This is a genomic window from Paraburkholderia sp. FW306-2-2C-D06C (assembly GCF_058781505.1).
This window is the reverse complement of record NZ_JBYSWU010000056.1, coordinates 1-56289: the sequence shown is the minus strand read 5'-3', so window position 1 is coordinate 56289 and position 56289 is coordinate 1. Positions and strand designations below refer to the sequence as shown.

Annotated in this window: 53 protein-coding genes and 1 other RNA gene; 41 read left to right on the top strand and 13 right to left on the bottom strand. The window is 63.5% G+C overall.

Going from position 1 to position 56289, the window contains the following annotated elements:
• The first annotated feature begins 602 nt into the window (after window positions 1-602).
• The 11 genes from AC3WLT_RS30770 (at window position 603) to pyrF (ending at window position 12206) form a co-directional block, all read left to right on the top strand.
• Window positions 603-1598 carry an IclR family transcriptional regulator gene (locus tag AC3WLT_RS30770; RefSeq protein ID WP_492595417.1) on the top strand — a complete coding sequence of 332 codons (996 nt, stop codon included), beginning with the start codon at window positions 603-605 and terminating at the stop codon, window positions 1596-1598.
• Window positions 1595-2653 (top strand): 2-dehydro-3-deoxygalactonokinase, encoded by a 1059-nt coding sequence (locus tag AC3WLT_RS30765; protein ID WP_492595416.1) that lies wholly within the window; start codon window positions 1595-1597, stop codon window positions 2651-2653. The genes AC3WLT_RS30770 and AC3WLT_RS30765 overlap by 4 nt, the downstream gene beginning before the upstream one ends.
• A gap of 60 nt (window positions 2654-2713) precedes the next feature.
• Window positions 2714-3394 carry a 2-dehydro-3-deoxy-6-phosphogalactonate aldolase gene (locus tag AC3WLT_RS30760; RefSeq protein WP_492595415.1) on the top strand — a complete coding sequence of 227 codons (681 nt, stop codon included), beginning with the start codon at window positions 2714-2716 and terminating at the stop codon, window positions 3392-3394.
• A complete protein-coding gene (locus tag AC3WLT_RS30755) occupies window positions 3391-4167 on the top strand; it encodes an SDR family oxidoreductase (protein WP_492595414.1) in 777 nt (258 codons plus the stop codon). The genes AC3WLT_RS30760 and AC3WLT_RS30755 overlap by 4 nt, the downstream gene beginning before the upstream one ends.
• 165 nt (window positions 4168-4332) lie before the next feature.
• Window positions 4333-5331: an arabinose ABC transporter substrate-binding protein gene (locus AC3WLT_RS30750; RefSeq protein ID WP_492595413.1), complete on the top strand. Its 999-nt coding sequence runs from the start codon at window positions 4333-4335 to the stop codon at window positions 5329-5331.
• Between the two features lie 210 nt (window positions 5332-5541).
• The gene (araG, locus tag AC3WLT_RS30745) at window positions 5542-7074 is read left to right on the top strand and encodes an L-arabinose ABC transporter ATP-binding protein AraG (protein ID WP_492595412.1); all 1533 of its coding nucleotides are present in this window, start codon (window positions 5542-5544) and stop codon (window positions 7072-7074) included.
• A gap of 53 nt (window positions 7075-7127) precedes the next feature.
• A complete protein-coding gene (gene araH / locus AC3WLT_RS30740; RefSeq protein ID WP_492595411.1) occupies window positions 7128-8144 on the top strand; it encodes an L-arabinose ABC transporter permease AraH in 1017 nt (338 codons plus the stop codon).
• 91 nt (window positions 8145-8235) lie between these two features.
• Window positions 8236-9036 (top strand): SDR family NAD(P)-dependent oxidoreductase, encoded by an 801-nt coding sequence (locus AC3WLT_RS30735; RefSeq protein WP_492595410.1) that lies wholly within the window; start codon window positions 8236-8238, stop codon window positions 9034-9036.
• Complete coding sequence (locus AC3WLT_RS30730) at window positions 9033-9962, top strand: SMP-30/gluconolactonase/LRE family protein (RefSeq protein ID WP_492595409.1); 930 nt, start codon at window positions 9033-9035, stop codon at window positions 9960-9962. The genes AC3WLT_RS30735 and AC3WLT_RS30730 overlap by 4 nt, the downstream gene beginning before the upstream one ends.
• A 241-nt stretch (window positions 9963-10203) precedes the next feature.
• A complete protein-coding gene (locus AC3WLT_RS30725) occupies window positions 10204-11277 on the top strand; it encodes an aldose 1-epimerase (RefSeq protein WP_492595408.1) in 1074 nt (357 codons plus the stop codon).
• A 113-nt stretch (window positions 11278-11390) separates the two neighbouring features.
• On the top strand, window positions 11391-12206 hold the full coding sequence (pyrF, locus tag AC3WLT_RS30720; protein WP_492595407.1) for an orotidine-5'-phosphate decarboxylase: 816 nt from the start codon (window positions 11391-11393) through the stop codon (window positions 12204-12206).
• Between the two features lie 54 nt (window positions 12207-12260).
• Here the strand turns inward: pyrF and AC3WLT_RS30715 are convergent, their stop codons facing one another.
• The 4 genes from AC3WLT_RS30715 to thiL all read right to left on the bottom strand — a co-directional run bounded on the left by AC3WLT_RS30715 (window position 12261) and on the right by thiL (window position 14931).
• Complete coding sequence (locus tag AC3WLT_RS30715; RefSeq protein WP_492595406.1) at window positions 12261-12773, bottom strand: cupin domain-containing protein; 513 nt, start codon at window positions 12771-12773, stop codon at window positions 12261-12263.
• Between the two features lie 20 nt (window positions 12774-12793).
• Window positions 12794-13294, bottom strand: coding sequence for a CinA family protein (locus AC3WLT_RS30710; protein ID WP_492595405.1), 501 nt, complete (start codon window positions 13292-13294; stop codon window positions 12794-12796).
• Between the two features lie 76 nt (window positions 13295-13370).
• Entirely contained in the window at window positions 13371-13943 is a 573-nt protein-coding gene (locus tag AC3WLT_RS30705; RefSeq protein ID WP_492595404.1) for a phosphatidylglycerophosphatase A family protein, read from the bottom strand.
• On the bottom strand, window positions 13933-14931 hold the full coding sequence (gene thiL, locus AC3WLT_RS30700) for a thiamine-phosphate kinase (protein ID WP_492595403.1): 999 nt from the start codon (window positions 14929-14931) through the stop codon (window positions 13933-13935). Before thiL ends, AC3WLT_RS30705 begins: the two co-directional genes overlap by 11 nt.
• A gap of 207 nt (window positions 14932-15138) precedes the next feature.
• On the opposite strand from thiL, the gene AC3WLT_RS30695 reads away from it, so the two are divergent.
• The 3 genes from AC3WLT_RS30695 to AC3WLT_RS30685 all read left to right on the top strand — a co-directional run bounded on the left by AC3WLT_RS30695 (window position 15139) and on the right by AC3WLT_RS30685 (window position 18867).
• Complete coding sequence (locus tag AC3WLT_RS30695; protein ID WP_492595402.1) at window positions 15139-17478, top strand: NADP-dependent malic enzyme; 2340 nt, start codon at window positions 15139-15141, stop codon at window positions 17476-17478.
• Window positions 17479-17873: 395 nt separating this feature from the next.
• Entirely contained in the window at window positions 17874-18287 is a 414-nt protein-coding gene (locus AC3WLT_RS30690) for a ribonuclease (RefSeq protein WP_492595401.1), read from the top strand.
• A 16-nt stretch (window positions 18288-18303) separates the two neighbouring features.
• Window positions 18304-18867 (top strand): barstar family protein, encoded by a 564-nt coding sequence (locus AC3WLT_RS30685; protein ID WP_492595400.1) that lies wholly within the window; start codon window positions 18304-18306, stop codon window positions 18865-18867.
• Between the two features lie 134 nt (window positions 18868-19001).
• On the opposite strand, the gene AC3WLT_RS30680 is transcribed toward AC3WLT_RS30685, so the two are convergent.
• The gene (locus AC3WLT_RS30680; RefSeq protein WP_492595399.1) at window positions 19002-19742 is read right to left on the bottom strand and encodes a 16S rRNA (uracil(1498)-N(3))-methyltransferase; all 741 of its coding nucleotides are present in this window, start codon (window positions 19740-19742) and stop codon (window positions 19002-19004) included.
• Window positions 19743-19761: 19 nt separating this feature from the next.
• The gene (locus tag AC3WLT_RS30675) at window positions 19762-20175 is read right to left on the bottom strand and encodes a VOC family protein (RefSeq protein WP_492595398.1); all 414 of its coding nucleotides are present in this window, start codon (window positions 20173-20175) and stop codon (window positions 19762-19764) included.
• 466 nt (window positions 20176-20641) lie between these two features.
• On the opposite strand from AC3WLT_RS30675, the gene tkt reads away from it, so the two are divergent.
• Entirely contained in the window at window positions 20642-22663 is a 2022-nt protein-coding gene (gene tkt / locus AC3WLT_RS30670; RefSeq protein WP_492595397.1) for a transketolase, read from the top strand.
• A gap of 95 nt (window positions 22664-22758) precedes the next feature.
• Window positions 22759-23769: a type I glyceraldehyde-3-phosphate dehydrogenase gene (gene gap, locus AC3WLT_RS30665; protein ID WP_006051892.1), complete on the top strand. Its 1011-nt coding sequence runs from the start codon at window positions 22759-22761 to the stop codon at window positions 23767-23769.
• A gap of 79 nt (window positions 23770-23848) precedes the next feature.
• On the opposite strand, the gene AC3WLT_RS30660 is transcribed toward gap, so the two are convergent.
• Window positions 23849-24547: a FadR/GntR family transcriptional regulator gene (locus tag AC3WLT_RS30660; protein WP_492595396.1), complete on the bottom strand. Its 699-nt coding sequence runs from the start codon at window positions 24545-24547 to the stop codon at window positions 23849-23851.
• A gap of 226 nt (window positions 24548-24773) precedes the next feature.
• Here AC3WLT_RS30660 and AC3WLT_RS30655 point away from each other — a divergent pair, with 226 nt between their 5' ends.
• The 3 genes from AC3WLT_RS30655 (at window position 24774) to AC3WLT_RS30645 (ending at window position 27766) form a co-directional block, all read left to right on the top strand.
• Window positions 24774-26102: a C4-dicarboxylate transporter DctA gene (locus AC3WLT_RS30655; RefSeq protein WP_492595395.1), complete on the top strand. Its 1329-nt coding sequence runs from the start codon at window positions 24774-24776 to the stop codon at window positions 26100-26102.
• A gap of 126 nt (window positions 26103-26228) precedes the next feature.
• Window positions 26229-27239: an allantoicase gene (alc, locus tag AC3WLT_RS30650; protein ID WP_492595394.1), complete on the top strand. Its 1011-nt coding sequence runs from the start codon at window positions 26229-26231 to the stop codon at window positions 27237-27239.
• A 14-nt stretch (window positions 27240-27253) separates the two neighbouring features.
• Window positions 27254-27766: an ureidoglycolate lyase gene (locus tag AC3WLT_RS30645; RefSeq protein ID WP_492595393.1), complete on the top strand. Its 513-nt coding sequence runs from the start codon at window positions 27254-27256 to the stop codon at window positions 27764-27766.
• 173 nt (window positions 27767-27939) lie between these two features.
• On the opposite strand, the gene fur is transcribed toward AC3WLT_RS30645, so the two are convergent.
• Complete coding sequence (fur, locus tag AC3WLT_RS30640) at window positions 27940-28368, bottom strand: ferric iron uptake transcriptional regulator (protein WP_012434340.1); 429 nt, start codon at window positions 28366-28368, stop codon at window positions 27940-27942.
• 158 nt (window positions 28369-28526) lie between these two features.
• Between fur and AC3WLT_RS30635 the strand changes: the two genes are divergently transcribed.
• From AC3WLT_RS30635 to AC3WLT_RS30595, 9 genes are all read left to right on the top strand, one after another.
• Entirely contained in the window at window positions 28527-29360 is an 834-nt protein-coding gene (locus tag AC3WLT_RS30635; protein WP_492595418.1) for an outer membrane protein assembly factor BamE, read from the top strand.
• Between the two features lie 40 nt (window positions 29361-29400).
• Window positions 29401-30198: a 4-hydroxy-tetrahydrodipicolinate reductase gene (dapB, locus tag AC3WLT_RS30630; protein ID WP_492595392.1), complete on the top strand. Its 798-nt coding sequence runs from the start codon at window positions 29401-29403 to the stop codon at window positions 30196-30198.
• Window positions 30199-30263: 65 nt separating this feature from the next.
• A complete protein-coding gene (locus AC3WLT_RS30625; protein ID WP_492595391.1) occupies window positions 30264-30983 on the top strand; it encodes a MotA/TolQ/ExbB proton channel family protein in 720 nt (239 codons plus the stop codon).
• A gap of 29 nt (window positions 30984-31012) precedes the next feature.
• Complete coding sequence (locus tag AC3WLT_RS30620) at window positions 31013-31447, top strand: ExbD/TolR family protein (protein WP_492595390.1); 435 nt, start codon at window positions 31013-31015, stop codon at window positions 31445-31447.
• 182 nt (window positions 31448-31629) lie between these two features.
• The gene (gene leuS, locus AC3WLT_RS30615; protein WP_492595389.1) at window positions 31630-34224 is read left to right on the top strand and encodes a leucine--tRNA ligase; all 2595 of its coding nucleotides are present in this window, start codon (window positions 31630-31632) and stop codon (window positions 34222-34224) included.
• A gap of 91 nt (window positions 34225-34315) precedes the next feature.
• Window positions 34316-34867 carry an LPS-assembly lipoprotein LptE gene (locus tag AC3WLT_RS30610; protein WP_492595388.1) on the top strand — a complete coding sequence of 184 codons (552 nt, stop codon included), beginning with the start codon at window positions 34316-34318 and terminating at the stop codon, window positions 34865-34867.
• Between the two features lie 55 nt (window positions 34868-34922).
• Window positions 34923-36050, top strand: coding sequence for a DNA polymerase III subunit delta (holA, locus tag AC3WLT_RS30605; protein WP_492595387.1), 1128 nt, complete (start codon window positions 34923-34925; stop codon window positions 36048-36050).
• Window positions 36051-36295: 245 nt separating this feature from the next.
• Complete coding sequence (locus AC3WLT_RS30600) at window positions 36296-37567, top strand: glutamate-5-semialdehyde dehydrogenase (protein WP_492595386.1); 1272 nt, start codon at window positions 36296-36298, stop codon at window positions 37565-37567.
• Between the two features lie 121 nt (window positions 37568-37688).
• Window positions 37689-38105: a CopD family protein gene (locus AC3WLT_RS30595; protein ID WP_492595385.1), complete on the top strand. Its 417-nt coding sequence runs from the start codon at window positions 37689-37691 to the stop codon at window positions 38103-38105.
• Between the two features lie 31 nt (window positions 38106-38136).
• Here AC3WLT_RS30595 and AC3WLT_RS30590 read toward each other — a convergent pair whose 3' ends face one another.
• Window positions 38137-38982, bottom strand: coding sequence for a MurR/RpiR family transcriptional regulator (locus AC3WLT_RS30590; protein ID WP_492595384.1), 846 nt, complete (start codon window positions 38980-38982; stop codon window positions 38137-38139).
• Between the two features lie 291 nt (window positions 38983-39273).
• On the opposite strand from AC3WLT_RS30590, the gene edd reads away from it, so the two are divergent.
• From edd to AC3WLT_RS30570, 4 genes are all read left to right on the top strand, one after another.
• Window positions 39274-41181, top strand: a complete 1908-nt coding sequence (gene edd, locus AC3WLT_RS30585; RefSeq protein ID WP_492595383.1) for a phosphogluconate dehydratase — start codon at window positions 39274-39276, stop codon at window positions 41179-41181.
• 11 nt (window positions 41182-41192) lie between these two features.
• Window positions 41193-41837 (top strand): bifunctional 4-hydroxy-2-oxoglutarate aldolase/2-dehydro-3-deoxy-phosphogluconate aldolase, encoded by a 645-nt coding sequence (gene eda / locus AC3WLT_RS30580; protein ID WP_492595382.1) that lies wholly within the window; start codon window positions 41193-41195, stop codon window positions 41835-41837.
• A 253-nt stretch (window positions 41838-42090) separates the two neighbouring features.
• Complete coding sequence (locus tag AC3WLT_RS30575) at window positions 42091-43539, top strand: GntP family permease (RefSeq protein ID WP_492595381.1); 1449 nt, start codon at window positions 42091-42093, stop codon at window positions 43537-43539.
• Window positions 43540-43549: 10 nt separating this feature from the next.
• Complete coding sequence (locus tag AC3WLT_RS30570; RefSeq protein ID WP_492595380.1) at window positions 43550-44053, top strand: gluconokinase; 504 nt, start codon at window positions 43550-43552, stop codon at window positions 44051-44053.
• A 104-nt stretch (window positions 44054-44157) separates the two neighbouring features.
• Here the strand turns inward: AC3WLT_RS30570 and purB are convergent, their stop codons facing one another.
• Entirely contained in the window at window positions 44158-45546 is a 1389-nt protein-coding gene (purB, locus tag AC3WLT_RS30565) for an adenylosuccinate lyase (protein ID WP_492595379.1), read from the bottom strand.
• 274 nt (window positions 45547-45820) lie between these two features.
• On the opposite strand from purB, the gene AC3WLT_RS30560 reads away from it, so the two are divergent.
• From AC3WLT_RS30560 to AC3WLT_RS30535, 6 genes are all read left to right on the top strand, one after another.
• Complete coding sequence (locus AC3WLT_RS30560) at window positions 45821-46777, top strand: LysR family transcriptional regulator (protein WP_492595378.1); 957 nt, start codon at window positions 45821-45823, stop codon at window positions 46775-46777.
• Window positions 46778-46913: 136 nt separating this feature from the next.
• A complete protein-coding gene (locus AC3WLT_RS30555; protein WP_492595377.1) occupies window positions 46914-48227 on the top strand; it encodes a Glu/Leu/Phe/Val family dehydrogenase in 1314 nt (437 codons plus the stop codon).
• Window positions 48228-48521: 294 nt separating this feature from the next.
• The gene (locus tag AC3WLT_RS30550; RefSeq protein WP_492595376.1) at window positions 48522-49415 is read left to right on the top strand and encodes a glutamate/aspartate ABC transporter substrate-binding protein; all 894 of its coding nucleotides are present in this window, start codon (window positions 48522-48524) and stop codon (window positions 49413-49415) included.
• A gap of 82 nt (window positions 49416-49497) precedes the next feature.
• Window positions 49498-50238 carry an amino acid ABC transporter permease gene (locus AC3WLT_RS30545; protein WP_492595375.1) on the top strand — a complete coding sequence of 247 codons (741 nt, stop codon included), beginning with the start codon at window positions 49498-49500 and terminating at the stop codon, window positions 50236-50238.
• Window positions 50238-50915, top strand: a complete 678-nt coding sequence (gltK, locus tag AC3WLT_RS30540; protein ID WP_492595374.1) for a glutamate/aspartate ABC transporter permease GltK — start codon at window positions 50238-50240, stop codon at window positions 50913-50915. The genes AC3WLT_RS30545 and gltK overlap by 1 nt, the downstream gene beginning before the upstream one ends.
• Window positions 50912-51637 (top strand): amino acid ABC transporter ATP-binding protein, encoded by a 726-nt coding sequence (locus tag AC3WLT_RS30535; protein WP_492595373.1) that lies wholly within the window; start codon window positions 50912-50914, stop codon window positions 51635-51637. The genes gltK and AC3WLT_RS30535 overlap by 4 nt, the downstream gene beginning before the upstream one ends.
• A gap of 101 nt (window positions 51638-51738) precedes the next feature.
• Here AC3WLT_RS30535 and AC3WLT_RS30530 read toward each other — a convergent pair whose 3' ends face one another.
• Window positions 51739-52665 (bottom strand): class II glutamine amidotransferase, encoded by a 927-nt coding sequence (locus AC3WLT_RS30530; protein WP_492595372.1) that lies wholly within the window; start codon window positions 52663-52665, stop codon window positions 51739-51741.
• 176 nt (window positions 52666-52841) lie between these two features.
• On the opposite strand from AC3WLT_RS30530, the gene pyrC reads away from it, so the two are divergent.
• The 3 genes from pyrC (at window position 52842) to rnpB (ending at window position 55262) form a co-directional block, all read left to right on the top strand.
• Entirely contained in the window at window positions 52842-53903 is a 1062-nt protein-coding gene (gene pyrC / locus AC3WLT_RS30525) for a dihydroorotase (protein WP_492595371.1), read from the top strand.
• Window positions 53904-53914: 11 nt separating this feature from the next.
• Window positions 53915-54742, top strand: a complete 828-nt coding sequence (locus tag AC3WLT_RS30520; RefSeq protein ID WP_492595370.1) for a DUF3025 domain-containing protein — start codon at window positions 53915-53917, stop codon at window positions 54740-54742.
• A gap of 106 nt (window positions 54743-54848) precedes the next feature.
• Window positions 54849-55262: RNase P RNA component class A (gene rnpB / locus AC3WLT_RS30515), an RNA gene on the top strand.
• A gap of 102 nt (window positions 55263-55364) precedes the next feature.
• On the opposite strand, the gene AC3WLT_RS30510 is transcribed toward rnpB, so the two are convergent.
• Entirely contained in the window at window positions 55365-55787 is a 423-nt protein-coding gene (locus AC3WLT_RS30510; RefSeq protein ID WP_492595369.1) for an OsmC family protein, read from the bottom strand.
• 319 nt (window positions 55788-56106) lie between these two features.
• A partial coding sequence (locus tag AC3WLT_RS30505; protein WP_492595368.1) for a hypothetical protein occupies window positions 56107-56289 on the bottom strand: 183 nt, incomplete at its 5' end.

Here is a 56289-nt window from a genome sequence, read left to right as displayed (position 1 = left end):
GGCCGGCAAAGAAAAGTAGGTGCTCCCCCGCACAGGGGGAAAGCTAATAGACCAATACCAAATCAAGGAAAGGCCAACGCCGCAGGCAGCACGAACATAAGCGCCGCGCAGGCAAATAATCAAGGAAAGGCCAACGCCGCAGGCAGCACCACCATAAGTGCCACGAAGGCCAAAAATCAAGGAAGGCCAACGCCGTAGGCAAACAGACATAAGAAGCGCCGCGAGGGCAAAAAAAGCCAGCAAAGACGACGATCGCAAGTGGACACCAACCCCAGCCCCCGGCAAGGCCAAACGACAAGGCGAAATCCCATTATATGAATCCAACACTCACATATTGGAGCTTTCCAAAAAACCGCCCTACAATCGAACCCAACACGCGCCGCGAGCAGAAAGAGCAGGAATAGCAGGAAGGGCAGAAAGCCCCAAACCCCTGCCCGCGAGAGCGAAGCAAAAGAAACCGGAGACAAAGCCAAACCATGCCTAAGACCGAAAGAAGGCAGCACCGCCACGCCTGCCGTGCCGTGAGCAGCGGCAAAACCCCAAGGCCACCTCTCCGGCCCTGCGCTGCAAGCGCAAAAAACCAATCCCATTAGCGAATCGCCATGAACAAAGCGATGCCTACTCACGCAGCCAGCGCGTCTGAGCCCGACCTGTCGTCGACCGCGGATCACACGCCCAGCGCCGCACTACAGCCGGCCAGCGCGGCAAAAGCCTCGCGCGCCAGCGCCCAGACCCCGCGCGCCGACGCTCAACCGCCTGCGGCCGACGAAATCGCTCTACCCAGCACGCTGCTGGACATCACCCCGCAACAAGCCGGCACGCAAACGCTCCTGCGCGGCCTGGCGATTCTTGAAGCCGCCGCCGCCGGTGTCCGCGATCTGCGTACCTTCGGCGCCGCGCTCGGCACCACCCGCAGCACCACGCATCGGCTGGTGAGCAGCCTCGTGCAGGCGCGCTACCTGCGTCAGGTGCAAGGCGGCTATCTGCTCGGCCCGAAGCTGATCGAACTCGGCACCATCGCACTCGAACAGATGCCGCTCACCGCCGTCGCGCGTCGGCATCTCGAATCGCTCGCGGAACAGACGCTCGATACGATCCACCTCGGTGTGCGCGACGGCGACGACGTGCTGTACATCGACAAGATCCCCGGCACCCGCGGTCTGGAAATGCGCTCGCGCGTCGGTCACCGGATGCCGCTCGCGTCGACCGGCATCGGTAAGGCCATGATGCTCGACCTCGCGCCGGACGCCTGGCAGTCGCTGTTCGAAGCCTCGCGGCGCGCGCTGGCCGGCGTCAGCTTCAAGCCGGATAACCGCCCCGACGCGCAGACCTTCATGCAGCGCATGACCAATTACGCCGCCGGCGGCTACACCTTCGACCTCGAAGAAAACGAAGCGTCGATCCGTTGCGTCGCCGCGCCCGTGCGCGATGCGTCGGGCGCGGTGGTGGCGGCGCTGTCGGTGGCGAGCACGATTCCCTACATGTCGCTCGAACGCATGGACGAGCTGATTCCGGTCGTGCAGCGCGAAGCACGCGCGATCTCGGAAGAACTCGGTTGGCGCGCACCGCAACCCGCGACCCGCAGGATCAAACGATGAAGCAAGCGGACTCTCCTGCACCGGCAGTCGATCACGCCGTTGCCGCGGGCGCAGCCAACGCCGGCTTCGAGCACGCCGCGCTGATCGGGCTCGATTGGGGCACGACGTCGCTGCGCGCGTATCTGTTCGACGCCGCGGGCAAGCTGCTGGCGTCGCATGCCTCGACGGCCGGCATCATGAATCTGCCGCGCAGCGCCGAGCAAGGCGGCTTCGACGCGGCTTTCGATGAAGCATGCGGCGCCTGGCTCCAACACGCTCCCGGTCTGCCGGTTGTCGCGGCAGGCATGGTCGGCAGCGCGCAAGGCTGGGTCGAAGCGCCATACGTCGACGCGCCGGTGAATGCCGACACGCTGGTCGCCGGCATCGTCCGTGTGAAGGCGGCGTGCGGCGCGGCGCTGCATATCGTGCCGGGCGTCCTGCAACGCGGCGAACTGCCCAACGTGATGCGCGGCGAGGAAACGCAGGTTTTCGGCGCGCTCGGCGAGGACGCCGGCTCCGCGGATAGCGGCAACCGCGCGCTGATCGGCTTGCCGGGCACGCACGCGAAATGGGTCGTTGTACAAGCGGGCCGCATCGAACGCTTTCATACCTTCATGACGGGCGAGGTGTTCGCTGCATTGCGCGAACACACGATCCTCGGCCGCACGATGACCACGCCGGATCGTCCGGATACCGATGCATTCCTGCACGGCGTGAACATCGCTCGCGAGAAAGGCCAGGCGGGTCCGCTCGCGACCGTATTCAGCGCCCGCGCGCTCGGCCTCACCGGACAGCTTTCGCGCGAACAGCAGCCGGACTATCTGTCGGGATTGCTGATCGGTCACGAACTGGCCGGCCTCGACGCCGTGCTCGCGCAACAGCAAGACTCGCTTGCCGGGCAGGCGTTGCGGCTGATCGGCAACGAGGCGCTGTGCGAGCGTTATCGCCTCGCGCTGGCGCAATTCGGCTGCACTCAGGCGGAGCTGGTGAAGCACGCGACCGAGCGCGGCCTGTGGCGCGTCGCCACCCAGGCGGGGCTCGTCAACCCGGTCGCCCAGGCGGCGCGGGCCGGCTGACCGGCAGCGCCGCCGCCCACGAAGCCGAATATCAAGCCGCACATGAAACAAGGAACCGACATGCAACCTCACATCAATCTGCCCGCTCCGTACATGCCGCACGCGGGTCTGATCGCGGCGTTCGAGGTGTGTCCGCTGATTGCGATCATGCGCGGCGTCACGCCCGCCGATGCGGCCGATCACGGTCAGGCGCTGTACGAAGCGGGTTTCCGGATCGTCGAAGTGCCGTTGAATTCGCCGCAGCCGTTCGACAGCATCGCGGCAATCCGCAAGGCGTTGCCGGCCGATGCGATCGTCGGTGCGGGCACGGTGCTGCATCCGAGCTTCGTCAGCGACGTGAAGTCGGCGGGCGGCGAGCTGATCGTGATGCCGCATAGCGACCCGGAAGTGGTGAGCGCCGCGAAGGCGCAAGGTCTGGCGTGCGCGCCGGGCGTCGCGACGCCGACCGAAGCCTTCATTGCGCTGAAAAACGGCGCCGACGTGCTGAAGATGTTTCCCGCCGAACAGCTCGGCTGCCAGGTCGTGAAGGCGTGGCGCGCGGTGATCGCGGCGCAGGTGCCGCTGGTGCCGGTCGGCGGGATCACGCCGGACAACATGGGGCCGTTTCTCAGCGCCGGCGCGAACGGTTTCGGGCTCGGCTCGGCTTTGTACAAGCCGGGTCAGAGCGCCGCGGTGACGGCCTCGCACGCGAAGGCGTTCATCAACGGTTTGCGTATCGCCAAGGCTGGCGCGAAGAAATGAAACGGCTCGCCGACAAGGTCGCGTTGATCACGGGCGCCGGGCGCGGCATCGGCGCGGCGATTGCGCTCGCGTTTGCGCGCGAAGGCGCGGCGGTCGTGCTGGCCGAACTGGACATCGAAACCGCGCGGCGGACGGCGGAGCAGATCGAGGCGCAAACCGGCGCGCGCGTGTTGGCGGTGCACACCGACGTCACGCAATCGGCGTCGGTCCAGCGTGCGGTGAGCGAGGCCGAACGTGCGTTCGGCGCGCTCGACGTGCTGGTGAACAACGCCGGCATCAACGTGTTCTGCGATCCGCTGACGATGACCGACGACGACTGGCGCCGCTGCTTCGCGGTCGATCTCGACGGTGTGTGGAACGGTTGCCGCGCGGTGTTGCCGGGCATGGTGGAGCGCGGCGCGGGCAGCATCGTGAATATCGCGTCGACGCATGCGTTCAAGATCATTCCTGGCTGCTTTCCGTACCCGGTCGCGAAGCACGGCGTGATTGGCCTCACGCGCGCGCTCGGTATCGAATACGCGCCGCGCAACGTGCGGGTCAACGCGATCGCGCCGGGTTACATCGAAACGCAGTTGACACACGACTGGTGGAACGAACAGGCCGATCCCGCCGCCGCCAAACAGGCAACGCTGGATTTGCAGCCGATGAAGCGCATCGGCCGCCCTGAAGAAGTGGCGATGACGGCGGTGTTCCTCGCTTCGGACGAAGCGCCGTTTATCAACGCCACCTGCATTACCGTGGATGGCGGCCGCTCGGCGCTGTATCACGATTGAACGCAGCAACGCAGCAACGCAGCAACGCAGCAACGCAGCAACGCAGCAACGCAGCACGCAACAGAAAGAGTTCACCGGACGACGCGCTGGCCGCGTGTGTCACAACCGGTACAAGAAAACGCGGCCGATACCTTCTCGTTATCAATTAGTCAGGAGACACGCATCATGAAACGAAGAATTTTCCTCACGCTGGCAGCAGCGGCGGCGGGTGTGCTCTTCAACGCACCGGTCGCGCAAGCCGCCGATCCGGTCAAGATCGGCTTCCTCGTGAAGCAGCCGGAAGAACCGTGGTTCCAGGACGAGTGGAAGTTCGCCGAAATCGCCGCCAAGGAGAAGGGCTTCACGCTGGTGAAGATCGGCGCGCCGTCGGGCGAGAAGGTGATGAGCGCCATCGACAACCTGTCGGCTCAGAAAGCGCAAGGCTTCGTGATCTGCACGCCCGACGTCAAGCTCGGCCCGGGCATCGTCGCGAAGGCGAAGGCCGACGGCCTGAAGATGATGACGGTCGACGACCGTCTGGTGGACGGCGCCGGCAAGCCGATCGCCTCGGTGCCGCACATGGGCATCTCGGCGTACAACATCGGCAAGCAGGTCGGCGACGGTCTGGCTGCGGAAATCAAGAAACGCGGCTGGGACACGAAGGAAGTGGGCGCGATCGACGTGACCTACGAGCAACTGCCGACCGCGCATGACCGCACCACCGGCGCGACCGACGCGCTCCTCGCCGCCGGCTTCCCGAAGGCCAACGTGATTGCGGCGCCGCAAGCGAAGACCGACACGGAAAACGCGTTCAACGCCGCCAACATCGCGCTGACCAAGAACCCGCAGTTCAAGCACTGGATCGCTTACGCGCTGAACGACGAAGGCGTGCTCGGCGCGGTGCGCGCAGCGGAAGGCCGCGGCTTCAAGGCGGACAACATGATCGGTATCGGCATCGGCGGTTCGGAGTCGGCACTCAACGAGTTCAAGAAGCCGTCGCCCACGGGCTTTTTCGGCACCGTGATCATCAGCCCGAAGCGTCACGGCGAAGAAACCTCGACGCTGATGTACGACTGGATCACCCAAGGCAAGGAACCGCCGCTGCTCACGCTCACCACCGGCATGCTGGCCACGCGTGACAACGTGGGCGAAGTGCGCGAGAAGATGGGCCTCGCATCGAAGTAAGCAGCGTTGCTGTGAAATGAACTGCCGGTGCGTGTGTCTTGTTCACGCAAGAAGGCGCGCACCGGCAGCAGCAATAGAAGAAGCAGTTGAGACAGACCGTGCTTGTGTCCACGGGGTCCGCGAGGTCCCATGAGGTCCACGAGGTCCACGAGGTCCACGAGGTCCATAAGGCACGTCGAGCACGGTCCACACGAAGCAACAGGAGGCGAAGTGTCAGCGACGCTACGTTTTGACAATATCGGCAAGGTTTTTCCAGGCGTGCGCGCGCTCGACGGTGTGTCCTTCGAGGTCAACGTCGGCCAGGTGCACGGCCTGATGGGCGAAAACGGTGCAGGGAAATCGACCCTGCTGAAGATTCTCGGCGGTGAATACCAGCCGGATTCGGGCCGCGTGATGATCGACGGCAACGAGGTGCGCTTCACGAGCGCGGCGTCGTCGATTGAGGCAGGGATCGCGGTGATTCACCAGGAACTGCAATACGTGCCCGATCTGACGGTCGCGGAAAACCTGCTGCTCGGCCAATTGCCGAACTCGCTCGGCTGGGTCAACAAGCGCGAAGCAAAACGCTTCGTGCGCGAACGCCTTGAAGCAATGGGTGTGGCGCTCGACCCGAACGCGAAGCTGAGGAAGCTCTCGATCGCGCAACGGCAGATGGTCGAAATCTGCAAGGCGCTGCTGCGCAACGCGCGCGTGATCGCATTGGACGAACCGACCAGCTCGCTGTCGCACCGCGAGACCGAGGTGCTGTTCAAGCTGGTGCGCGATCTGCGCGCGGACAACCGCGCGATGATCTACATCTCGCACCGGATGGACGAGATTTACGAACTGTGCGACGCCTGCACGATTTTCCGCGACGGCCGCAAGATCGCCTCGCATCCGACGCTCGAAGGTGTGAAGCGCGAGACGATCGTGAGCGAGATGGTCGGGCGTGAAATCGCCGACATCTACAACTATTCCGCGCGGCCGCTCGGTGAAGTCCGTTTCGCGGCGAAAGCGATCGAAGGACATGCGCTGACGCAACCGGCCAGCTTCGAAGTGCGGCGCGGCGAGATTGTCGGCTTCTTCGGTCTGGTGGGCGCGGGACGCAGCGAACTGATGCACCTCGTGTACGGCGCCGATCACAAGAAGGCCGGCGAACTGGTCCTCGACGGCAAGCCGATCAAGGTCCGCAGTGCCGGCGAAGCGATCAGGCACGGCATCGTGCTGTGCCCGGAAGACCGCAAGGAAGAAGGCATCGTCGCGATGGCGACCGTGTCGGAGAACATCAATATCAGTTGCCGCCGTCACTATCTGCGTGCGGGCATGTTCCTCGATCGCAAGAAGGAAGCGGAAACCGCGGACCGTTTCATCAAGCTGCTGAAGATCAAGACGCCGAGCCGCCGCCAGAAGATCCGCTTTCTGTCGGGCGGCAACCAGCAGAAGGCGATTCTGTCGCGCTGGCTGGCCGAGCCGGATCTGAAAGTGGTGATTCTCGACGAACCGACGCGCGGCATCGACGTCGGTGCGAAGCATGAAATCTACAACGTGATCTATCAGCTCGCCGAACGCGGCTGCGCAATCGTGATGATTTCTTCGGAGTTGCCGGAAGTGCTTGGCGTATCCGACCGGATCGTCGTGATGCGCCAGGGCCGTATTTCCGGCGAATTGTCGCGCAAGGATGCCACTGAACAAACGGTGTTGAGCCTCGCGTTGCCGCAAAGCTCGACCGCGCTGCCCGCCACCGCTACCAGCCAGGCGGCCTGAATATTATTTGGACGCAAGTCCGCAACCCGTGGGGAACGGGAGGAGTCTTTAATATGCAAGCCAGAGAAAACCTCGCGCGACAGGCCGCCAAAAGCGCCGCCGATGCGCTGATTCCGCAAGCCAACGACAAGGCGAAATGGTGGCAGCAGATCACCGAGTACAGCCTGATCGTGATCTTCGTGGTGATGTTCATCACGATGTCGCTGACCGTCGATCACTTCTTCTCGATCGAGAACATGCTCGGCCTCGCGCTGTCGATCTCGCAGATCGGCATGGTCGCGTGCACGATGATGTTCTGCCTCGCGTCGCGCGATTTCGACCTGTCGGTGGGTTCGACGGTCGCGTTTGCCGGCGTGCTGTGCGCGATGGTGCTGAACGCGACCGGCAATACGTTTATCGCGATCGTCGCGGCGGTGTTCGCGGGCGCGGTGATCGGCTTCGTCAACGGCGCGGTGATCGCGTATCTGCGCATCAACGCGCTGATTACGACGCTGGCGACCATGGAAATCGTCCGCGGCCTCGGCTTCATCGTGTCGCACGGGCAGGCCGTCGGCGTGTCGTCGGATACGTTCATTGCGTTGGGCGGCTTGAGCTTTTTCGGCGTATCGCTGCCGATCTGGGTCACGCTGCTGTGCTTCGTCGTGTTCGGCGTGATGCTCAATCAGACCGTGTACGGCCGCAATACGCTGGCGATCGGCGGTAATCCGGAAGCCTCGCGTCTGGCCGGTATCAACGTCGAGCGCACGCGTGTCTATATCTTCCTGATTCAAGGCGCGGTGACGGCGCTCGCCGGTGTGATTCTCGCGTCGCGGATTACGTCGGGTCAGCCGAACGCCGCCGAAGGCTTCGAGCTGAACGTGATTTCGGCTTGCGTGCTCGGCGGCGTGTCGCTGCTCGGCGGCCGCGCGACGATCTCGGGTGTCGTGATCGGCGTGCTGATCATGGGCACGGTCGAGAACGTGATGAACCTGATGAACATCGATGCGTTCTATCAGTACCTCGTGCGTGGCGCGATCCTGCTGGCCGCCGTGCTGCTCGATCAGTTGAAGAACCGCGGATCACGCGACTAAACCCGCGGGACTGAACCCGGGATTAAGCGCGGGATTAAACCCGGGACTAAACCCGGGACTCCATCCACTTTGTTGATAAAGGAATCGAACGATGTCGTCTCCGGCCAATGCAAACGCCCGTCTCGCGGACCACGCGTTCGCGCGCTATCCGAGTCTCGTCGACCGCACGGTGTTGATCGCGGGCGGCGCGACCGGCATCGGCGCATCGTTCGTCGAGCATTTCGCGGCGCAAGGCGCGCGCGTCGCGTTCTTCGATATCGATGCGACAGCGGGCGCAGCGCTCGCCGATGAGCTCGGCGATTCGAAACACAAGCCGTTGTTCCTGCCGTGCGATCTGACCGATATCAATGCGCTGCGCCAAGCGATCGCCGATGTGAAAGCCGCGCTTGGCCCGATCCAGGTGTTGGTGAACAACGCGGCGAACGATCGGCGTCACACGATCGGCGAAGTGACGCCCGAGTTCTTCGACGCGGGCATCGCGGTGAATCTCCGCCATCAGTTCTTCGCGGCGCAAGCGGTGACGGAGGACATGAAGGCGGCCAACGCGGGCTCGATCATCAACCTCGGCTCGATCAGCTGGATGTTGAAGAACGGCGGTTATCCGGTGTACGTGATGTCGAAATCGGCGGTGCAGGGTTTGACGCGTGGGTTGGCGCGCGACCTCGGCCCGTTCAATATCCGCGTCAACACGCTGGTGCCGGGCTGGGTGATGACGGAGAAGCAGAAGCGTCTGTGGCTCGACGACGCGGGCCGGCGTTCGATCAAGGAGGGCCAGTGCATCGACGCCGAATTGCTGCCCGCCGACCTCGCGCGTATGGCGCTCTTCCTCGCCGCCGACGACAGCAGGATGATCACCGCGCAGGACATCGTCGTGGACGGAGGCTGGGCGTGAGTGCGGCGGCGCACTCGCACCGCGCGACGTTGCTGATCGATGCGAAATGCACGCTCGGCGAGGGCGCGACGTGGTGCGCCAAAACCGGCCGCTTCTACTGGACCGATATCGAAGGCGCGCGGCTGTGGCGCTACGATCCGAGCGACGGCCGCAGCACGTTCTGGCGCATGCCCGAGCGCCTCGCGACTTTCGCGCTGTGCGCCGATCCGCATTACCTGTTGCTCGGTTTGGCCACGCATCTGGCGTTTTTCGATCTCGCGACCGGCGAGACGCGGCGTATCGTCGACGTCGAGCCGGAGCTGAACACGCGCGTGAACGATGGCCGCTGCGATCGTCAGGGGCGTTTTGTATTCGGTACGAAAGACGAAGGCTCGCCGCTGCAAGCAATTGGCGGGTTTTACCGCCTGAACCGGGATTTATCGCTGGAGCGCTTGCTGCTGCCCGCGCCGGCCATCTCGAACAGCATTGCGTTCAGCCCGGACGGCGCAACGATGTACTACTGCGATTCGCCGACGCGCGAAATCCGCGCCTGCGACTATCGCGCGGACGGCAGCGTCGCCAACGACCGCGTTTTCGTCACGCTGACGGACGCTACCGGTGAACCCGACGGCTCAACGGTCGATTGCGACGGCGGCTTGTGGAACGCGCAATGGGGCGGCAGGCGGGTCGTGCGTTATGGCGCCGACGGCGCTGAAACCGAGCGCGTCGACGTGCCGACCGCCCAGCCGAGCTGCGTCGCGCTAGGCGGCCCCCCAAGGGGACTTCCTTCGGAGCGTCCGCAGTTGGACACGCTGTACATCACGAGCGCGCGCATTGGACTCGATGCCGCCGCGCTCGCGGGCGATTCACGCGCGGGCAGTGTGTTTATCGCAACACCTGGGCGGCGGGGTTTGCCCGAACCTGTGTTCCAGGGCGCGCCTGCATAGCGCAGAATGACGCTGCCCCGGTTGTCGAGGCGGCGGTTATGGCAGATAGCAGTGAATTTGACGGTGAATCCAGCGTTGATGCCGCAAACTCGGCGGCAGCAAGTCGGCAGCAAGTCGGCAGCAAGTCGGCAGCAAGTCGGCAGCATGCAGTTCGGATCCAGAGGCGACCGGTTCAAAAAATCGCCCAACAGCATCCGTCAGCGATGACGACAACGTCCCACGCCTCTCGATGGAGCCAGATATGACTGTTGCGAATCTAGTTTCCGCTTCTTCTCCGAGCCAGAGCCAAAGCCAAAGCCGGCGCGCGCGGCTTGCCGCGGCGGCCACTCCGGTGCTTCCCGGTCCCAGTACATCGGCGGTCGCGGTGGGCGAAACGAGCGGCGGCGATGTCGCCTGCATTACGCTTGCCAACGCGCATCTGCGCCTCGATGTCGCGCCGACGCTCGGCGGCGGCGTCACCCGTTTCGACTGGCGCAACGACGGCACGCTCACGCCGATCTTTCGACGCTGCCGCCACGTCGGCGCCGATACGCATCCGAACCAGCTTGCCTGCTATCCGCTGCTGCCGTATTCGAACCGGATCGGCGGCGGCCGTTTCAATGTCGCGGGACGCCGTGTCGACGTGCCGCGCAACCGCGCCGACGAGCCTTTGCCGATTCACGGCGACGGCTGGCAGTCGGCGTGGCAGGTCGCCGAGGCGGACCGCGAAAATGTGCGCCTGACGCTCGATCGCCGCGACGGCAAGCCGTACGCGTTTCGCGCCACGCAAACCTATACGCTGGACGGCCCGACGCTCGTTGTGACGCTGGAGATCGAGAACGCCGGCCGTGAGTCGTTGCCTTTCGGGCTGGGCATCCATCCATTTTTCGTGCGCGATGCGGATACCGAACTGTCGGCGGCGGCCGGCGGCCTGTGGCTTTCCGGCGACGACTGGCTGCCGGTGCGCCATGTGCCGGCGCCGCCCGCGTGGCAATTCGGCGTCGCGTATCCGTTGCCGGAAACCATCGTCAATCACGCGTTCACTGGCTGGAGCGGGCAGGCGGCGGTGGTGTGGCCGAAGCGCCGCCTGTCGCTGACGATCGCAGCCGACACCGACTATTACGTGCTGTACACGCCGTCCGGCGAAGACTTCTTCTGCTTCGAGCCGGTCGATCATCCGATCAACGCGATGAATCTGGCCGGCGGCGCGTGCGAGAACGGCATGACGATGCTGGGACGCGGCGAGCGGCTGACGCGCTCGTTCCGCTTTACCGTCGAACGCACCGGTTTGCGCTCGATGCCGGGCGTGCGCGGCTCGCGTCGGCGGCAGCAGTAGGCGGGCGGGGCGGCACGGTGCGATGCGGGCGCGGAATGACGCGAGCGCGACCCGCCGTGCCGGACGGGTAAAATACGCGCCTCTTCCGTTATCGGCTCGCCGCGAGACTCACCATGTCCAATTTCACCCAGACACTCAACGACGCCTGGCAGCGCACGAACTCGCTGCTGTGCGTCGGCCTCGACCCCGAGCCCAGCAAATTCCCGGGTGCGCTCGCCGGCCGTCCCGAAGCGATTTTCGATTTCTGCCGGACGATTGTCGACGCCGCGGCGCCGTATGCATCGTCGTTCAAGCCGCAGATCGCGTACTTTGCCGCACATCGCGCGGAAGACCAGCTCGAGCAGCTGATCGCGCACATTCATGCGAATCATCCGGGCCTGCCGGTGATTCTGGACGCGAAGCGCGGCGATATCGGCAGCACCGCCGAACAATACGCGCGCGAGGCGTTCGAGCGCTATCAGGCGGACGCGGTGACGGTCAATCCGTATATGGGTTTCGATTCGATCGAGCCGTATCTGGAGCACCACGGCAAAGGCGTGATCGTGCTGTGCCGGACTTCGAATCCCGGCGGCTCGGATCTGCAGTTTCTGGAAACGGGCGGGCGTCCGCTGTATCAGGTGGTCGCGCAACTCGCGGCGGACAAATGGAACGCGAGCGGGCAACTGGGTCTCGTGGTCGGCGCGACCTTCCCGAAGGAAATCGAAGTGGTGCGTGGGATCGTCGGCGAAATGCCGTTGCTGATTCCTGGTATCGGCGCGCAAGGCGGTGACGTGCAAGCGACGGTTAACGCCGGCCGTACGGCAAAGGGCACGGGCATGCTGATCAACTCGTCGCGGGCGATTATCTACGCCGGTCAAGGCGACGATTTCGCCGAAGCCGCCGCGAAGGCCGCAATGGAAACGCGCGACCGGATCAATTCGTTTCGATGATGGACGGCTGTCGTTGTTAAAGACAGCTTCTTGATCCGCTTCGGTACAGGCCAGTTAAGCAGCCGGCCCCAGCCGCTCGATCAACGCCGCATGCTGCGGATGTTGTGCCTTCAGCGCACCGACATCCGCCAGCTCGAATTCGCTGAATTCAAACCCCGGCGCCACCGTGCAGCCGACCAACGCGAAGGTGGCAGGATCGGCGCATTCGGCGGCGAACCACAAACCCGCTGGCACCACAGCCTGAAACACGGTGTCAGGCTGCGTCAGCGTATTGCCCAGCCGGTGCGTGACCCATTGGCCTTTCTCATCGAGCACGTGCACATTCAACGGCTCGCCGGCATAAAAATGCCAGACCTCGTCGGACTTGATCCGATGCCACGCCGAATGCGCGCCGTCGCAGAGCAGGTAATAGATCGCGGTGGAAGCGGAGCGCGTCTCAGCTGAACCGTCATGGCGGCTTACCCGCCCGGCCGACCGATACGTCTCGCTAAAAAATCCTCCCTCCGGATGCGGCTTCAGATCGAAGCGCCGGATCAACTCGTCTTTGGCTGCGTACGATTCGGGCATCCTGGGCATCCAACCGGAAGTCAATGTTCGCGCTCGTCGAGCAACGCCAGCATGCCGCGCAATGCGTGCGCGGCGGCCTGCACGCGGATCCTCTCGCGGTCGCCCTTGAACACCTTCGTTTCCACCGACGTATGCAGCCGGTTGCTCCAGCCGAACGACACCATGCCGACCGGCTTCGTTTCAGTGCCGCCGCCCGGGCCGGCGACGCCGGTGATCGACAGCGACACCTGCGCGCGGCTGTTGCGCAGCGCGCCTTCGGCCATTGCGCGCGCCACCTGCTCGCTGACCGCGCCGTGCCTGTCGATCAGCTCGGCCGGCACGCCGATCATTTCGCACTTCGCCTGGTTCGAATACGTGACGAAGCCGCGCTCGAACCAGCCGCTGCTGCCGGAAATATCGGTGATCGCGGTCGCCACCATGCCGCCCGTGCAGGATTCGGCGGTCACGAGCATCAGGCGTTCGTCGCGCAAACGGTTGCTCACGCGAATGGCGAGCTGGTGAACCACGGAATCGGTAGGCATGGCGTCAATCCGGAAAACGGGAAGCCGGCGACCGGCAACGGGCGACGGGCGGCCGGCAACCGGCGGCCGGCGGCGGTTAAACCGACATACGCCAGAGCGCAATCACGAGCAGCGTGAAAAACGCGGCGACCAGGTCATCGAACATGATGCCAAAGCCACCTTTCAGCTGGCGGTCGAAATAACCGATCGGCGGCGGCTTCACCATGTCGAAGAAGCGGAACACGATGAATGCAGCGAACTGCCCGGCCAGCGTGACCGGTGTGACCATCAGCAGCACCAGCCAGAACGCGATGATTTCATCCCACACGACCGGCGACGGATCGTCGACGCCGAGCTTCTTCGCGGTAAAGCCGCAGATCGCAATGCCGCCGACAAACCCGACGGCGATCAGCAGACCCCACTCGATCACAGTCAGATAGCGGCTCAACACGGCGAACGAGGCCCACGCGAACAGCGTGCCGACGGTGCCCGGCGCAACCGGCGACAAGCCGCTGCCGAAACCCAGCGACAGAATATGCAGCGGGTGCGACAGCATGAAGCGCGCGGTGGCGCGGCGCGGCCCCGGGCGAGGCGGGCGCGGATCGGGCGCTTTGGGCGGCGTGCTGCCGATGAGATCGTCGGCGGGGCCGAGCGAGGGATCAGTCTGCATGGAAATGATCGAAGCCTTGCAACGTCAGGGTGAGCGGCGTGCCAGCGGCGTCGCGCCAGCCGATCGCCGGGCGGTCGGCCGCCGTTTGAAGAGCGCTTATTGTACCGATGCGCGTGACCGGCACATCCACCTTGCGGCCGGCCGCTTCGATCGATGCGCGTGCGGCGACAGGCGCGGTGAAACACAGCTCGTAATCGTCGCCGCCGGCCAACGTGCAGCGCCGCTGGATTTCGGGCGACAAGCGCCGTAATGCGGCAGAGCGCGGTACGGCGTCGACATCGACGGTGGCGTGCATTTTCGAGCGTTCGAGGATGTGCAGCAGGTCGCCGGCGAGCCCATCGGACAGATCGAGCGCCGCGTGCGCGATGCCGCGCAGCGCGAGACCCAGCGCGATGCGGGGCTCCGGGCGCTCGAGGGCGCGGCGAAACGTCGCAGTGTCCGCGAGATCCGCCGACCACTCGCCGCGCTGAACGCCCAAGCCGGCGCGCGCGTCGCCGAGCGTGCCGGAGATCCAGACGTCGTCGCCGGGTTGTGCGGCGTCGCGGCGCAGCGCCAGGTGCGGCGGCACGCTGCCGAATACGGTGATGCACAGATTCAACGGGCCGCCCGTCGTATCGCCGCCGATCAGCTCGCAACCATAGCGTTCAGCCATCGCGAAGAGCCCCTCGCTGAATGCGGCGAGCCATGCCTCATCGGCTTCCGGCAAGGAGAACGCCAGCGTGAACGCCTGCGGCTTCGCGCCCATCGCGGCGAGGTCCGACAGATTGACTGCGAGCGTCTTGTGACCGAGCGCTTCGGGATCGATGTCGGCAAAGAAGTGGCGGCCTTCGACCAGCATGTCCGTCGATATCGCCAGCATCTCGCCGGCGCGCGGCGCGAGGAGCGCGCAGTCGTCACCGATGCCGAGCGTGCCGTCGACGGCGTTGGGCGGCGAAGCGGCGGCGCGGCGCGCGAAAAAACGATCGATCAGTGAAAACTCGGAGAGCATGGTGGCGATGAGTGAACGGGTAAAGGCGGTGAAAAGCCGCTAACGGCGCGCATTGTAGGGAGAAGGCGGCGCCTATACACCTGATCCGCACTCAATCCACATTCGACTCGCACTCCGCCCGAAGCGCGCTTCGCGCACCTTTCGCTGTATTTCAGTCGCGGCAGTTGTACCCGTATTGAAGGAATTGGGGCGGCGATTGGGGCTACAATGCCGTCGAACATCTATTCTAATCCGCCCTTCGAAGCCCGCCTTATGTCGACTCCCGTCAATAGCAAACTCCGCGAAGCCGCTCTCGATTATCACGAGTTCCCCACGCCCGGGAAGATCGCGATCGCCCCGACCAAGCAGATGATCAACCAGCGCGACCTCGCGCTGGCGTACTCGCCGGGCGTCGCGTTCGCGTGCGAGGAAATCGTCGAAAACCCGCTGAACGCTGCCCGCTTCACTGCGCGCAGCAATCTGGTGGGCGTCGTTACCAACGGCACCGCGGTGCTGGGTCTCGGCAACATCGGGCCGCTCGCGTCGAAGCCGGTCATGGAAGGCAAAGCCGTCCTGTTCAAGAAGTTCGCCGGCATCGACGTGTTCGATATCGAGCTGAACGAGTCCGATCCGCACAAGCTGGTCGACGTGATCGCGGCGCTTGAGCCGACCTTCGGCGGCATCAATCTCGAAGACATCAAGGCGCCGGACTGCTTCATCGTCGAACGCGAATGCCGCAAGCGCATGAAGATTCCGGTCTTCCACGACGACCAGCACGGCACCGCGATCGTCGTTGCCGCCGCGATCACCAACGGTCTGAAGGTGGTCGGCAAGGACATCAAGAAGGTCAAGCTGGTGTCGTCCGGTGCGGGCGCGGCGGCGCTGGCCTGTCTGGATTTGCTGGTCGATCTCGGCTTGCCGCTCGAAAACATCACCGTCACCGACCTGGCCGGTGTGGTCTACAAGGGCCGCGTCGAACTGATGGACCCGGACAAGGAACGCTTCGCCCGCGAAACCGAAGCCCGCACGCTCGCCGAAGCGATTGGCGGCGCGGACATTTTCCTGGGTCTCTCGGCCGGCGGCGTGCTCAAGCAGGACATGGTCAAGCAGATGGCGGATAAGCCGCTGATTCTGGCGCTCGCCAACCCGACGCCGGAAATCCTGCCGGAGCTGGCGCTCGAAGTGCGCCCGGACGCGGTGCTCTGCACGGGCCGTACGGACTATCCGAACCAGGTGAACAACGTTCTGGTGTTCCCGTTCCTGTTTCGCGGCGCGCTGGATGCGGGCGCGACGACGGTCACGCGTGAAATGGAAATTGCGGCGGTCAATGCGATCGCCGAACTGGCGCGCCAGGAGCAGAGCGACATTGTCGCGGCAGCGTACGGCATCCAGGATCTCTCGTTTGGTCCGGCATACCTGATTCCGAAGCCGTTCGACCCGCGCCTGATCGTCAAGGTCGCGCCGGCGGTGGCGAAGGCCGCGATGGATTCGGGCGTCGCCCAGCGTCCGATCGAGGACATGGACGCGTACGAACAGCATCTGCAGCAATTCGTCTATCACAGCGGCACGACGATGAAGCCGGTCTTCCAGCTGGCGCGCAGCGTCGAGCCAGCGAAGAAGCGCATCGTGTTCGCGGAAGGCGAAGAAGAGCGTGTGCTGCGCGCGATGCAGATCATCGTCGACGAAAAGCTCGCGAAGCCGATCCTGATCGGCCGTCCGGCGGTGATCGAGCAGCGCATCGCGCGCTACGGTCTGCGTCTGGTGGCGGGTCAGGACTACACGGTCGTCAACACCGACCACGATGAGCGCTACCGCGACTTCTGGCAGGAATATCACAAGATGATGTCGCGCAAGGGCATCACCGCGCAGATGGCCAAGCTCGAAATGCGCCGCCGCACCACGCTGATCGGCGCGATGCTGGTGAAGAAGGGCGAGGCGGACGGCATGATCTGCGGCACGATCAGCACCACGCACCGACACCTGCACTTCATCGATCAGGTGATCGGCAAGCGCGAAGGTTGCGCTGTCTACGCGGCAATGAACGCGCTGGTGTTGCCGAACCGGCAGATTTTCCTGGTCGATACGCACGTGAACGTCGATCCGACGCCGGAACAGCTCGCCGAAATCACGATCATGGCCGCCGAAGAAGTGCGCCGTTTCGGTATCGAACCGAAGATCGCGCTGGTGTCACATTCGAACTTCGGTTCGAGCAACGCGCCGACCGCGCAGAAAATGCGCGACACGCTGGAAATCCTGCGCGAGCGCGCGCCGGACCTGCAAGTGGACGGCGAAATGCACGGCGACGTCGCGCTCGACGCGAATCTGCGCCGCGAAGTGCTGCCTGACTCGACGCTCGAAGGCGACGCGAACCTGCTGGTGCTGCCGAATATCGACGCGGCCAACATCTCGTACAACCTGCTGAAGACCGCCGCGGGCAACAACATCGCGATCGGTCCGATGCTGCTGGGCGCGGCCAAGCCGGTGCACGTGCTGACCGCATCGGCCACGGTTCGCCGCATCGTCAACATGACGGCGCTGCTGGTTGCAGACGTGATCGCCGCCCGTTAATCCGGGACTGAAGCGGGGAACCCGAGCGCATCGGGCCTCAGACGAAAAAAAAGGCGTGCCCGCAATGGGCACGCCTTAGGGTGAACAGGGGATAGCCACCCAAAAAAGGCTGAACAAAGCCATTTCGCCTTGAGGGACCGTACGACCGGGCCCACAGGGGCGGAGCTACGGCAACTTGATCCCAACTGCATCCTCAAGTGCACTATTAGGCTAATTTTAGCCTGTACAGGCTAAAATTTCTGTCAAAAGTCGTCAAAGCCCGCGCCGAGGCGCTTTGCCGCGCGATTGGAACCTTTTGCCTGCCGAGCGAACGTTGATTCCGGGGGGCTTTAGCGATACCCTTACGTCTTTCATGGTCGTCAAACTCGTGATCTAACAGCGGGGAACCCTGATTCATGGCACGCAACTGGCTACGCAATGGCGTGCTGATCGGTGCTTTGACGTTCTGCGGCTTATCCGGCTCCGTGCCTGGCGCGTTTGCGCGCGACTACGCGGCGCCCGCCAGTGCAGACACGCAAGCACAGGGCACCATCTCGGCGGCGCAGTTGCCGAGCGAAGCGGTCAATACATTGAACTTGATTGCCGCAGGCGGGCCTTACCGGTATGAGAAGGACGGCATTGTATTCGGCAATCACGAACGGTTGCTGCCGCCGCATCGGCGCGGCTATTACCACGAATACACCGTTCCTACGCCTCGCGCACATAATCGCGGCGCGCGTCGCATCGTCTGCGGAGGTCCGCTAAAGCGAACCGATAACTGTTACTACTCCGACGACCACTACACCAGTTTTAATCGTATTGTTGAATGACATCGGGATGAACGGCATGAGCGACAACGTCTACGCGCACGACTCCGGAGTCGCGACGGATCTTTTCGCGGCCGGCGACGGCAATTTGTTCCAGCGCGTCATGAAGATGCGCGCCGGCGGTCAAGGCCGGGAGAATAACCAGAGCGAAACCAGCACGGTGCTTTCATCGAACGAGGAGCCCATGAGTCTTTTCCAGACCGTGCGACCGAACATCGTACAGTCGATCCGCGCGTTTCGCGTGCAGGATCTAGCTGATGAAGCCAATCAGCTCGGGCAGCATTTTCTGTATGCGTACTGCGCAAACGCGCAGACCAAACAGGAAGTGCTCGAGACCATTGCTACGTCGTTCCTGTTTCCGAAGCATTTCGGCAAGAATTACGATGCGCTCTACGATTGTCTGACCGATCTGGTTCACAAAGCGGGCGCGCAGCCCGGCTTCGTGATCGTGCTCGAGCAACTGCCGCTCGCACAGAAATTCGACAAGGAAGGGCGCGAGACGCTATTGGACGTGTTCCGCGAAGCGGCCGAGTTCTGGGCCGAGCGCAAGGTCGCGTTCCGGGTGTTTTATTCGTTTGCCTGAACGCCGCTTGCCGCAGTAAAAGAAAGCAAAAGGCCCGCCGAATCGCGGGCCTTTTGCTTTGGTGTTCGAATCTCTGGTTCTCAGTTCGGCTGCCGGACTGCCGCGGTCTGCAAGGCGCCGCGCGTCAGGGCTGCTTACCAGCCGCCCCAGCGAGCCGCCAGTGCCGAGAGCACCGCGATACCGGCGGTTTCGGTACGCAGCACGCGTGGACCGAGACCGACGGCCGTGAAACCGTGATCGGTCGCCGCCGCTTCCTCAGTGGCCGAAAAACCGCCTTCCGGTCCGACCAGCACGGTCACACGGCCGTACGGCGGATTGGCCGGCAGCGCCGAAAAGCTGATGCTCGCGCGCGGCGAGAGCAGGATTCGCAGTTCGCCCTCTTCAGGCTCGCGCGGCAGCGCGCCGAGCCAGGTGGCGATCTCGCGCACCGGCATGATTTCCGGCAGGCGGTTGCGCCCGCACTGTTCGCACGAGGCGCGCACGATGCCTTGCCAGTGCGCATGCCGCCGCTGCGCGCGGTCGCCGGCAAGACGCACGACGCTGCGCGTGGTGGTGAGCGGCACGAAACTGGAGGCGCCCAGTTCGACCGCCTTTTCGATCAGCCAGTCCATCTTGTCGCCGCCGGCGATGCCTTGAGCGAGCGTCAGGCGATACGGCGCTTCAACTTCGACATTGCGGAATTCGTGGATTCTTATCGTGGCTGAGCGGCGTTCGACTTCGACGAGTTCGGCGCTGTACTCGCCGCCTTCGCCGTTGAAAAGCACGATCGAATCGCCGGGCTGCAAACGCAGCACGAGAATGTGGCGCGTGACGTCATCGGGAAGCTGCATGATGTCGCCGGGCTGAAGAGGTGTACCGACGAAGAAGCGAGGCATCAAAAAAATACTCATTGGTTCAGGAAAGGTGGCGAGCGAGCGCCCAACGGTAGCCGTCCAGATCTTCGACCTGGGCAAACCGGTCGCCCCAGAACTGATCCTGTGGCTCGCTCAGCGATTTTGCGCCGGCGGCCAGTGCCCGCGCGTAAACCGCGTCGACATCGTCGACATAGAGATAGAACGATTGCGGCGCAATCGCGCCTGCGCTTTTGGGTGTCCTGGCAGCCGAGCCGAACGCGCCTTCCGGCGCGAACATCACGATCAAATGGCCTTGATAGGTCATCTCGACATGCATGACAACACCGTCGTCCTGGACACTGTCGCGTACTTCGAAACCGAATGCCGCTTCGAAGAACGCGGTCGTGGCACGTGCGTCGCGTACCGTCAGATAGGGGGTCAACCAGGGCACACCGGCGGGGCGGGGGGCGGTCATGGATTTCTCCGGATCTATTGGGTTTGCGGGGCGCGTGCTGCGAAGCCAGGCGGGCGGCCGCCGTATCGATAACCGATAGCGCGCCGACTGGACCGTGCATTTTGCTCCTGCGTTACCGCGATGGCTTTAAGAATTGACTTAGTTTATCGTGCACGGACCGAGAAGCCGAGAACAGTCCGGCGTGCATGGCCGCGTCGTCATGCTTCGGCGCGTCGGTTGGACGCGACGTAATGCGCAGCATCGCCGATCACCAGTTCGACGCGCAGATCGTCAGCGGTGCAACGAGCGGGGGTTACGCGCGAGGGGCGAGTCAACGTTCTGTTAGAATGTCACGCTTTCAGCCTTGTCCGTTTGCTCTGCCCGTTTCGCGTCTCCCGGCGCCGCACCGTGCGCCGAGGCGGACTGGCCTCCGAGCTTCCGGGCCTCAAGCGCGCACCGCTTTTTGGACTCTGTCTCCGGACTCGACATGACGACCCCGTCTCCCGCACACACCTCCCTGATGGCGAACGCAATCCGCGCGTTGTCCATGGATGCCGTTCAACAAGCGAATTCCGGCCACCCCGGCATGCCGATGGGCATGGCCGAAATCGGCGTGGCTTTGTGGTCGCGCCATCTGCGCCACAACCCGAAGAATCCGCATTGGGCCGACCGCGACCGCTTCATTCTGTCGAACGGCCACGGCTCAATGCTGCTGTATTCGCTGCTGCATCTGACCGGCTACGACCTGCCGATCGAAGAGCTGAAGAACTTCCGCCAGATGCATTCCAGGACGCCGGGTCACCCGGAATACGGCATCACGCCGGGCGTCGAAACCACCACGGGTCCGCTCGGCCAGGGTCTGGCCAATGCAGTCGGCATGGCGCTCGCCGAATCGCTGCTCGCCACCGAATTCAACAAGCCTGACGCGAAGATCGTCGACCACCACACGTACGTGTTCGTCGGCGACGGCTGCCTGATGGAAGGCATCTCGCATGAAGCCTGCTCGCTCGCCGGCGTGCTGAAACTGAACAAGCTGATCGCGTTCTACGACGACAACGGCATCTCGATCGACGGCGAAGTGGTCCACTGGTTCCACGACGACACGCCCAAGCGCTTCGAAGCGTACGGCTGGAACGTGATTCCGAACGTGGTCGGCCATGACGTCGACGCAGTCGACGCCGCGATCAAGCAAGCCAGGCAATCGGACAAGCCCACGCTGATCTGCTGCAAGACCGTGATCGGCGAAGGCGCGCCGACCAAGGCCGGCACCCACGATTCGCACGGCGCGCCGCTCGGCGAAAAGGAAATCGCGGCGACCCGCGCGGCCATCGGCTGGAAGTGGGAGCCGTTCGTGATTCCGCAGGAAGTCTACGCAGCGTGGGACGCGAAGGAAGCCGGCGCGCGCTTCGAGTCCGACTGGGACAAGGCATTCGCGCAATACGCGGCGAAATACCCGCAGGAAGCGGCTGAATTCACGCGCCGCAACGCGAAGCAACTGCCCGCCGACTGGAAGGAAAAGGCACAGGCAATCATCGCCGGTGCGAACGAACGCGCGGAAACCGTCGCGACGCGTAAGGCATCGCAGCAAGCAATCGAAGGGTTGTCGGCGGTGCTGCCGGAACTGCTCGGCGGTTCCGCCGACCTGACCGGCTCGAACCTGACCAACTGGAAGGCCGCCAAGCCCGTGCGCGTGAACGCGGAAGGCAAAGCCGCCGGCAACTACGTGAACTACGGCGTGCGCGAGTTCGGCATGAGCGCCGCGATCAACGGCGTCGCGCTGCATGGCGGCTTCAAGGCGTTCGGCGGCACGTTCCTGACCTTCTCCGACTACAGCCGCAACGCGCTGCGCGTGGCCGCGCTGATGAAAGCGCCGTCGATCTTCGTGTTCACGCACGACTCGATCGGCCTCGGCGAAGACGGTCCGACTCACCAGTCGATCGAACATGTCGCGAGCCTGCGTCTGATTCCGAATCTGCAAGTGTGGCGCCCGGCCGATACGGTCGAAACGGCGGTGGCCTGGACCCACGCGGTCGAGCATCAAGGCCCGTCGTGCCTGATCTTCAGCCGTCAGAACCTGCCGTTCTCGGAGCGCACGGACGCGCAGATCGCCAACATCGAAAAGGGCGGCTACGTGTTGCGCGACTGGAACGACGAGATCGTCGCGCGCAAGATCATCCTGATCGCAACGGGTTCGGAAATCGAACTGGCGTTGAAGGCCGTCGAGCCGCTGGCGCGCGAAGGCATTGCGGCACGTGTCGTGTCGATGCCGTCGACCACCGTGTTCGACAAGCAGGACGCCGCCTACCGGGAACGCGTCTTGCCGCACGGTGTGCGCCGCGTCGCGATCGAAGCGGGCGTCACGGATTTCTGGCGCAAGTATGTGGGTCTGGAAGGCGGCGTGGTCGGGATCGACACGTTCGGCGAATCGGCCCCGGCGGGCGTGCTGTTCAAGCATTTCGGCTTCACCGTCGAGCACGTCGTAGAGACGGCTAAAGCCGCACTCGGCTGATCTTCGGCACGCGTTGCCGCACGCGTGCGAACGTGCGGCAACGCAGCCAGTCAGACGGAATGGACGTATTTTTTTCAGCCATCAGGAGATAGACCATGACGATTCGCGTCGCAATCAACGGCTACGGCCGGATCGGCCGCAACACGCTGCGCGCCTTCTATGAAAACGGCAAGAAGCACGATATCGAAATCGTCGCCATCAACGATCTAGGCGATGCCAAGACGAACGCTCACCTGACGCAATACGACACGGCGCACGGCAAGTTCCCGGGCGAAGTGTCGGTGGACGGCGACTACCTCGTTGTCAACGGCGACAAGATCCGCGTGCTGGCCAATCGCAACCCGGCGGAACTGCCGTGGGGCGAGCTGAACGTCGACGTCGTGATGGAATGCACGGGCTTTTTCACGACCAAGGAAAAGGCCAGCGCGCACATCAAGGGCGGCGCGAAGAAGGTCATCATTTCGGCGCCGGGCGGTAAGGATGTCGACGCAACGATCGTCTACGGCGTGAACCACAACGTGCTGAAGGCATCGGACACGGTGATCTCGAACGCATCGTGCACGACCAACTGCCTGGCACCCCTCGTCAAGCCGCTGAACGACAAGATCGGCCTCGTGAACGGTCTGATGACGACGATTCACGCGTACACGAACGACCAGGTTCTGACTGACGTGTACCACGAAGACCTGCGCCGCGCGCGTTCGGCCACGCACAGCCAGATCCCGACCAAGACCGGCGCCGCATCGGCTGTCGGGCTGGTGTTGCCGGAACTGAACGGCAAGCTGGACGGCTACGCGATTCGCGTCCCGACGATCAACGTGTCGGTCGTCGACCTGTCGTTCATCGCCGCGCGCGACACGACGGTCGAAGAAGTCAACGCGATCATGAAGGAAGCATCGCAAGGCGCGTTGAAGGGCATCCTCGGCTACAACGACGCACCGCTGGTCTCGATCGACTTCAACCACAACCCGGCTTCGTCGACGTTCGACGCAACGCTGACCAAGGTGTCGGGCCGTCTGGTGAAGGTGTCGAGCTGGTACGATAACGAGTGGGGCTTCTCGAACCGCATGCTGGACACGGCTGTGGCGCTCGCCAACGCGAAATAAGGCGAAGTAAGCCGTCTGTTTCGTATGCCCTGCAGCTCGGGCCGCAGGGACAAAAAAGCCGCTCTTCGGAGCGGCTTTTTTACGCCCGCGCCTGCGGGGTCGGGAAGTAAACGCCGGCGCGCTGCGCGGCGTTGGCGATATGGGTTTCGATCGCTTTGCCGGCCGCCGCGGAATCGCGGGCCTTGAGCGCGTCGAGAATCGCGCGATGCTCGTGGTAAGTGGACAGCACAAGCTCGCGCCGATAGAACGGCAGCCGTTGGCTCTCCTTCATGACGTCAGCGTTGCTGCGCAAAATCGATTCGATGGCCGCATTACCGGCAATGCTCACGATTCGCATGTGGAAGTCGTAGTCGAGCTGGGCGGCTTCGTCGAGTTCTTCGCAGGTGAGCGCTTCGTGCATCGCCGCGATATTGTCTTCGAACCATGCGAGATCGGCGTCGCTGACGGCCAGCGCCGCCATTCGCGCGGCAAAGCCTTCAAGCGCGAAACGCATCTGGTAAGTATCCGGCAGCGACGATTGCTCCGCGAAGCGCCACGATCGCGCAGCCGTAGCCTGCGCGCTTTCCACATACACGCCCTTACCGGGGCGTATCACCAGCAAACCGAGCGCTTCGAGGGTGGACAGCGCTTCACGCAGCGACGCGCGGCTGATCGCCAGTTCTTCGGAGAGCTGGCGCTGCGCCGGCAGCAAACTGCCCACCGGATAGGCGCCCGCTTCGATCCGGTCGCGGATGGTCGCGATGGCGGCATCAGTAACGGTATGCGGAACGTTTTTCATCCTGGCTCACTTGTGGCGCGGTCTGACCAGTATTGTAATACGCGTTCTGAACGCGCGTACGGACAGCCGCCCGTACTGAGCAACCCGGCCCCGAAATCCGGCAAAATGAACGGGTAAACACCGTGCTTTGAATCCTTGACGCCAGTATATCGGCTTCCTACTATTCGAAATAACAGCACTGGTCGGACCAGTCTGAACAGATGCGAATCGTAACCAGGAGGAAGCCGTGTTGAAATTTTTCAATTCACTGTTTGGCCGGGTCGTCATAGCGCTGGTGGCGGGCATTGTGCTCGGTGCCGTGTTCCCGCATTTCGCCCAATCGCTGCGCCCGCTCGGCGACGGCTTTCTGAAGCTGATCAAGATGGTGATCGGCCCGATCGTCTTTTGCGTCGTCGTGAGCGGCATGGCGCATGCCGGCGATCTGCGCAAAGTGGGGCGGGTCGGCCTGAAGGCGGTGGTCTACTTCGAAATCATGACGACGATTGCGCTCGTGATCGGCGCGGTGCTGGCCTACGTGACGCGGCCGGGCGTCGGCATGAATATCGACCTGCATTCGCTCGATCCCGCTTCGCTGTCCACCTACACCGAGCACGCGAAGAGCCTGAAGGACACGGCCGGTTTTCTTCTGAAGATCATTCCCGACACGGCGATCAACGCGTTCGCGACCGGCGACATCCTGCAGATTCTCGTGTTTTCGGTGCTGTTCGGCTCGGCGCTGTCCTTGCTCGGCACTAAGGCGCAGCGTGTCAGCAGCCTGATCGACGAGCTGGCGCAGGTGTTCTTCCGCGTGATGAGTTTCATCATTAAACTCGCGCCGCTCGGCGTGCTCGGCGCGATCGCATTCACCACCGGCACCTACGGGGTGGAGTCGCTCAAGCAACTCGGCATGCTGGTGCTGGTGTTCTACGCGAGCTGCATCGTGTTCGTGGTGGTCGTGCTCGGCATCGTGATGCGTCTGGCCGGCTTCAGCATCTTCAAGCTGATCCGCTATCTGCGCGAAGAGCTGTCGATCGTGCTCGGCACGGCTTCGTCGGATGCGGTGCTGCCGCAGATCATGCGCAAGCTCGAATGGATGGGCGTCAAGGATTCGACCGTCGGGCTGGTGATTCCGACTGGCTATTCCTTCAATCTCGACGGCTTCTCGATCTATCTGACGCTCGCGGTGATCTTCATCGCGCAAGCCACCAACACGCCGCTGTCGATGCACGATCTGATCGTGGTGGTGCTGGTTTCGCTGGTGACGTCGAAGGGCGCGCACGGCATTCCCGGCTCGGCGATCGTGATTCTGGCCGCCACCCTGTCCGCGATTCCGGCGATTCCCGTGCTCGGTCTCGTGCTGATCCTCCCGGTCGACTGGTTCGTCGGCATCGCCCGCGCGCTCACTAACCTGATCGGCAACTGCGTCGCCACGGTGGTCGTCGCCGTGTGGGAAAACGATATCGACCGGAGCCGCGCCCATCGCGTGCTGAACCGCGACGCCGCGCTGCGCTTTGTGTCCGCCGGTGAAGACCCGGGCGTCGAGTCTGCCGCCGGCGATCACGCCCCCGCGGTCTGATTCATCCGGTTTCGCGCGAGCCGATGCTGCGCGCTTGCCGGCCGGCGGATGCGGTGAATCCGCCGGTTGTTACCTGGTTGTTGCCTGGTTGTTACCTCCATCACTCACTGTCGCCTGACCGAGACTATGGCTAATCCGATCCTCGACCCCAACGCTCCTGCTTTCACCCGTCGTTATATGAACCTCGCCGACCCGCGTCTGGGAGCGAAGGCGCTTTACGCCAGCGATGAATTCTTCGCGCCGAAAGAACGCATGCTCGAGCCGCAGCCGGCGGTGTTCATTCCCGGCAAGTACGACGACCACGGCAAGTGGATGGACGGCTGGGAAACCCGCCGCAAGCGCACCACCGGCCACGACTATTGCGTGATCAGGCTTGCGCGGCCGGGCGTCGTGCACGGCGTCGATCTGGACACGAGCCACTTCACTGGCAACTTCCCGCCGGCCGCGTCGATCGACGCGTGTCAGGTGGACGGCGAGGTCCCGCCGGACAACGCCGATTGGCAAACGCTCGTGCCGGCAACCACGCTGCAGGGCAACCAGCACCATTACGTCGAAGTGAACGACGCGCGCGCCTTCACGCATCTGCGCGTGAATCTGTATCCGGACGGCGGTCTTGCGCGCCTGCGCGTGTACGGTCAGCCGCAGCGCGACTGGGCTCGGGTCGAACGCGGCACGCTGCTGGATCTCGCCGCGATCGAAAACGGTGCGTACCTCGTCGCCGCGAACAACCAGCATTTCGGCCCGGCTTCGCAGATGCTGATGCCGGGGCGCGGCGTCAACATGGGCGACGGCTGGGAGACCCGGCGCCGTCGCGAGCCGGGCAACGATTGGGCGATCGTCGCGCTCGCGCGGCCGGGCGTGATTCGTAAGATCGAAGTCGATACGGCGCACTTCAAGGGCAATTTCCCCGACCGCTGTTCGCTGCAGGCGGCGTCGGTCACGGGCGGCACTGACGATTCGCTCGTCAGCCAGGCGATGTTCTGGCCGGTGCTGCTCGATGAACAGAAGCTGCAAATGGACCACGTGCACACGTTCGCCGCGGAACTCGCGTCGCTCGGGCCGGTGACCCATGTGCGTTTCAATATCTTTCCAGACGGCGGCGTGTCGCGCCTGCGGTTGTGGGGCGAGATCGCCTGACAGGAGTCGTGTCGATGAAGACATTGCAGACGGAGCGTCTGACGCGCGCGGCCTTCGCGCCGTTCGGCGACGTCATCGAGCTGGACGGCGCGCGCCATTTCCCGATCAACGGCGGTACGACGGAGCGCTATCACGACCTTGCCAAGGTCGACGTCACGGAAAACGGCGGACGGCCGCTGATCAGCGTGTTTCGCGCGCAACCCCGCGCTCTGCCGGTCGAAATCGCGATGATGGAGCGGCACCCGCTGGGCAGCCAGGCTTTCATTCCCTTAACGGCACGCCGATATCTGGTGGTCGTCGCGCCGGCGGGCGAGTTCGATCCGGCGCAGATGCGGGCTTTCTGGACCGACGGCTGGCAGGGCGTGAACTATGCGAAAGGCGTCTGGCACCATCCGCTGCTCGCGCTCGGGCAGGTGAGCGATTTTGTCGTGGTGGATCGTGGCGGCGAACAACCCAACTGCGACGAATTGCCGTTGGCCGAGCCGCGCCGGCTCGTGTTCGAAGCCAGCCTCGAAATGGCGGAATAGGGCCTGAAGCGGGGTCGGCAGTAAAGCCGGATTCGAGGCCGGATTCGAGGCCGAATGCGACGCCGCGCACATCGTAATCGTAGGTAAAAAAAGACCCGGCCGATTTTCATCGGCCGGGTCTTTTTGCGTTTGCCTGCTGGACCGCGTACCCCGACGCGGCCTGCAACATCGCGTCAATGCTTGCGATGCGGGCAATTCTCCTTCGTGCAGGCGCCGTACAGCGCCAACGCGTGTTCCTGCAGCTTGAAGCCACGTTCCTTCGCGATGGACTGCTGGCGGCTTTCGATTTCGGAGTCGAAAAACTCTTCGACGAGTCCGCAATCGAGGCACACGAGGTGATCGTGATGCGACCCTTCGTTCAGCTCGAATACCGCCTTGCCTGATTCGAAGTTGCTGCGCGACAGAAGGCCGGCCTGCTCGAACTGCGTCAGCACGCGATACACGGTTGCCAGGCCGATATCGAGTTCTTCATGCAGCAGGTTGCGGTAGACGTCTTCTGCGGTCAGGTGGCGTACCGGGCTATGCTGGAAAATCTCAAGGATTTTGAGGCGCGGTAGGGTCGCCTTGAGCCCGATATTCTTGAGATCGGTTGGATTGGTCATGACAAGGGATCCCTAGAGTACAATGCTGGGCTCTCATAGTAATGTGTTTTTGCCGTTCTGGTCATCTTCGATGGAATGAAACTCGCGCGGCTCGTCCTTGGGCCCGCACGGTGAGTGAAATGATTTCAAAATCTCAATTGATCTACCGGGGGAGCCGCATGCGGGGTACCTTGATCGCTGCTGTGACTGTCGCGGTTCTTGCCGGATGTTCCACCTACGACAGCCTGACGCAGCGCGTTGCACAAAGCATCACGCCGTATCGGATTACGGTCGTGCAAGGCAATTTCGTCTCGAAAGAAGCGGCTTCGCAGATGCAGGTCGGCATGTCGCGCGCGCAGGTGCGCCAGTTGCTCGGCACGCCGCTGCTCACCGACATGTTCCACGCGGATCGCTGGGACTACGTGTTCTATTTCAAGCGCGGCTCGGCTAATGTCGTGCAACAGCGCGACTTCGTGATTACCTTCGCGGGCGACCGTGTCGCCAGCTGGTCGGGCGGCGAAGATCTGCCGTCCAACCTCGAACTGCTCGCCGAAATCGACGGCGACAAGCGCGGCAAGAAGGCTGCCGCCGTGCCGGCCGCAGCGAGCGGCGCCAGTGCCGCCAGCGCGCCGGTGGCCGCAGCGCCGATGACGGTGGACAGCACGCGCTCGCCGTCCGCCGAGGCCGCCGCAGCGGGTGCGCCGTCCACGGACGCCAACGCCGAAGCCGCACAGGCCGCCAATCGTGCGACCAATGCGGTGCCGGCGCCGTCGGGCAGAACACAGTCATCGGTGCGCTCGAGCGCGCCGACCGCCAACGGCGGCGGTGTGCCGCCGCAGGGCCCCACGGCCGCAGGCCAGCCGCAGTTCCAGTTCCATCGTCCGCCGCCGCCGCAGGTGCCGGGCTCGCAGGACAATCCGGTGGGACCGACGGGCCCGCAAAGCAGCACCGGCGGCCCGACGTATAACGCGCCGCTGACCTCTTCGCCCGCAACCTCGGGAACGGGCGGCTGATCGAGCTGTCCGTTTTTTGTCATTTCCAAGCCTCGTAGCCATGAAAATTGCCATTGCCGGCGCATCGGGCCGTATGGGCCGGATGCTCATCGAAACCGTCCTTAACGATTCCGGCGCCACGCTGTCCGGCGCGCTCGGCCGTGCAGGCTCCCCGCAACTCGGTCAGGACGCCGGTGCATTTCTCGGCAAGCAGACGGGCGTCGCGCTTACCGACGACATCGAGCGCGTGTTCGCCGAATCGGACTACCTGATCGACTTCACGCGCCCCGAGGGCACGCTGATGCATCTGGAAGCCGCGCAGCGTCACAACGTGAAAATGGTGATCGGCACGACCGGTTTCGACAACGAGCAGAAAGCGCTGCTGCGCGCGGCCGCGGACAAGATCGCCATCATGTTCGCGTCGAACATGAGCGTCGGCGTCAACGTGACGCTGAAGCTGCTCGAATACGCCGCGAAGCATTTCGCGACCGGCTATGACATCGAAATCATCGAGGCGCATCACCGTCACAAGGTCGACGCGCCGTCCGGCACTGCGCTGACGATGGGCGAAGTGATCGCCCACGCGCTCGGCCGTAATCTCGACGACTGCGCCGTCTACAGCCGCGAAGGTGTGACCGGCGAACGCGATCCGTCCACCATCGGTTTCTCGGCGATTCGCGGCGGCGATATCGTCGGCGACCATACGGTGCTGTTCGCGGGCATCGGCGAGCGTATCGAAATCACGCACAAATCGGCGAGCCGCCTGTCGTACGCGCAAGGCGCGCTGCGCGCAGTACGTTTCCTCGAAGGGCACGCAAACGGCCTGTTCGACATGCAGGACGTGCTCGGCCTGCGTTGAGCATCTCACGGGGCCGTTGCGGCCCCGTTTGTGCCCCGGTAGTCACTTTCCGAAGGCGAGGTCAGATGGCAGGCAGCGGCATTACTCATTACCTGCAAACCAGCGACGCGATCACGCATGCCGTCGCGTATGTGCTGCTGGCTATGTCGATTGCGAGCTGGTGCTTTCTGATCGTCAAAAGCTGGATTTTGGGGCGCGCGAAACGTCAGGCGACGCGCGCGATCACGCAGTTCTGGCAGGCGCCCACGCTTTCCGAGGGCGTCGCGGCGCTCAGGCGCGTGGACCGCGAGCGCGTTTTCACGCCGCTTGCCGAAGCCGCGCTGCATGCGGTCGAAGTGGACATTCCGGGCGCGCTGCTCGCCCGCGTGGAGCGCAGCGAGCGGGTGCTGCGGGCGTTGCGTCAGGCGCTCAGCGCGTCGCAGCGGCGGCTCGAGTTCGGTCAGGTGCTGCTGGCCTCGGTGGGCAGCACGGCGCCGTTCGTCGGCTTGCTCGGCACCGTCTGGGGCATCTATCATGCACTCGGCAGCATCGCGGCGAGCGGTCAGGCCATGATCGAGAACGTCGCAGGCCCGGTCGGCGAGTCGCTCATCATGACGGCCTTCGGCCTCGTGGTCGCGATTCCTGCGGTGCTCGCCTATAACGTGCTCGGGCGTCTGGTGCGGCAGTTGTCGGAGGAACTCGACGGCTTCGCGCACGATCTGCACGCCTACGTGTGCGCGCCGGCGGATCAGATCCAGCCCCAGTCCCAACCCCAGCAAGTCCCGGCCCGGGCCCCGGCCCGCTAGGCGCGCCCGCTCAGGCAGGAGGAGTCGACATGGCATTCGGCGGACTCGAAAAAAGGCAAACGGCCGCGCCGATGGCCGAGATCAACATGACGCCGCTGATCGACGTGATGCTGGTGCTGCTGGTGATTTTTATCATTACCGCGCCTTTATTCACGCACGCGATCCGGCTCGATCTGCCCAAAGTCGCCGCTGCGTCCGCGCGGCAAACGCCGCAAACCATTTCCCTTTCAATCGATGCCTTCGGCAAGCTGTACTGGAACGGCAACGTCATCACGCTTGAGCAGATGCGCGCGCGCTTCGTGCAAGCGGGCAAAGAGGCCGACCAGCCCGAGATCCACCTGCGCGCCGAGCGCTCGACACGCTACGAGGTGATCGCACAGGTGATGGGCGCGGCGCAGCAGGCGGGGCTCGAGCGGATCGGCTTCGTGACCGACCCGCCGCCGCCGGGCACGAGCCAGAAGTAGCGCCAATCCGGCTTTGCTCCGGCCGAGCCGTGTCGGGCCCGCGCACCATGCCACGCGGCGCACCCGTCCGCGAACGGTATAATCAGCCCTTTCCCCGCAGAAGGGGAAACGACGCCATTTCATCCAGCAGAGCACCAAAGCGGCCGGTGCGAAAGCACCGAACCCAGCGATCCCATCACACCATGCACGAAAAATACGTTCCCTCCGACGTCGAATCCGCCGCGCAAGGGCAATGGCGCGCCATCGACGCGTACAAGACGACGGAAACCACCGACAAGCCCAAGTTCTATTGCGTCTCGATGCTGCCGTACCCGTCGGGCAAGCTGCACATGGGGCACGTGCGCAACTACACGATCAACGACGTGATGTACCGCTATCTGCGGATGAACGGCTACAACGTGCTGATGCCGATGGGTTGGGACGCGTTCGGCATGCCGGCGGAAAACGCCGCGATGGCCAACAACGTGCCGCCGGCCAAGTGGACCTACGACAACATCGCGTACATGAAGAAGCAGATGCAGTCGATGGGCCTCGCGATCGACTGGTCGCGTGAAGTCGCGACCTGCAGCCCCGATTACTACAAGTGGAACCAGTGGCTGTTCCTGAAGATGCTCGAAAAGGGCATCGCGTACAAGAAAACCGGCACCGTCAACTGGGACCCGGTCGACCAGACCGTGCTCGCCAACGAGCAGGTGATCGACGGCCGCGGCTGGCGCTCGGGCGCGCTGGTCGAAAAGCGCGAAATCCCGATGTACTACATGCGCATCACGCAGTACGCGGACGAACTGCTGAACGATCTCGAAGGCCTCGGCTGGCCCGAGCGCGTCAAGATCATGCAGCAAAACTGGATCGGCAAGAGCTTCGGCGTGAACTTCGGTTTCCCGTATGAGATCGACGGCGAGCAGAAGCTGCTGCGCGTGTTCACCACGCGCGCCGACACGATCATGGGCGTGACCTTCTGCGCAATCGCCGCAGAGCATCCGCTCGCCACGCGTCTCGCGCAAGACAAGCCGGAATTGCAAGCTTTCATCGAAGAATGCAAGCGCGGCGGCGTCGCCGAAGCCGACGTCGCGACGATGGAAAAGAAGGGCATGGGCACCGGCTTCTACGTCACGCATCCGCTGACGCAGGAACAGGTCGAAGTGTGGATCGGCAACTACGTGCTGATGAGCTACGGCGAAGGCGCGGTGATGGGCGTGCCGGCGCACGACGAGCGCGACTTCGCGTTCGTGAAGAAATACGGTCTGCCGATCAAGCAGGTGGTCGCCGTCGAGGGCAAGGAATTCTCGACCGAAGCTTGGGCAGAATGGTACGGCGACAAGGAGGGCGGCGTTTGCGTCAACAGCGGCAAGTACGACGGCCTCAACTACGAGCAGGCGGTCGACGCGATCGCCGCCGATCTGAAAGAACTCGGCCTCGGCGACAAGCAGGTCACGTGGCGTCTGCGTGACTGGGGCGTGTCGCGCCAGCGTTACTGGGGCACGCCGATTCCGATCATCCACTGTCCGAAGTGCGGCGACGTGCCGGTGCCGGAAAAGGATCTGCCGGTCGTGCTGCCGGAAGACCTCGTGCCGGACGGCACGGGCAACCCGCTCGCGAAGTCCGAAGCGTTCGTGAACTGCACCTGCCCGACGTGCGGCGGCGCGGCCAGGCGCGAAACCGACACGATGGACACGTTCGTCGATTCGTCGTGGTACTTCTACCGCTACGCGGCGCCGGATGCGAAGACCATGGTCGACGAGCGCACCGATTATTGGGCGCCGATGGACCAGTACATCGGCGGCATCGAGCACGCGATCCTGCACCTGTTGTACTCGCGCTTCTGGGCGAAGGTGATGCGCGACCTGGGTCTCGTCAAGTTCGGCGAGCCGGCCAGGAACCTGCTCACGCAGGGCATGGTGCTCAACGAAACCTACTACCGCGAAAACGAAGCGGGCAAGAAGACCTGGTACAACCCGGCCGAGGTCACCGTCACGTTCGACGACAAGGGCCGCCCGGTCGGCGCCGTGCTGAATGCGGACGGCCAGCCGGTGGTGCTCGGCGGCGTCGAGAAGATGTCGAAGTCGAAGAACAACGGTGTCGATCCGCAATTGCTGATCGACCAGTACGGTGCGGATACCGCGCGTCTGTTCGTGATGTTCGCCGCACCGCCCGAGCAACAGCTCGAATGGTCCGGTTCGGGCGTGGAAGGCGCGAGCCGCTTCCTGCGCCGCGTGTGGAGCTTCGGCCACGCGAACGAAGCCGCGCTGCGCGCGGACGGCAAGTTCGACGCCGCGCAACTCGGCGAAGCCGACAAGGCGCTGCGCCGCGAGATCTACAGTGTGCTGAAGCAGGCCGACTTCGACTATCAGCGCTTGCAGTACAACACGGTGGTGTCGGCGGCGATGAAGATGCTCAACGCGCTCGACAGCGCGAAGGGCGCCCAACCCGCCGTGCTGCGCGAGACGTACGGCGTGATGCTGCGCGTGCTGTACCCGGTCGTGCCGCATCAGACGTTCCAGCTGTGGCAGGAACTTGGTTATGCCGACGAATTCGGCTCGCTGCTCGACGCGCCGTGGCCGAAGGTCGACGAACAGGCGCTGGAGCAGGCCGAGATCGAACTCGTGCTGCAGGTGAACGGCAAGGTGCGTGGCGCGCTGACGGTGGCAAAGGACGCCTCGCGTGACGCGATCGAACAGATCGCGGCCGCGCACGAAATGGTCGCGAAGTTCAGCGAAGGCAAGGCGCCGAAGAAGATCGTCGTGGTGCCGGGCCGCCTCGTGAACGTGGTCGTTTGACGGCGCACGCAAACATGACTGCGGACAGGACGCCGCCGCGCGCGGCGGCGCTTGTCTGCGCTGCGGAATCTACTGCGAACCAGGAGCCAATGTGACTCGCAGATCGTTTTTGACGCTGGCTTGCAGCGTGCTGATGTTGACCGCTTGCGGCTTCCAGCTGCGCGGCCAGCAGGACTACGCATTCAAACGCCTCTATGTCTCCGGCGGTTCGGCAGCGGCCGGCGCGCGGCTCACGCGCATCGTGCAGGGCGGCAGCGATACGGTGGTGGTCAATTCGGTCTCGAATGCCGACGCGACGCTGCAGATTACCGAAGGCCGCGGCACCAGTACGCTGACCTTGAACTCGCTCGGCGTGGTCGAGGAGTATCAGATGAATCTTTCGATGAACTACACGCTGGTCGGCAAGGACGGCACCGTGCTGATTCCGCCGAGCGTGATCGCGTTGAACCGCGCGATGACCTATAGCGACCAGTACTCGCAGGCCAAGGCCGCGGAATCGGACATTCTGTTCGCCGACATGGAAAACGACGCAATCGACCAGCTCACGCGCCGTCTGGCGATCGTGAAGTCGCTGCATCCGGCGCCGGGCCAGGGCGTGCCGGCGGTCGCGCCGCGCGCGCCGTTGCCGCCGCCGCCGCTGTGAGCGTCGCCGCTTTGTCTTCGTTGTCTTATTTGTTCAATCTCGCCGATCGGTAGCCATGCAATTGCGACTTGACGCGCTTGAAGCGCATCTCGCCAGGGGACTCGCCGGACTGTACGTCGTGTACGGCGACGAGCACCTGCTCGCGCAGGAAGCATGCGACCGGATTCGCGCGACGGCGCGGGCGGCCGGTTTCACCGACCGCTCAGTGTTTTCTGTCGAGCGCGGCTTCGACTGGAGTTCGCTGCTTGGCGCGAGTCAGTCGATGTCGCTGTTCGGCGACCGCCAACTGGTCGAATTGCGCATTCCGTCGGGCAAGCCCGGCAAGGAAGGCGCGGATGCGCTGAAGGCGCTCGCCGGCGCTGTCAATGACGACGTGCTGACCATGATCACGCTGCCGCGGCTCGATGCGGCCACGCAAAAGTCCGCATGGTTTACCGCGCTGGCCGATGCGGGCGTCGCGCTGAAAATCGATCCGGTCGAGCGCGCGCAGTTGCCGAACTGGGTCGGCCAGCGTCTCGCAGCCCAAGGCCAGCGAGTCGCCGCCGGCGAAGAAGGGCGGCGCGCGTTGGCGTTCATTGCCGAGCGCGTGGAAGGCAATCTGCTCGCCGCGCATCAGGAAATTCAGAAACTCGGGCTGCTCTATCCGGCCGGTACGTTGAGCTTCGAACAGATTCAGGACGCCGTGCTGAATGTCGCCCGTTACGACGTCTTCAAGCTGAACGAAGCGATGCTGGCGGGCGACGTCGGCCGTTTGTCGCGCATGCTCGACGGTTTGCGCGGCGAAGGCGAGGCTGCCGTGCTGGTGCTGTGGGCGGTTGTCGAAGAAGTGCGCACGCTGTTGCGGATCAAGCGCGGCGTCGCGGCGGGCAAGCCGCTTGCGATGCTGGTGCGCGAGAACCGCGTGTGGGGTCCGCGCGAGCGGCTGATCGGACCGGCGCTGTCGCGCGTCACCGAGGGCGCGCTGGAGAAGGCGCTTGCTTTGGCCGCGCGGCTGGATCGCCAGGTGAAGGGTCTTTCCGGCGGCACGCCGGGCAATCATCGTAACGATCCGCCGCCCGACCCTTGGGACGGCCTGTTCGAACTGGCCATGACTGTGGCTTCGCCGAAAAAAGCGGCGTCAGTGCCGCCACCGCGACCTCGTCCGGCGGCAACTGCGTCGGCATCGGCACGAAGGCCAGTCTGATCTGCCTGGACTGCCGCGGCGGTTTGGCGCGGCTCGATGCGCAAGAGCGGTAAGGCGTGAGTTGCACCGCCGGCGGTTTCGACGGCGTCTCTTAACGCCGACGTCCAGGATGCAGAGAGTCAAGCCCTTGGAACCACCGCCGCCGCGCCGAGCAAAGCGCCGCCACCCGACTTACAATCGTTTCATCTTTCGCTCATTCTGCCTGTCCGCTGCACGTGAACGTGCGCGGCATCACGAGAATCACCATGGATATCGACCAGTACATGACCGACCTCGGCCGCCGCGCCCGCCACGCTTCGCGTGCGATGGCGCGGGCGTCGACGGCGGCGAAGAATGCCGCACTCGCGGCCGTTGCCCAGGCGATCGAACGCGAGTCCGCGTCGCTCAAGGAAGCCAACGCGCGCGACGTCGCGCGGGCCCGCGACAAAGGTCTGGACGCTGCGTTCATCGACCGTCTGACGCTGTCGGACAAGGCGCTGAAGACGATGGTCGAAGGTTTGCGGCAAGTCGCCGCGCTGGCCGATCCGATAGGCGAAATCAGCAATCTGAAGTACCGGCCGAGCGGCATTCAGGTCGGTCAGATGCGCGTGCCGCTCGGCGTGATCGGCATCATCTACGAATCGCGTCCGAACGTGACGATCGACGCCGCCGCGCTGTGCCTGAAGTCCGGCAACGCGACGATTCTGCGCGGCGGCTCCGAAGCGCTCGAATGCAACACGGCGCTTGCGAAGCTGATCGGCGAAGGGCTGGAAGCTGCCGGTTTGCCGCAGGACGCCGTGCAAGTGGTGGCTACGTCGGATCGCGCCGCGGTGGGCAAGCTGATCACGATGACCGAATACGTCGACGTGATCGTGCCGCGCGGCGGCAAGAGCCTGATCGAGCGCCTGATGAACGAAGCGCGCGTGCCGATGATCAAGCACCTCGACGGCATCTGCCACGTGTATGTCGACGATCGCGCCGATCTGGCCAAGGCGCTGACCGTCTGCGACAACGCCAAGACGCACCGCTACGGCACCTGCAACACAATGGAAACGCTGCTGGTCGCGCGCGGTATCGCGGCTGAAGTGCTGCCGCCTTTGGGCAAGCTGTACCGCAGCAAGGAAGTCGAACTGCGGGTGGATGCCGCGGCGCGGGCGGTATTGTCGGAGGCGGGCGTGGGTCCGCTCGTCGATGCCACCGAAGAAGACTGGCGCACCGAGTATCTCGCGCCGGTGTTGGCGATCAAGGTGGTCGACGGTCTCGACGCGGCGATCGAACACATCAACACGTACAGCTCGCGGCACACCGACGCGATTGTCACCGAAGACCACGACCGCGCGATGCGTTTCCTGCGTGAAGTCGATTCGGCGAGCGTGATGGTCAACGCGTCGACGCGTTTCGCGGACGGCTTTGAATTCGGCTTGGGCGCGGAAATCGGCATCTCGAACGACAAGCTGCACGCGCGCGGGCCGGTAGGGCTGGAAGGGCTGACGTCGCTGAAATACGTGGTGCTGGGGCACGGCGAAGGCCGGCAGTAACCATGCAGGGCGGCCAGCACCACCAGGACCGCGGCAATAGCGCGGCTGTGCAACGCAGCCGCGCCAACTCGCTCGAAACACGCCAAACAATCGCACAGGTACAAGGTACAAGGACCGCCAGATGCTCTGGGTAAAGACGTTTCACATCGTTCTGATTGCTTCCTGGTTCGCCGGCCTGTTCTATCTGCCGCGCATCTTCGTCAATCTGGCGATGGAAACGGAACCCGCCGCGGTGAGGCGCTTGCTGCTCATGGCGCGCAAGCTGTTTCGCTTTATGTCGTTGATTGCGGTGCCGGCGCTGTTGTGCGGCGTGTGGCTATGGCTCGTGGTGGGGATCGGCCGCGGGCAAGGCTGGATTCATGCGAAGGTGGGCGTGGTCGTGCTGCTGATCGTGTATCACGTGTACTGCGGCGTGTTGCTGCGGACCTTCGAGCGCGGTGAGAATACGCGCTCGCATAAGTGGTATCGGATGTTCAATGAACTGCCGGTGCTGGGGATGCTGGCGGCGGTGGCTTTGGTTGTTTTGAAGCCGTTTTGAGGCAGCACGCGCCGGACTTGCGTGCGGCGCGTCAGCCGCCAGGGTCAATCCGGCGTCGATTAATCACTTCCTTCGCCTGAGCCAGCTTGCCGACCAGTTCCGGTCCACGGCTCAACGCCACGCCCACCGCCAGAATGTCGCCAATCGCCAGATGCGAGACGCGCGAGGTCATCGGCGAAAAGATATCCGTATCTTCATCGACGTTGGCGAACAAGCCGACCGTCGCGAGCCGCGCGAGCGGCGAGTTGCCGTGCGTGATCGCGATCACTTTGGCGCCCGCGGCGAGCGCCAACTTTGCCGCGTCGACGATATCGCGCGTGCGGCCCGTATTCGAGATTGCCACCACTACGTCGCCAACGCCCAGCAGCGCCGCCGACATCAGAAACGTATGCGGGTCCGAATACGCGACGCTCGGCATGCCGAGGCGAAAGAACTTGTGCTGCACGTCGAGCGCGGCAATGCCCGAGCCGCCCGCGCCGTAGAACTCGATGCGCCGCGCCTGCGCCAGCAGCGCGATCGCCGCCGCCACGCTGTCCGACGACAGGTTGTTGCGCACCTGGATCAGCGCGCCGATGGTCCGGTCGAGCACCTTCGCGGCGACGCCCGGCGTCGGCTCGTCGGGTCGCACGTCGCGGTAGACGGCGGGCACTTCCGCGGCGATGCCTTGCGCCAGCCGGATCTTGAACTCGCGGAAGCCCGAAAAACCGAGCGCATGACAGAACCGCGCAATGGTCGGCTGGCTGACGCCGGCACGCGCGGCCACCTCGGTCATCGACAGATCCAGCACCTCGCGTGGCGCTTCGATCACGTAATCGGCCAGCTTGCGCTCGGACGGGCGCAGTTGCTCGCGCATCTCTTCCACCTGAGACAGCATCATTGGAAAACTCGCACTATGCTGAAGAATGCGTGGACTATATCTGATTGCCCAGGAAGGTACAAAAACTACATTTAATGCTCTAGGTGTAATCCCTGGGTTTTGCGTGCTCATCGCCGATTGGCTGCCAGTAAGGCGATACGGGCAATTCGAAGATGCGGCAGTGCAGCAGGGGTCGTCATTGCGATCATGTAGTTTTTCTACTAAGATTGCGTCGTCGGTTGATCCGACATCCCCGCGACACCTGCCTGGCATAGTGCGCGCGCACCCGAGGCCAGCGACGAAGGAGCTCCGATGGTTTCCCCGCATTCGCAATTGTTGAAGGTCACGCAACGCGTGATCGAGCGCAGCAAGCCCACTCGCGAGGCGTATCTGGCCCGCATCGAACACGCTCAAGGCAAATTCCCGGCGCGCGGCGCGCTCTCGTGCGCCAATCTGGCCCACGGTTTTGCCGGCCTCGAAGGCAACGACAAGCTCGTCATCAAGCAGATTCGCCAGCCGAACATCGGCATCGTGTCGGCGTATAACGAAATGCTGTCCGCGCACGCGCCGTACAAAAACTACCCGGACATCATCAAGGACGCCGCGCGTGAAAACGGCGGCGTCGCGCAATTCGCGGGCGGCGTGCCGGCGATGTGCGACGGCGTCACGCAAGGCAATGCGGGCATGGAACTGTCGTTGTTCTCGCGCGAAGTGATCGCGATGAGCACGGCCGTCGCCCTCACGCACAACATGTTCGACGCGGCGCTGTGCCTCGGCATCTGCGACAAGATCGTGCCGGGTCTGCTGATCGGCGCGCTGCAATTCGGCCATCTGCCGACGATTTTCGTGCCGGCCGGCCCGATGGGCAGCGGCCTCTCGAACGACGACAAAGCCAAGACCCGCCAGCTCTTCGCCACCGGCCAGTGCGGCCGTGACGCGCTGCTCGAAGCGGAAGCCGCCGCCTATCACAGCCACGGCACCTGCACCTTCTACGGCACCGCGAACAGCAATCAGATGCTGATGGAAGTGATGGGCCTGCATCTGCCGGGTTCCGCCTTCGTGCATCCGCATACGCCGCTGCGCGACGCGCTGACCGCGCAGGCCGCGCGCCGCGTGCTCGATCTGACGGTGGAGCGCGGCAACTACATGCCGATCGGCCGCGTGATCGACGAGAAAGCGATCGTCAACGGCATCGTCGCGTTGCTGGCGACGGGCGGTTCGACCAACCATACGCTGCACCTGGTCGCAATCGCACGGGCGGCCGGCATCGTGATCGACTGGGACGACTTCGACACGTTGTCGCAAGCCGTGCCGCTGCTCGCGAAGATTTACCCGAACGGCAAGGCCGACGTGAATCACTTCCACGCGGCCGGCGGCGTCGCGTTCCTGGTCCGCAATCTGCTGGAAGGCGGCTTGCTGCATGAAGACGTGAACACCGTCGCGGGCAAGGGCCTCAAGCACTATACGGAAGAGCCGAAGCTGCTCGACGGCAAGCTGCGATGGGTGCCGGGCGCGCAGGTCAGCGAAGACACCGCGGTGCTGCGCGGCATCGAGGAACCGTTCCAGCCCGACGGCGGCTTGCGTCTGATGCAGGGCAAGCTCGGCCGCGGCGTGATCAAGATCTCGGCGGTCGCAGCGCAGCATCGCAAGGTGAAGGCGCCGGCCATCGTGTTCGATTCGCAGGAAGCCGTGCAGGAAGCTTTCGACAACGGCGAGCTGAAGCGCGATTTCATCGCGGTGGTGCGCTTCCAGGGCGCGCGCGCAAACGGCATGCCCGAGTTGCACCGTTTGACGCCGCTGCTCGGTGTGTTGCAGGATCAAGGTTTCCACGTCGCATTGGTCACGGACGGCCGCATGTCGGGCGCTTCGGGCAAGGTGCCGGCGGTGATCCACCTGTCGCCGGAAGCGTTGCTGCAAGGCCCGATCGGCAAGGTCCGCACCGGCGACATGCTGGTGATCGACGCGGAAGCCGGTGTGCTCGACATCGAAATCGATGCAGCCGAATGGGCGGCGCGGCCGGAGGCGATGCCGCAGCATCAGGCGGAAAACGAAGTCGGCTTCGGCCGCGAATTGTTCGGTGTGTTCCGTGCGGCGGCGGCGCCCGCGGAGCAGGGCGCCTCGGTGTTCGGCCCGATGGTCGGCGAACGCCACGCGCACCACGGCGGACAAGCCAGCGAACACTCGAGCACCACTCAAGCCAGCCACGTGCTGCAGAAATAAGGAGTCTGACTATGACGGCGAAAACAGTTAGCGATATCGTGCGCCTCGGCCCGGTGATTCCGGTGCTCGCGTTCGATTCGGTCGAACAGGGTGAACATGTGTCGCGCGCGCTGCACGCGGGTGGCGTGAAGGTGCTCGAAATCACGCTGCGCACCGCGGCCGGTCTGGAAGCGATCGAGCGCGCGAGCCAGTTGGCCGAGGACATCGTGGTCGGCGTCGGCACGATCACGAAGCCCGAGCATTGCGCTCAGGCGAAGAAAGCGGGCGCACAGTTCGGCGTGTCGCCGGGCCTGACAAAAGACATGCACAAGGCCGCGCAAGATGCGGGCTTGCCGCTGCTGCCGGGCGTGATGACGCCGACCGACATCATCGCGGCGCTGGAACTCGGCTACGAAATCGTCAAGTTTTTCCCGGCGCAGCAGGCCGGCGGCTTGCCGATGCTGCAAGCTTTCTACGGCCCGTTCCCGACGCTGAAGTTCTGCCCGACCGGCGGCATTACGGCTGAAACCGCCACGCATTTCCTGTCGCAGCCGAACGTGGTGTGCGTCGGCGGTTCATGGCTGACGCCGAAAGCGGCGCTCGCCGCGCAAAACTGGGACGAAGTCACGCGCCTCGCGCGCGCCGCCAGCCAGCTGGCCGCGCCTGCCCATCACTAGAACGAAACGGCACGTGCTTTAGTCCGCGATCAAGGTTGACGCAAAGAAGCCTCGTCGATACGGCCTCTCAGGCTGTTGCGGCGAGGCTTCTTTCGATATGCGCGCCACTTTTGCGCGCCTTAAGACTCGACAGCAAGTAAAATTCAGCGTCCGCGCGGCAAGCCGGGTTTTCGGGCGCCGCCTCAGGCCGCTGCGAGACAAGGTGTCAGCCGCGTTCCGCACTCAGAATCAATAACGCACAAGGAGGAGCTTCATGGAAGCTGTCCACGGCAGCATGCTGCTGGTCTTCGCGGTGATCGCCATCGCACTGCTGATCTTGATGATCACGCGCTTCAAGGTCTATCCGTTTCTCGTCCTGATCATCGTATCGCTGCTGCTGGGTCTCGTATCCGGCATGCCGATCGGCACGATCGTCAAATCTTTCGAAACCGGCAACGGCAATACGCTCGGCCACATCGCGGTCGTGGTCGGCCTCGGCACGATGCTCGGCAAATTGATGGCCGAATCCGGCGGCGCGGAGCGCATTGCCACTACGCTGATCGAGTGGTTCGGTGAGAAGAACATTCATTGGGCGATGATGGTCGTGGCGATCATCGTCGGCTTGCCGGTGTTCTTCGAAGTCGGTTTCGTGCTGCTGATTCCGATCGCATTCAACGTCGCCAAACGCACCAATAAATCACTGCTGCTGGTCGGCTTGCCGATGGTCGCGGGCCTTTCGGTCGTGCACGGCCTGATTCCGCCGCACCCGGCTGCGATGCTCGCGGTGCAGCAATATCACGCCGATATCGGCAAGACGATTGCCTACGGTCTGATCGTGGGCGTGCCGACGGCGATCGTCGCCGGTCCGCTGTTCGCGTTGCTCATCAGCCGCTATATCAAGCTGCCGAACAACAACCCGCTCGCCGCGCAATTCCTCGGCCACCCTGACGACGCGCAAAATAACGCGACGAGCGCGACGAGTGCGACGAGTGCGACGAGTGCGACGAGTGCGACGAGTGCGACGAGTGCGACGAGCGCGGCGCCGAAGCGCGAACTGCCGAGCTTCGGCGTGACGCTGTTCACGATCCTGCTGCCGGTGATCCTGATGCTGGTCGGCAGCTGGGCCGACCTCGTCTTCACGCCGAAGACCTTGCCGAACGATCTGCTGCATTTTGTCGGCAATTCGGATGTCGCGCTGTTGTTCGCCGTGCTGGTCAGCTTCTGGACCTTCGGCGCGAGCCGCGGCTTCAATCGCGAGCAGATCCAGAAGTTCTGCGGCGAATGTCTTGCGCCGATCGCGGGCATCACGCTGATCGTCGGCGCGGGCGGTGGTTTTGGGCGCGTGCTGATGGATAGCGGCATTTCGAAGGAAATCGTCGCCGTCGCGACGGCCATGCATCTGTCGCCGCTGCTGTTCGGCTGGCTGGTGGCCGCGCTGATTCGTCTGGCCACGGGTTCGGCGACGGTCGCAATGACCACCGCGTGCGGCATCGTCGCGCCGATCACAGCCGCCAGCGGCGTGCAGGTTACGCCGGAATTGCTGGTGCTTGCCACGGGTTCGGGCTCGCTGATTTTCTCGCACGTCAACGACGGCGGTTTCTGGCTGATCAAGGAATATTTCGGTATGACGGTGGGGCAGACCTTCAAGACATGGTCGCTCCTCGAGACCATCATCTCGCTGATGGGTTTGCTGTTGACCTTCGCGCTCGCGACGGTCGTGTAAGGAGTATTTGATGATTCTGATCGCAATGGGCGTGTCGGGCGCCGGCAAAACGAGGATTGGCGAAATGCTGGCCGAACGCCTGCACTGCGCATTCACCGACGGCGACGCGTTTCACAGCGCCGCCAACAAAGAGAAAATGCACCACGGCATTCCGCTCACCGACGAAGACCGCTGGCCGTGGCTGCAAACCATCCGCGCAGCGATCGAAGAGAAGCAGAAGGCGGGCGAGAAGGCGGTGTTCACGTGTTCGTCGCTGAAGCGCTCGTACCGCGATGTTCTGCGTGGCGGCAGCAATGGCGACAAGGATGTGTGCTTCGTCTATCTGAAGGGTTCGTACGACGTGCTGCGCGAACGGCTGACCACGCGCACCGGCCATTTCTTCGATCCGTCGCTGTTGCAGAGCCAGCTCGAAACGCTCGAAGAACCGGGCCCCGATGAAGCGATTACGGTGAGCATCGAGTTGTCGCCGGAAGAGATCGTCGATGAGGTGTTGAAGCAGATGAAGGCGCGGTGAGGCTTTTCGACGCTCACGCAGCAAGATGAAAAAAGGCGCTCCGAGTGTGAGCGCCTTTTTTTGGCTGATTTTTATGCCTGAAGCAACGAGGCAATGACTGGGTCTTAAGCGATCCGCTTCGCCAGTTCCACCGCCTTGCCGACATACGATGCCGGCGTCATCGCGAGCAAGCGATCCTTCGCGTCCTGCGGAATAGCCAGAGCGCCGACGAACGTCTGCAATGCTTCACGCGTGATGCCCTTGCCGCGCGTGAGCTCTTTCAGTTGCTCATACGGATTCTCGATGCCATAGCGGCGCATCACCGTTTGCACCGGCTCGGCCAGCACTTCCCAGCAGTTGTCGAGGTCTTCGTTCAGACGCTGCGGATTCACTTCGAGCTTGTCCAGACCGCGGATCAGCGCGTCGTATGAGAGCAGCGAGTAGCCGAACGCGACGCCCATGTTGCGCAGCACCGTCGAGTCGGTCAGGTCGCGCTGCCAGCGCGACACCGGCAGCTTGTCGGCAAGGTGGCGCAGCGTGGCGTTCGCGAGGCCGAGGTTGCCTTCCGAATTTTCGAAGTCGATCGGATTGACCTTGTGCGGCATCGTCGACGAACCGATTTCGCCGGCCTTCGTGCGTTGCTTGAAATAGCCCTGCGAGATGTAGCCCCACACGTCGCGGTCCAGATCCAGCAGGATCGTGTTGGCGCGCGACACGGCGTCGAACAGCTCGGCCATGTAATCGTGCGGTTCGATCTGGATCGTGTACGGATTGAACGTGAGCTTCAGACGCTGTTCGACCACTTCGCGCGAGAACGCTTCCCAGTCGAATTCCGGATACGCGGACAGGTGCGCATTGAAGTTGCCGACCGCGCCGTTCATCTTGCCGAGCAGTTCGACCTTCGCGACGCGGTCGATCGCGCGTTCCAGGCGCGCGGCGACGTTGGCGATTTCCTTGCCGAGGGTGGTGGGGCTGGCCGGCTGGCCGTGCGTGCGCGACAGCATCGGCTGTTCGGCATGCGCATGCGCCAGGGCGACGAGGCGCTGATGCACCGAGCGCAGCGCCGGCAGAATCACGTGCTCACGGGCGCCGGCCAGCATCAGGCCGTGCGACGTGTTGTTGATGTCTTCCGAGGTGCACGCGAAGTGGATGAACTCGCTTGCGCGCTCCAGTTCTTCCTGACCCTTCACCGATTCCTTCAGCCAGTACTCGACCGCCTTCACGTCGTGATTCGTCACGCGTTCGATGTCCTTGATGCGCGCGGCGTCGTGCGCGGTGAAGCGCTCGGCCAATTGCAGCAGGAATTGCTCGGACGCTTCGGAAAAGCGCGGCACTTCGGCGAAACCGGCGCGCGACAAGGCGATCAGCCAATGGATTTCAACCGTCACGCGATGGCGCATGAACGCGGCTTCCGAAAGCCAGTCGCGCAGGGCTTCGGTTTTCGAGGCGTAGCGGCCGTCGAGCGGGGAGAGCGCTGTCAGCGCGAACAGAGTGTCGGGGCGGGTGTCGGACATGATGGCGGCGGGTTGGGGCGTTGAGCGCCCAATGAGCGCTCAGTGACCAGTTCGGGAACGGAGGGAACCGCGAATTTTACCACTGTGCCGCTGTTTGCCCGATCTCGGGATCGATCCCGCCACGAACCTGGCCCGCGCCACGTCCGCGGCAGGTCTGCTTTGAGCCCGCATCAAAGCCGCGCCGATGCCCTCGATGCCCTGGCGATGCGCCGGCGCCGCAGCCGCGCCGCTAGAATGCTGACTTCTTCTCTCCCCGCCGGCGGCAGGCTTTCGCATGGAACTGAAATGGCTCGAGGACTTCGTTTCGCTAGCGGAAACGCGTAGTTTCAGCCGCTCGGCCGAATTGCGCCACGTCACGCAGCCGGCGTTTTCGCGGCGCATCCAGGCCTTGGAGGCGTGGCTCGGCACGGAATTGATCGACCGGTCGGTCTACCCGACGCGGCTGACTGCGGCCGGCCAGGTGTTCAACGAGCAGGCGCTCACGATGCTGTCGCAGTTCCACGAGGCGCGCGCGCTGCTGCGCGGGCACACGGCGACGCCGCAGGCGACCATCGAGTTCGCGGTGCCGCACACGCTCTCGCTGACCTACTTCCCGCGCTGGCTGCAACGCATCGAAGCGCAGATGGGCCCGATCCACACGCGGCTGCGCGCACTGAATGTGCACGATGCGGCTTTGTCGCTGGTGGAAGGCGGCTGCGATCTGATGATGGGCTATCACCATCCCAGCCACCCGGTCGCGCTCGATCCGGCGCGCTACGACATGCTGACGCTCGGCAACGAGCCGATCAGCCCGTTCTCGGCGCCGGGCCGCGCGGGCCGGCCGCGTTACACGCTGCCGGGCAGTTCCGAGGTGCCGACACCTTATCTCTCGTACACGCCGAACGCGTACCTCGGCCGCATGACCGAAGTGATCCTCGCCAACGCGCCCGAGCGTCTGTATCTGGACCGCCTGTACGAAACCGACATGGCCGAAGGGCTCAAGGCGATGGCGCTGGCCGGCCACGGCATCGCGTTTCTGCCGCACAGCGCGGTGGAAGACGCGGTCGCCGACGGCAAGCTGATCCGGCTGGATCGCGCGACCCGCGGCACGCCCGAAGGTCAGCTCACGCTGACCATGGAGATCCGTCTCTATCGCGACAAGCTGGCGGCGAAAAGCGACGATGCGCGGCAGATACTCGTGCGTCAGCTGTGGGACGTGGTGTCGGACGAACTGGGACAGCGGGCCGCCTGAAACTGCTCGGGTACGACGTCAAATTGCAGGTTTTCGATGATTATGCAAAAAAAACATAATCGGATAAGGAAACGGCATTGGATTTCAAATTGGCGTTTTTCGACAATGGCGGCATTCGATCAACGCCGGAGCGTTCATGTCTTCCCAGCAGCCAGTCGCACAATCCGCATCATCGTTGCAGTCCATCCCGTCCTACCTCAATAGCGAAGACCTCGGCCCCTGGGGCAACTACTTGCGCCAGGTCGACCGCGTCGCGCCGTACCTCGGCTCGCTGTCCCGCTGGCTCGAAACCCTGAAGCGCCCGAAGCGCATTCTGATCGTCGATGTGCCTATCGAACTCGATAACGGCACGGTCGCGCACTTCGAAGGCTATCGCGTGCAGCACAACGTGTCGCGTGGTCCGGGTAAGGGCGGCGTGCGTTACCACCAGGACGTGACGCTGTCGGAAGTGATGGCGCTGTCGGCATGGATGTCGGTCAAGAACGCTGCGGTGAACGTGCCGTACGGCGGCGCGAAGGGCGGCATCCGGGTCGATCCGCGCACGCTGTCGCGTGGTGAACTGGAGCGCGTGACGCGCCGCTACACCAGCGAAATCGGCATCATCATCGGACCGAATACCGACATCCCCGCGCCGGACGTGAACACGAACGAGCAGATCATGGCGTGGATGATGGACACGTACTCGATGAACCAGGGCCAAACGGCCACGGGCGTCGTGACCGGCAAGCCGATCACGCTCGGCGGTTCGCTCGGCCGCAAGGAAGCCACTGGCCGCGGCGTGTTCGTGGTCGGTTGCGAAGCGGCGCGCCGCATCGGCTTCGACATCGAAGGCGCGCGTATTGCCGTGCAAGGCTTCGGCAACGTCGGCGGGATTGCAGCGCGTCTGTTCCAGGAAGCGGGCGCCAAGGTGGTCGCGGTGCAGGACCACACCGGGTCGCTCTACAAGTCGAGCGGGATCGATGCGGGCGCATTGCTCGAGCACGTTGCGAAGACCGGCGGTGTCGGCGGCTTCCCGGAAGCCGACGCGATCGCGAACGAAGACTTCTGGACCGTCGAATCGGACATCCTGATTCCGGCCGCGCTGGAAAACCAGATCACCGAGAAGAACGCCGGCAAGATCAAGACGAAGATCGTCGTGGAAGGCGCCAACGGCCCGACCACCACCGCGGCGGACGACATTCTGCGCGACCGCGGCATCCTCGTGATTCCGGACGTGGTGGCCAATGCGGGCGGCGTGACGGTGTCGTACTTCGAATGGGTGCAGGATTTCTCGAGCTTCTTCTGGACCGAAGACGAGATCAACCAGCGTCTCGAGCGCGTGATGCGCGAAGCGTTCGCCGCAGTGTGGCAAGTGTCGAGCGAGCAGAATGTGTCGGTGCGGACCGCGGCGTTTATCGTGGCCTGCAAGCGGATTCTGCAAGCACGTGAAATGCGTGGCCTGTACCCCTGATTTGTCTGCGTGAAACAGCCGGTCCGCCACCTTGCGGGCCGCTGCCAATCCTTGCTTCGACGCGGTTCACGAGACCGCGTGCATCACCCGGCGGGCGGCATCGTATCGATGCTGCCCGTCTTTGCATATCCGGAAAAGGTTGACCGACCGGGCGGAAGCGCCGTAAACCCTCTAGCACGCCCCCCGGAGGAAGTCCCCTTGGGGGGCGCGCAACAAACATGGTTTATAGCCGTACTTTCAGAATAATTACTTTGCTAAACTGGCGCCGGTTCTTGCCAAGGAAGGAGATCACACATGAAGGTTAAAAAAGCTGCGCTGCTGCTCGCGACTCTCGGACTGTTCACAGTTGGCGCGCATGCGCAAGACGCCGGTACGCTGAAAAAGATCAAGGACACGGGCGTGATTTCGCTGGGGCATCGCGAATCGTCGATCCCGTTTTCGTACTACGATGACAAGCAGAACGTCATCGGTTATTCGCAGGAATTCGCACTGAAGGTGGTGGACGCGGTCAAGGCCAAGCTGAATATGCCTAACCTGAAGGTCAAGCTCACCCCTGTCACGTCGCAAAACCGTATTCCGCTGGTGCAGAACGGCACCGTCGACATGGAATGCGGCTCGACCACCAATAACGCCGAGCGCCAGCAACAGGTTTCGTTCTCGAACACCATCTTCGTGATCGGCACGCGTCTGATGACCAAGAAGGATTCGGGCATCAAGGACTGGGCCGACCTGAAGGGCAAGACGGTCGTCACGACCGCCGGCACGACCTCCGAGCGCCTGCTTCGCAAGATGAATCAGGACAAGAGCATGGGCATGAACATCATCAGCGCGAAGGACCACGGCGAGTCGTTCCTGACGCTGTCCACCGGCCGCGCTGCCGCGTTCATGATGGACGACGCGCTGCTGGCAGGAGAACGCGCCAAGTCGAACAACCCGGGCGATTTCGTGATTGCCGGCACGCCGCAATCGCATGAAGCGTACGGCTGCATGCTGCGCAAGAACGATCCGGAGTTCAAGAAGGTGGTCGACGACGCGATCGCGAAGGTCGAAACCTCGGGTGAAGCGTCGGCCATCTACAAGAAGTGGTTCGAATCGCCGATTCCGCCGAAGGGCCTGAACCTGGCCTTCCCGGAAAGCGACGACATGAAGGCGCTCTACAAGAGCCCGAATGACAAGGCAATCGATTAAACCTTAGCTGTTTTTTTGAAACGCTGAACGAAACGGAAGGGGCCACGCGCTTCTTCCGTTTCTTTTTGCTGGAGTCTTGGTCATGTCATATCACTGGAACTGGAGCATTTTGCTGAGTCCGGTCTCCACCGGCGAGCCGACCACTTATCTGGGCTGGCTGATGTCCGGCTTCTGGGTGACGATTACCGTGTCGCTGTCGGCATGGGTAATCGCGCTGATCGTCGGTTCGTTTTTCGGTGTGCTGCGTACGGTGCCGAACAAATGGGCGTCCGGCATCGGTACGGTCTACGTCGCGATTTTCCGCAACATCCCGCTGATCGTACAGTTCTTCATCTGGTATCTGGTGATACCGGAGTTGCTGCCGGTGTCGATCGGCACCTGGTACAAGCAATTGCCGCCGAGTGCGCAGTTTTTCTCGTCGTCGATCGTGTGTCTTGGGCTCTTTACCGCCGCGCGCGTGTGCGAACAGGTGCGCTCGGGCATCAACGCGCTGCCGAAGGGCCAACGCGCCGCGGGTCTGGCGATGGGTTTCACGCAATGGCAGACGTACCGTTATGTGCTGCTGCCGGTCGCGTACCGGATCATCGTGCCGCCGCTCACGTCCGAGTTTCTGAATATCTTCAAGAACTCGGCGGTCGCCTCGACGATCGGTCTGCTGGATCTGTCCGCACAGGCGCGCCAGCTGGTCGACTACACGTCACAGACGTATGAGTCGTTTATCGCCGTCACGCTGGCCTATGTGCTGATCAATCTGGTCGTGATGCAACTGATGCGCTGGGTCGAAGCCAAGACCCGGTTGCCCGGCTATATCGGAGGCAAGTGATGCACCATTTCGACTGGAGCAGTATTTCGGGCGCACTGCCTACGCTGTGGACCGGCGCCATCATCACGCTCAAGATCACGCTGATCGCGATCGTGATCGGCATCGTCTGGGGCACCATTCTCGCGATGATGCGGCTGTCGTCGTTCAAGCCGCTCGAATGGTTCGCGAAGGGCTACGTCACGGTGTTCCGTTCGATCCCGCTGGTGATGGTTCTGCTGTGGTTCTTCCTGATCGTGCCGCAGGTGCTGCAAAACGTGCTGGGGCTGTCGCCGGATATCGACATCCGCCTCGCCTCCGCGATGGTCGCTTTCTCGCTGTTCGAGGCGGCGTACTATTCGGAGATCATCCGCGCCGGCATTCAGTCGGTGCCGCGCGGGCAGGTCAATGCGTCGTTCGCGCTCGGCATGAACTACGCGCAGGCCATGCGTCTCGTGGTGCTGCCGCAGGCGTTCCGCGCGATGGTGCCGCTGCTGCTGACGCAAGGTATCGTGCTGTTTCAGGATACGTCGCTCGTCTATGTGATCAGCCTCGCCGACTTCTTCCGCACCGCTACGAATATTGGCGACCGTGACGGCACGAATGTCGAAATGGTACTGTTCGCGGGCGCGTGTTATTTCGTGATCTGTGTGGTCGCGTCGAGCCTCGTCAAAGGTCTTCAGAAAAAGGTCGCAAGATGATCTCAATCAAGAATGTTTCGAAGTGGTACGGCCAGTTTCAGGTGCTGACCGACTGCACGACGGAAGTCAAAAAAGGTGAAGTGGTGGTGGTGTGCGGGCCGTCGGGCTCGGGCAAGTCCACGCTGATCAAAACCGTGAACGGACTCGAGCCGTTCCAGAAGGGTGAGATCGTCATCAACGGTCAATCGCTGAATGACAAGAAAACCAATCTGTCGAAGCTGCGCGCGAAAGTCGGCATGGTGTTCCAGCACTTCGAGCTGTTCCCGCATCTGTCGATCGTGCAGAACCTGACGCTCGCGCAGGTCAAGGTGCTCGGCCGCTCGAACGACGAAGCGACGGCGAAGGGGCTGAAGCTGCTCGATCGCGTCGGTCTGCGTGCGCATGCGGATAAGTTTCCGGGGCAGTTGTCAGGCGGTCAGCAGCAGCGTGTGGCGATTGCACGCGCGCTGTCGATGGACCCGATCGCTATGCTGTTCGACGAGCCGACCTCCGCGCTCGACCCGGAAATGATCAACGAAGTGCTCGACGTGATGGTCGAACTCGCGCAGGAAGGCATGACCATGATGTGCGTCACGCACGAAATGGGCTTTGCGAAGAAAGTCGCGCATCGCGTGATCTTCATGGACAAGGGCTTGATCGTCGAAGACGACCGCAAGGAAGACTTCTTCGCGAATCCGAAGTCGGATCGCGCGAAGGACTTTCTGGCGAAGATTCTGCACTGAGTTTGCCGCGACGCTTCACGCTTCGGCAGAAAAAAGCCGCTTCGGGAGAAGCGGCTTTTTCATTTGCTGCTTGCGTGCGTTTGGGGTTTGACGCGCGGGGATCAGGACTCGAACGCAGCGGCATCGTCCGCCGCTTCGAGGTCGACTTCAGCCGTTGCCGCGGCTCCAACGGAAGCCGCGATCGTGGTCGCCGAAGCCGATGCATCCAGCGCCGGGTTGCGCAGCTTCTCGAGCACGGCGGCCGGCACCGGCACATTGACGCGGCCGATCACTTCGCCGTGCTGGAACATCATCAGGTCGCCGGGTTGGAACGCGGTCCACACTTCGTTATCGGTGAGCGGTTGCGTCGCGATCACGGCGACGCGGTCTTCCGGCGTCGTGTACTTGGCGAAATCGATCGACACGTCCGCATCGACCAGATGCGCGGTGGAAAACGGCCAGCGCCGCACGATGAAGTGCAGGTGCGTCGAGCAATGCGCGAACAACGCCTGGCCGTTCGACATCAGGAAATTGAACACGCCGAACTGCGTGATCTCGCGCGTGAGCGTTTCGAGCGCGGCGAACAGTTCTTCAAGCGGTGGCTGGCAGCCGGGAAAGGCCTTGCGCAAACCTTGTAGCAGCGCGCAGAACGCGAGCTCGCTATCGGTCGTGCCGACAGGCTGATAGACGCCGGTCAGCGGGGGCGAATAATTTTTCAGGTCGCCGTTGTGCGCGAAGATCCAGTGCCGACCCCACAGTTCGCGCATGAAAGGATGGCAGTTCTCCAGCAGGATGTGCCCCTGGGTCGCCTTGCGGATATGCGCGATCGTGTTCTTCGATTTGATCGGGTAGCGCTTGACCATCTCGGCGATCGGCGAGGTGGCCGACGATTGATGGTCGATGAACAGGCGGCAGGCTTTGTCTTCGAAGAAGGCGATGCCCCAGCCGTCGGCATGGTGATCGGTGACGCCGCCGCGCGCCGCAAAGCCGGTGAACGAGAACGTGACGTCCGTCGGCGCGGCGCAGTTCATTCCGAGAAGTTGGCACATGTTGCGGGTAAGCCTGTGAACGGGGCAAGCCGTTACAATGATGATTTTCAAAGCATATCACCGAGCCAGAACCGCCAAATAGCTAAATTGACGTGTGTTCAGGCCGCAACGCTGCGGTTTGCTGCGGTATCCACCCGTCGATTGGCTTTGTCGCCGAGGTTCGTCCCCCTCTCGCCATGACTGCTTCTACTGCTTCCCTCGATTCCCTCACACTCGCCCGCCCGGACGATTGGCATTTGCACGTTCGCGACGGCGCGATGCTAGCCGCCGTGCTGCCGGACACCGCGCGCCAGTTCGGCCGCGCGATCATCATGCCGAACCTGAAGCCGCCGGTCACCACTACCGCCATGGCGCAGGCGTACCGCGAGCGCATCGTCGCCGCGATTCCGGCGGGCGCGAAGTTCGAGCCGCTGATGACGCTGTACCTGACCGACAACACCCCGCCTGACGAAATCCGCCGCGCGCGCGCAAGCGGCTTCGTGCACGGCGTGAAGCTGTATCCGGCGGGCGCGACGACCAACTCGGACGCGGGCGTCACCGACATCATGAAGTGCGCGAAGACGCTGGAAGTCATGCAGGAAACCGGCATGCCCCTGCTGGTGCACGGCGAAGTGACGGATGCGTCGATCGATCTGTTCGATCGCGAGAAGGTGTTCATCGATCGCGTGATGACGCCGCTGCGCCGCGAGTTTCCGGCGCTGAAGGTGGTGTTCGAGCACATCACCACGAAGGACGCCGTCGACTACATTCGTGAAGCCGGCGTGGCCCCGGGTCTGCTGGGCGCGACGGTCACCGCGCACCATCTGCTGTACAACCGCAACGCGATCTTCCAGGGCGGCATTCGCCCGCATTACTACTGCCTGCCGGTGTTGAAGCGCGAGACGCATCGCGTGGCGCTGGTCGAGGCCGCGACCTCGGGCAATCCGCGCTTCTTCCTCGGCACCGATAGCGCGCCGCATCCGAAGGGCTTGAAGGAGCACGCGTGCGGCTGCGCGGGCTGCTACACGGCGCTGCACGCGCTCGAACTGTATGCGGAAGCGTTCGATAAAGCGGGCGCGCTGGATAAGCTCGAAGGCTTCGCGAGCTTCTTCGGGGCGGATTTCTACGGTCTGCCGCGCAGCGAGGAACAAGTCACGTTACGTCGCGAGGAATGGACGCTGCCCGCTGAATTGCCGGTCGGCGATACGCCGGTTGTGCCGTTGCGCGGTGGCGAGCCGATTGGCTGGCGGCTGGTCTGAGGCCGGACTGGATGCAGGTGCAGGAGGCGGCGCGCGTGGGTTTCGCCGATATCGACTGGTCGACGCCGTGGTTCGCGCAGTTTGCCGCGCGCGGCGAGCGCTGGCAGCAGGCCGCGCTTAAAGGCTATGCGGAGTTGCTCGCCGAAATGAACGCGGATGCCGGCGCGATGCAGCAGCGCACCGGCCGCGGCCAGCGCCTCGCGTTCATCGCGCAGGACGATTTGCCGCCAGGAGCGGCTTACGAGGCGCATATCGCGTCGACCGGCTGCGTGCCGACGCGCCACAATCTGCATGACTTCTTCAACGCGTCGATGTGGTTTGCGTTTCCGCGCATCAAGGCGGCGCTGAACGCGCGGCAGTCGGCGGCGATCGAAGTTTTAGGCGTCGGGCCGACCCGCGGCGGCGTGCGCGATACGCTGACTCTGTTCGACGAAAACGCGTTGCTGTTCGCCTGCGCGGACCCGGCATTGGGCGCGGCCCTGCGCGGATTCGACTGGCAGACGCTGCTGGTTTCCCGGCGTGGTGCGTGGGGCACGCATTGCGAAGTGCGCTGCTTCGGTCACGCGTTGCTGGAAAAGCTGATCGCGCCATTCAAGGCGTGCACGGGTCACGCGTGGATCGTCGATGTACCGTCTGACTACTTTGGATGGCCCGCCGTGGCGCGCAACGCATGGCTGGACGAAGCGGTCAGCCATGCGTTGCTGGGTACCGAAGCTTTGACGAGCCGCCTGTTCGCGCCGCTACCCGTACTGGGCATTCCGGGCTGGTGGCCTGACAACGAATTGCCCGCGTTTTACGACGACGCGTCGGTGTTCCGCGCAGGGCGCCGTTCGCGCTAAAGCGTCCGCAGGCGCGGCGCGGGCGTCGTAAGCGATGCCGCCCGGTCGGCTATTTCCGCCGCGCAAGCCGCTTGCCGCCCGTCGCGGTGGTAAAATCCGCTCCAGCAAAGCAGGCTAGGCAGTCGCGGCTTCTGCGGCTTCGGCCAAAGAGGGCGAGGAAAGTCCGGACTCCACAGGGCAGGGTGATGGCTAACGGCCATCCGTGGTGACACGCGGAACAGGGCAACAGAAAGCAAACCGCCGATGGCCCGGCGCAAGCCGGGATCAGGTAAGGGTGAAACGGTGCGGTAAGAGCGCACCGCGGCTGCTGCAAGGCAGACCGGCACGGTAACCTCCACCCGGAGCAATTCCAAGTAGGCAGGCGCGCATCTTCGAGATGCAGGACGGGGCCCCCGTCTCGTCTGCGGGTAGGAAGCTTGAGCGCGTCAGTAATGGCGCGCCTAGAGGAATGGCTGCCACGCGCGCGGCGTTTTCGGACGCGGCGCGTGCACAGAATCCGGCTTATCGGCCTGCTTTGCCACCACCCAATGAAAAATGCCGGCGTCCGTGTGGACGCCGGCATTTTCTTTTGATGCTTGCCATTGCCTGCATTAAGTGCGCTATCTGCGCCGAAACGCCGTGCTCAGCTCGCGACGATATCGAACGAGTGCGACAGTTCGGCCGTTTTCGCGATCATGATCGACGCCGAGCAGTATTTGTCGTGCGACAGATTGATGGCTCGCTCCACGGTAGCCGGGTTCAGATTCTTGCCGGTCACGGTGAAGTGGAAGTGGATACTGGTGAACACCTTCGGATCTTCGCTTGCGCGTTCGGCCTTCAGCGTCACCGAGCAACCGGCCACTTCCTGGCGGCTTTTCTTCAGGATCATCACGACGTCGTACGCCGTGCAGCCGCCTGTGCCGAGCAGAACCATTTCCATCGGACGCGGCGCGAGATTGCGGCCGCCGCCTTCCGGCGCGCCGTCCATCATGACCAGATGGCCGCTGCCCGTCTCGGCGGCGAACGCCATCCCGTCTTGCCCCATCCAGCTAACTTTGCATTCCATCCTGTGCTCCACCGCGCGTCGCTTGTCTTCGAGACGGCATTGTAGCCCGGCGTTTGCGTATCCGCCCGGAGGGACTTCGGTGAGAAATTATGCACAATGACCGCTTGCGTGTTGCGGTGCGGTATGTTCCGCCGATTCGGGAATGCCCTAAAGGACTTAGGGGTTTTACTCTAGTCGATGTCTGCCTTCACAGCCGCTCCATAGCGATCTTGTATTTGATTTAAAAGAGAATTTCCAGTGCGATGGCAGATTGGTGCATGTCTCACATAGTGAAATTGCATTTCGCAATGCAAATGTTCTTGCATCGCACAAGGGGGCCTCATATAATCGATCCCATCGGTTGCAGCAGTTCTGCAACCTCCGCTGTCTCCTCCACCTCCTCCTTTGGTGGATTAAACCCGAACCGCTCGTTCGGGTTTTTTTTCGGTGCGCCGAGCATGCGCAACAGCTTGGGGGTGCAAGTCCCCTGCCCAACCTGATGGTGGTGAAGGGCTAGTGAAAC

Excerpts from the sequence above, each read along its gene's own strand:
- AC3WLT_RS30770 (WP_492595417.1), top strand. The coding sequence starts at position 603 with ATGAACAAAGCGATGCCTACTCACGCAGCCAGCGCGTCTGAGCCCGAC.
- AC3WLT_RS30765 (WP_492595416.1), top strand. The coding sequence starts at position 1,595 with ATGAAGCAAGCGGACTCTCCTGCACCGGCAGTCGATCACGCCGTTGCC.
- AC3WLT_RS30760 (WP_492595415.1), top strand. The coding sequence starts at position 2,714 with ATGCAACCTCACATCAATCTGCCCGCTCCGTACATGCCGCACGCGGGT.
- AC3WLT_RS30755 (WP_492595414.1), top strand. The coding sequence starts at position 3,391 with ATGAAACGGCTCGCCGACAAGGTCGCGTTGATCACGGGCGCCGGGCGC.
- AC3WLT_RS30750 (WP_492595413.1), top strand. The coding sequence starts at position 4,333 with ATGAAACGAAGAATTTTCCTCACGCTGGCAGCAGCGGCGGCGGGTGTG.
- araH (WP_492595411.1), top strand. The coding sequence starts at position 7,128 with ATGCAAGCCAGAGAAAACCTCGCGCGACAGGCCGCCAAAAGCGCCGCC.
- AC3WLT_RS30735 (WP_492595410.1), top strand. The coding sequence starts at position 8,236 with ATGTCGTCTCCGGCCAATGCAAACGCCCGTCTCGCGGACCACGCGTTC.
- AC3WLT_RS30725 (WP_492595408.1), top strand. The coding sequence starts at position 10,204 with ATGACTGTTGCGAATCTAGTTTCCGCTTCTTCTCCGAGCCAGAGCCAA.
- pyrF (WP_492595407.1), top strand. The coding sequence starts at position 11,391 with ATGTCCAATTTCACCCAGACACTCAACGACGCCTGGCAGCGCACGAAC.
- AC3WLT_RS30715 (WP_492595406.1), bottom strand. The coding sequence starts at position 12,773 with ATGCCCGAATCGTACGCAGCCAAAGACGAGTTGATCCGGCGCTTCGAT.
- AC3WLT_RS30710 (WP_492595405.1), bottom strand. The coding sequence starts at position 13,294 with ATGCCTACCGATTCCGTGGTTCACCAGCTCGCCATTCGCGTGAGCAAC.
- AC3WLT_RS30705 (WP_492595404.1), bottom strand. The coding sequence starts at position 13,943 with ATGCAGACTGATCCCTCGCTCGGCCCCGCCGACGATCTCATCGGCAGC.
- thiL (WP_492595403.1), bottom strand. The coding sequence starts at position 14,931 with ATGCTCTCCGAGTTTTCACTGATCGATCGTTTTTTCGCGCGCCGCGCC.
- AC3WLT_RS30695 (WP_492595402.1), top strand. The coding sequence starts at position 15,139 with ATGCCGTCGAACATCTATTCTAATCCGCCCTTCGAAGCCCGCCTTATG.
- AC3WLT_RS30690 (WP_492595401.1), top strand. The coding sequence starts at position 17,874 with ATGGCACGCAACTGGCTACGCAATGGCGTGCTGATCGGTGCTTTGACG.
- AC3WLT_RS30685 (WP_492595400.1), top strand. The coding sequence starts at position 18,304 with ATGAGCGACAACGTCTACGCGCACGACTCCGGAGTCGCGACGGATCTT.
- AC3WLT_RS30680 (WP_492595399.1), bottom strand. The coding sequence starts at position 19,742 with ATGCCTCGCTTCTTCGTCGGTACACCTCTTCAGCCCGGCGACATCATG.
- AC3WLT_RS30675 (WP_492595398.1), bottom strand. The coding sequence starts at position 20,175 with ATGACCGCCCCCCGCCCCGCCGGTGTGCCCTGGTTGACCCCCTATCTG.
- tkt (WP_492595397.1), top strand. The coding sequence starts at position 20,642 with ATGACGACCCCGTCTCCCGCACACACCTCCCTGATGGCGAACGCAATC.
- gap (WP_006051892.1), top strand. The coding sequence starts at position 22,759 with ATGACGATTCGCGTCGCAATCAACGGCTACGGCCGGATCGGCCGCAAC.
- AC3WLT_RS30660 (WP_492595396.1), bottom strand. The coding sequence starts at position 24,547 with ATGAAAAACGTTCCGCATACCGTTACTGATGCCGCCATCGCGACCATC.
- alc (WP_492595394.1), top strand. The coding sequence starts at position 26,229 with ATGGCTAATCCGATCCTCGACCCCAACGCTCCTGCTTTCACCCGTCGT.
- AC3WLT_RS30645 (WP_492595393.1), top strand. The coding sequence starts at position 27,254 with ATGAAGACATTGCAGACGGAGCGTCTGACGCGCGCGGCCTTCGCGCCG.
- fur (WP_012434340.1), bottom strand. The coding sequence starts at position 28,368 with ATGACCAATCCAACCGATCTCAAGAATATCGGGCTCAAGGCGACCCTA.
- AC3WLT_RS30635 (WP_492595418.1), top strand. The coding sequence starts at position 28,527 with ATGCGGGGTACCTTGATCGCTGCTGTGACTGTCGCGGTTCTTGCCGGA.
- dapB (WP_492595392.1), top strand. The coding sequence starts at position 29,401 with ATGAAAATTGCCATTGCCGGCGCATCGGGCCGTATGGGCCGGATGCTC.
- AC3WLT_RS30625 (WP_492595391.1), top strand. The coding sequence starts at position 30,264 with ATGGCAGGCAGCGGCATTACTCATTACCTGCAAACCAGCGACGCGATC.
- AC3WLT_RS30620 (WP_492595390.1), top strand. The coding sequence starts at position 31,013 with ATGGCATTCGGCGGACTCGAAAAAAGGCAAACGGCCGCGCCGATGGCC.
- leuS (WP_492595389.1), top strand. The coding sequence starts at position 31,630 with ATGCACGAAAAATACGTTCCCTCCGACGTCGAATCCGCCGCGCAAGGG.
- holA (WP_492595387.1), top strand. The coding sequence starts at position 34,923 with ATGCAATTGCGACTTGACGCGCTTGAAGCGCATCTCGCCAGGGGACTC.
- AC3WLT_RS30600 (WP_492595386.1), top strand. The coding sequence starts at position 36,296 with ATGGATATCGACCAGTACATGACCGACCTCGGCCGCCGCGCCCGCCAC.
- AC3WLT_RS30595 (WP_492595385.1), top strand. The coding sequence starts at position 37,689 with ATGCTCTGGGTAAAGACGTTTCACATCGTTCTGATTGCTTCCTGGTTC.
- AC3WLT_RS30590 (WP_492595384.1), bottom strand. The coding sequence starts at position 38,982 with ATGATGCTGTCTCAGGTGGAAGAGATGCGCGAGCAACTGCGCCCGTCC.
- edd (WP_492595383.1), top strand. The coding sequence starts at position 39,274 with ATGGTTTCCCCGCATTCGCAATTGTTGAAGGTCACGCAACGCGTGATC.
- eda (WP_492595382.1), top strand. The coding sequence starts at position 41,193 with ATGACGGCGAAAACAGTTAGCGATATCGTGCGCCTCGGCCCGGTGATT.
- AC3WLT_RS30575 (WP_492595381.1), top strand. The coding sequence starts at position 42,091 with ATGGAAGCTGTCCACGGCAGCATGCTGCTGGTCTTCGCGGTGATCGCC.
- AC3WLT_RS30570 (WP_492595380.1), top strand. The coding sequence starts at position 43,550 with ATGATTCTGATCGCAATGGGCGTGTCGGGCGCCGGCAAAACGAGGATT.
- purB (WP_492595379.1), bottom strand. The coding sequence starts at position 45,546 with ATGTCCGACACCCGCCCCGACACTCTGTTCGCGCTGACAGCGCTCTCC.
- AC3WLT_RS30560 (WP_492595378.1), top strand. The coding sequence starts at position 45,821 with ATGGAACTGAAATGGCTCGAGGACTTCGTTTCGCTAGCGGAAACGCGT.
- AC3WLT_RS30555 (WP_492595377.1), top strand. The coding sequence starts at position 46,914 with ATGTCTTCCCAGCAGCCAGTCGCACAATCCGCATCATCGTTGCAGTCC.
- AC3WLT_RS30550 (WP_492595376.1), top strand. The coding sequence starts at position 48,522 with ATGAAGGTTAAAAAAGCTGCGCTGCTGCTCGCGACTCTCGGACTGTTC.
- AC3WLT_RS30545 (WP_492595375.1), top strand. The coding sequence starts at position 49,498 with ATGTCATATCACTGGAACTGGAGCATTTTGCTGAGTCCGGTCTCCACC.
- gltK (WP_492595374.1), top strand. The coding sequence starts at position 50,238 with ATGCACCATTTCGACTGGAGCAGTATTTCGGGCGCACTGCCTACGCTG.
- AC3WLT_RS30535 (WP_492595373.1), top strand. The coding sequence starts at position 50,912 with ATGATCTCAATCAAGAATGTTTCGAAGTGGTACGGCCAGTTTCAGGTG.
- AC3WLT_RS30530 (WP_492595372.1), bottom strand. The coding sequence starts at position 52,665 with ATGTGCCAACTTCTCGGAATGAACTGCGCCGCGCCGACGGACGTCACG.
- pyrC (WP_492595371.1), top strand. The coding sequence starts at position 52,842 with ATGACTGCTTCTACTGCTTCCCTCGATTCCCTCACACTCGCCCGCCCG.
- AC3WLT_RS30520 (WP_492595370.1), top strand. The coding sequence starts at position 53,915 with ATGCAGGTGCAGGAGGCGGCGCGCGTGGGTTTCGCCGATATCGACTGG.
- AC3WLT_RS30510 (WP_492595369.1), bottom strand. The coding sequence starts at position 55,787 with ATGGAATGCAAAGTTAGCTGGATGGGGCAAGACGGGATGGCGTTCGCC.